The 56871-nt window shown below is 70.5% G+C and carries 52 protein-coding genes and 4 pseudogenes (2 of these 56 cut by a window edge); 26 read left to right on the top strand and 30 right to left on the bottom strand.

The window, feature by feature from the left end:
- The 5 genes from OG559_RS09770 to acs all read right to left on the bottom strand — a co-directional run.
- On the bottom strand, window positions 1-265 hold the start of the coding sequence (locus OG559_RS09770; protein ID WP_405114466.1) for an alpha/beta fold hydrolase. It extends 668 nt beyond the left edge of the window; only the first 265 of its 933 coding nucleotides appear in the window; its start codon is at window positions 263-265; its stop codon lies beyond the left edge, outside the window.
- 132 nt (window positions 266-397) lie between these two features.
- Window positions 398-2818, bottom strand: coding sequence for an immune inhibitor A domain-containing protein (locus OG559_RS09765; RefSeq protein WP_405116538.1), 2421 nt, complete (start codon window positions 2816-2818; stop codon window positions 398-400).
- Window positions 2819-3134: 316 nt separating this feature from the next.
- Entirely contained in the window at window positions 3135-5438 is a 2304-nt protein-coding gene (locus tag OG559_RS09760) for an immune inhibitor A domain-containing protein (RefSeq protein ID WP_405114464.1), read from the bottom strand.
- Window positions 5439-5768: 330 nt separating this feature from the next.
- Window positions 5769-8561, bottom strand: a complete 2793-nt coding sequence (locus tag OG559_RS09755) for an immune inhibitor A domain-containing protein (protein WP_405114462.1) — start codon at window positions 8559-8561, stop codon at window positions 5769-5771.
- A gap of 266 nt (window positions 8562-8827) precedes the next feature.
- Window positions 8828-10792 carry an acetate--CoA ligase gene (acs, locus tag OG559_RS09750; RefSeq protein ID WP_405114460.1) on the bottom strand — a complete coding sequence of 655 codons (1965 nt, stop codon included), beginning with the start codon at window positions 10790-10792 and terminating at the stop codon, window positions 8828-8830.
- A 226-nt stretch (window positions 10793-11018) separates the two neighbouring features.
- On the opposite strand from acs, the gene OG559_RS09745 reads away from it, so the two are divergent.
- On the top strand, window positions 11019-11765 hold the full coding sequence (locus OG559_RS09745) for an oxidoreductase (protein WP_405114458.1): 747 nt from the start codon (window positions 11019-11021) through the stop codon (window positions 11763-11765).
- 69 nt (window positions 11766-11834) lie between these two features.
- Here OG559_RS09745 and OG559_RS09740 read toward each other — a convergent pair whose 3' ends face one another.
- The 6 genes and pseudogenes from OG559_RS09740 to OG559_RS09715 all read right to left on the bottom strand — a co-directional run.
- The gene (locus tag OG559_RS09740; RefSeq protein ID WP_405114456.1) at window positions 11835-12467 is read right to left on the bottom strand and encodes a TetR/AcrR family transcriptional regulator; all 633 of its coding nucleotides are present in this window, start codon (window positions 12465-12467) and stop codon (window positions 11835-11837) included.
- 100 nt (window positions 12468-12567) lie between these two features.
- Window positions 12568-13810: pseudogene (locus OG559_RS09735) on the bottom strand (methyltransferase); the annotation flags it as partial.
- Window positions 13807-14703, bottom strand: a complete 897-nt coding sequence (locus OG559_RS09730) for a hypothetical protein (protein WP_405114454.1) — start codon at window positions 14701-14703, stop codon at window positions 13807-13809. The pseudogene OG559_RS09735 and the gene OG559_RS09730, both read right to left, overlap by 4 nt.
- A 290-nt stretch (window positions 14704-14993) precedes the next feature.
- Window positions 14994-15797, bottom strand: coding sequence for an HAD family hydrolase (locus OG559_RS09725; protein WP_405114452.1), 804 nt, complete (start codon window positions 15795-15797; stop codon window positions 14994-14996).
- Window positions 15798-15999: 202 nt separating this feature from the next.
- Complete coding sequence (locus OG559_RS09720; RefSeq protein WP_405114450.1) at window positions 16000-16545, bottom strand: tyrosine-type recombinase/integrase; 546 nt, start codon at window positions 16543-16545, stop codon at window positions 16000-16002.
- Window positions 16546-16649: 104 nt separating this feature from the next.
- Window positions 16650-16805: pseudogene (locus tag OG559_RS09715) on the bottom strand (cell division protein FtsK); the annotation flags it as partial.
- Between the two features lie 69 nt (window positions 16806-16874).
- Between OG559_RS09715 and OG559_RS09710 the strand changes: the two are divergent.
- On the top strand, window positions 16875-17342 hold the full coding sequence (locus tag OG559_RS09710; protein ID WP_405114448.1) for a hypothetical protein: 468 nt from the start codon (window positions 16875-16877) through the stop codon (window positions 17340-17342).
- 1 nt (window position 17343) lies between these two features.
- On the opposite strand, the gene OG559_RS09705 is transcribed toward OG559_RS09710, so the two are convergent.
- The 3 genes from OG559_RS09705 to OG559_RS09695 all read right to left on the bottom strand — a co-directional run bounded on the left by OG559_RS09705 (window position 17344) and on the right by OG559_RS09695 (window position 18837).
- Entirely contained in the window at window positions 17344-18069 is a 726-nt protein-coding gene (locus OG559_RS09705; RefSeq protein WP_405114446.1) for a GntR family transcriptional regulator, read from the bottom strand.
- A gap of 353 nt (window positions 18070-18422) precedes the next feature.
- The gene (locus OG559_RS09700) at window positions 18423-18656 is read right to left on the bottom strand and encodes a hypothetical protein (RefSeq protein ID WP_405114444.1); all 234 of its coding nucleotides are present in this window, start codon (window positions 18654-18656) and stop codon (window positions 18423-18425) included.
- Window positions 18649-18837 (bottom strand): hypothetical protein, encoded by a 189-nt coding sequence (locus OG559_RS09695; RefSeq protein WP_405114442.1) that lies wholly within the window; start codon window positions 18835-18837, stop codon window positions 18649-18651. The genes OG559_RS09700 and OG559_RS09695 overlap by 8 nt, the downstream gene beginning before the upstream one ends.
- Before the next feature lie 128 nt (window positions 18838-18965).
- Here OG559_RS09695 and OG559_RS09690 point away from each other — a divergent pair, with 128 nt between their 5' ends.
- Window positions 18966-19436 carry an NUDIX domain-containing protein gene (locus tag OG559_RS09690; protein WP_405114440.1) on the top strand — a complete coding sequence of 157 codons (471 nt, stop codon included), beginning with the start codon at window positions 18966-18968 and terminating at the stop codon, window positions 19434-19436.
- 59 nt (window positions 19437-19495) lie between these two features.
- On the opposite strand, the gene OG559_RS09685 is transcribed toward OG559_RS09690, so the two are convergent.
- The 6 genes from OG559_RS09685 to OG559_RS09660 form a co-directional block, all read right to left on the bottom strand.
- Complete coding sequence (locus OG559_RS09685) at window positions 19496-20755, bottom strand: reverse transcriptase domain-containing protein (protein WP_405114438.1); 1260 nt, start codon at window positions 20753-20755, stop codon at window positions 19496-19498.
- Window positions 20756-20822: 67 nt separating this feature from the next.
- Window positions 20823-21413: an SLATT domain-containing protein gene (locus tag OG559_RS09680; RefSeq protein ID WP_405116536.1), complete on the bottom strand. Its 591-nt coding sequence runs from the start codon at window positions 21411-21413 to the stop codon at window positions 20823-20825.
- A gap of 674 nt (window positions 21414-22087) precedes the next feature.
- Complete coding sequence (locus tag OG559_RS09675) at window positions 22088-22234, bottom strand: hypothetical protein (protein ID WP_405114436.1); 147 nt, start codon at window positions 22232-22234, stop codon at window positions 22088-22090.
- 220 nt (window positions 22235-22454) lie between these two features.
- A complete protein-coding gene (locus tag OG559_RS09670; protein ID WP_405114434.1) occupies window positions 22455-22940 on the bottom strand; it encodes a PIN domain-containing protein in 486 nt (161 codons plus the stop codon).
- Window positions 22937-23134 (bottom strand): hypothetical protein, encoded by a 198-nt coding sequence (locus tag OG559_RS09665; RefSeq protein WP_405114431.1) that lies wholly within the window; start codon window positions 23132-23134, stop codon window positions 22937-22939. Before OG559_RS09665 ends, OG559_RS09670 begins: the two co-directional genes overlap by 4 nt.
- 407 nt (window positions 23135-23541) lie before the next feature.
- The gene (locus tag OG559_RS09660) at window positions 23542-24282 is read right to left on the bottom strand and encodes a hypothetical protein (protein WP_405114429.1); all 741 of its coding nucleotides are present in this window, start codon (window positions 24280-24282) and stop codon (window positions 23542-23544) included.
- A gap of 318 nt (window positions 24283-24600) precedes the next feature.
- Between OG559_RS09660 and OG559_RS09655 the strand changes: the two genes are divergently transcribed.
- The 3 genes from OG559_RS09655 (at window position 24601) to OG559_RS09645 (ending at window position 26375) form a co-directional block, all read left to right on the top strand.
- Complete coding sequence (locus OG559_RS09655) at window positions 24601-25149, top strand: carboxymuconolactone decarboxylase family protein (protein ID WP_405116534.1); 549 nt, start codon at window positions 24601-24603, stop codon at window positions 25147-25149.
- Window positions 25150-25218: 69 nt separating this feature from the next.
- A complete protein-coding gene (locus OG559_RS09650) occupies window positions 25219-25773 on the top strand; it encodes a carboxymuconolactone decarboxylase family protein (protein WP_405116531.1) in 555 nt (184 codons plus the stop codon).
- 53 nt (window positions 25774-25826) lie between these two features.
- On the top strand, window positions 25827-26375 hold the full coding sequence (locus OG559_RS09645; protein WP_405114427.1) for a carboxymuconolactone decarboxylase family protein: 549 nt from the start codon (window positions 25827-25829) through the stop codon (window positions 26373-26375).
- 103 nt (window positions 26376-26478) lie between these two features.
- On the opposite strand, the gene OG559_RS09640 is transcribed toward OG559_RS09645, so the two are convergent.
- A complete protein-coding gene (locus OG559_RS09640) occupies window positions 26479-27231 on the bottom strand; it encodes an SDR family NAD(P)-dependent oxidoreductase (RefSeq protein WP_405116529.1) in 753 nt (250 codons plus the stop codon).
- 483 nt (window positions 27232-27714) lie between these two features.
- Here OG559_RS09640 and OG559_RS09635 point away from each other — a divergent pair, with 483 nt between their 5' ends.
- Together OG559_RS09635 and OG559_RS09630 are read left to right on the top strand one after the other, a co-directional pair.
- Entirely contained in the window at window positions 27715-28086 is a 372-nt protein-coding gene (locus OG559_RS09635; protein ID WP_405114425.1) for a YciI family protein, read from the top strand.
- Window positions 28074-29315 carry an RNA polymerase sigma factor gene (locus OG559_RS09630; protein ID WP_405114423.1) on the top strand — a complete coding sequence of 414 codons (1242 nt, stop codon included), beginning with the start codon at window positions 28074-28076 and terminating at the stop codon, window positions 29313-29315. Before OG559_RS09635 ends, OG559_RS09630 begins: the two co-directional genes overlap by 13 nt.
- Before the next feature lie 129 nt (window positions 29316-29444).
- Here OG559_RS09630 and OG559_RS09625 read toward each other — a convergent pair whose 3' ends face one another.
- Both OG559_RS09625 and OG559_RS09620 read right to left on the bottom strand, forming a co-directional pair.
- The gene (locus OG559_RS09625) at window positions 29445-29732 is read right to left on the bottom strand and encodes a hypothetical protein (protein WP_405114421.1); all 288 of its coding nucleotides are present in this window, start codon (window positions 29730-29732) and stop codon (window positions 29445-29447) included.
- Window positions 29733-29858: 126 nt separating this feature from the next.
- Window positions 29859-30815, bottom strand: a complete 957-nt coding sequence (locus OG559_RS09620; RefSeq protein WP_405114419.1) for a helix-turn-helix transcriptional regulator — start codon at window positions 30813-30815, stop codon at window positions 29859-29861.
- A gap of 74 nt (window positions 30816-30889) precedes the next feature.
- Here OG559_RS09620 and OG559_RS09615 point away from each other — a divergent pair, with 74 nt between their 5' ends.
- The gene (locus OG559_RS09615; RefSeq protein WP_405116527.1) at window positions 30890-32023 is read left to right on the top strand and encodes an epoxide hydrolase family protein; all 1134 of its coding nucleotides are present in this window, start codon (window positions 30890-30892) and stop codon (window positions 32021-32023) included.
- 152 nt (window positions 32024-32175) lie between these two features.
- Complete coding sequence (locus OG559_RS09610; RefSeq protein WP_405114417.1) at window positions 32176-33345, top strand: winged helix DNA-binding domain-containing protein; 1170 nt, start codon at window positions 32176-32178, stop codon at window positions 33343-33345.
- Between the two features lie 94 nt (window positions 33346-33439).
- On the opposite strand, the gene OG559_RS09605 is transcribed toward OG559_RS09610, so the two are convergent.
- Window positions 33440-33631, bottom strand: coding sequence for a hypothetical protein (locus OG559_RS09605; protein WP_151463052.1), 192 nt, complete (start codon window positions 33629-33631; stop codon window positions 33440-33442).
- A 27-nt stretch (window positions 33632-33658) separates the two neighbouring features.
- On the opposite strand from OG559_RS09605, the gene OG559_RS09600 reads away from it, so the two are divergent.
- A complete protein-coding gene (locus OG559_RS09600; RefSeq protein ID WP_405114415.1) occupies window positions 33659-34354 on the top strand; it encodes a hypothetical protein in 696 nt (231 codons plus the stop codon).
- Between the two features lie 45 nt (window positions 34355-34399).
- Here OG559_RS09600 and OG559_RS09595 read toward each other — a convergent pair whose 3' ends face one another.
- Window positions 34400-34672, bottom strand: coding sequence for a helix-turn-helix transcriptional regulator (locus OG559_RS09595; protein WP_405114412.1), 273 nt, complete (start codon window positions 34670-34672; stop codon window positions 34400-34402).
- A 484-nt stretch (window positions 34673-35156) separates the two neighbouring features.
- Between OG559_RS09595 and OG559_RS09590 the strand changes: the two genes are divergently transcribed.
- The 9 genes and pseudogenes from OG559_RS09590 (at window position 35157) to OG559_RS09550 (ending at window position 42492) form a co-directional block, all read left to right on the top strand.
- Window positions 35157-35426, top strand: coding sequence for a hypothetical protein (locus OG559_RS09590; RefSeq protein ID WP_405114410.1), 270 nt, complete (start codon window positions 35157-35159; stop codon window positions 35424-35426).
- A gap of 402 nt (window positions 35427-35828) precedes the next feature.
- Window positions 35829-36932 carry a septum site-determining protein Ssd gene (gene ssd / locus OG559_RS09585; RefSeq protein WP_405114408.1) on the top strand — a complete coding sequence of 368 codons (1104 nt, stop codon included), beginning with the start codon at window positions 35829-35831 and terminating at the stop codon, window positions 36930-36932.
- Window positions 36929-38206: a TadA family conjugal transfer-associated ATPase gene (locus OG559_RS09580; protein ID WP_405114406.1), complete on the top strand. Its 1278-nt coding sequence runs from the start codon at window positions 36929-36931 to the stop codon at window positions 38204-38206. The genes ssd and OG559_RS09580 overlap by 4 nt, the downstream gene beginning before the upstream one ends.
- A 686-nt stretch (window positions 38207-38892) precedes the next feature.
- A pseudogene (locus OG559_RS09575) lies at window positions 38893-39675 on the top strand (hypothetical protein); the annotation flags it as partial.
- Window positions 39675-40412 (top strand): type II secretion system F family protein, encoded by a 738-nt coding sequence (locus tag OG559_RS09570; protein ID WP_405114403.1) that lies wholly within the window; start codon window positions 39675-39677, stop codon window positions 40410-40412. The pseudogene OG559_RS09575 and the gene OG559_RS09570, both read left to right, overlap by 1 nt.
- Before the next feature lie 47 nt (window positions 40413-40459).
- Window positions 40460-40627 carry a DUF4244 domain-containing protein gene (locus OG559_RS09565; protein ID WP_350884280.1) on the top strand — a complete coding sequence of 56 codons (168 nt, stop codon included), beginning with the start codon at window positions 40460-40462 and terminating at the stop codon, window positions 40625-40627.
- Between the two features lie 95 nt (window positions 40628-40722).
- Window positions 40723-41073, top strand: coding sequence for a TadE family type IV pilus minor pilin (locus OG559_RS09560; RefSeq protein WP_405114401.1), 351 nt, complete (start codon window positions 40723-40725; stop codon window positions 41071-41073).
- 131 nt (window positions 41074-41204) lie between these two features.
- Window positions 41205-41546 (top strand): annotated as a pseudogene (locus OG559_RS09555) (Rv3654c family TadE-like protein); the annotation flags it as partial.
- 331 nt (window positions 41547-41877) lie between these two features.
- The gene (locus OG559_RS09550; RefSeq protein WP_405114399.1) at window positions 41878-42492 is read left to right on the top strand and encodes a hypothetical protein; all 615 of its coding nucleotides are present in this window, start codon (window positions 41878-41880) and stop codon (window positions 42490-42492) included.
- Window positions 42493-42920: 428 nt separating this feature from the next.
- Here the strand turns inward: OG559_RS09550 and OG559_RS09545 are convergent, their stop codons facing one another.
- The 3 genes from OG559_RS09545 to OG559_RS09535 form a co-directional block, all read right to left on the bottom strand.
- Window positions 42921-43499, bottom strand: coding sequence for a hypothetical protein (locus tag OG559_RS09545; protein ID WP_405114397.1), 579 nt, complete (start codon window positions 43497-43499; stop codon window positions 42921-42923).
- Window positions 43500-43679: 180 nt separating this feature from the next.
- On the bottom strand, window positions 43680-43886 hold the full coding sequence (locus OG559_RS09540; protein WP_396671508.1) for a hypothetical protein: 207 nt from the start codon (window positions 43884-43886) through the stop codon (window positions 43680-43682).
- 97 nt (window positions 43887-43983) lie between these two features.
- Window positions 43984-46380, bottom strand: a complete 2397-nt coding sequence (locus OG559_RS09535) for a DEAD/DEAH box helicase (RefSeq protein ID WP_405114395.1) — start codon at window positions 46378-46380, stop codon at window positions 43984-43986.
- Between the two features lie 193 nt (window positions 46381-46573).
- On the opposite strand from OG559_RS09535, the gene OG559_RS09530 reads away from it, so the two are divergent.
- The 6 genes from OG559_RS09530 (at window position 46574) to topA (ending at window position 54913) form a co-directional block, all read left to right on the top strand.
- On the top strand, window positions 46574-46930 hold the full coding sequence (locus tag OG559_RS09530) for an STAS domain-containing protein (protein ID WP_396671506.1): 357 nt from the start codon (window positions 46574-46576) through the stop codon (window positions 46928-46930).
- Window positions 46927-47364, top strand: a complete 438-nt coding sequence (locus OG559_RS09525) for an ATP-binding protein (protein WP_387021569.1) — start codon at window positions 46927-46929, stop codon at window positions 47362-47364. The genes OG559_RS09530 and OG559_RS09525 overlap by 4 nt, the downstream gene beginning before the upstream one ends.
- Window positions 47365-47752: 388 nt before the next feature.
- Window positions 47753-50143, top strand: a complete 2391-nt coding sequence (locus OG559_RS09520) for a sodium-translocating pyrophosphatase (protein ID WP_405114393.1) — start codon at window positions 47753-47755, stop codon at window positions 50141-50143.
- Window positions 50144-50329: 186 nt separating this feature from the next.
- Entirely contained in the window at window positions 50330-50872 is a 543-nt protein-coding gene (locus tag OG559_RS09515) for a hypothetical protein (protein ID WP_405114391.1), read from the top strand.
- Window positions 50863-51642 carry a hypothetical protein gene (locus tag OG559_RS09510; RefSeq protein WP_405114389.1) on the top strand — a complete coding sequence of 260 codons (780 nt, stop codon included), beginning with the start codon at window positions 50863-50865 and terminating at the stop codon, window positions 51640-51642. Before OG559_RS09515 ends, OG559_RS09510 begins: the two co-directional genes overlap by 10 nt.
- A 445-nt stretch (window positions 51643-52087) precedes the next feature.
- Window positions 52088-54913, top strand: coding sequence for a type I DNA topoisomerase (gene topA / locus OG559_RS09505; protein WP_405114387.1), 2826 nt, complete (start codon window positions 52088-52090; stop codon window positions 54911-54913).
- 77 nt (window positions 54914-54990) lie between these two features.
- Here topA and OG559_RS09500 read toward each other — a convergent pair whose 3' ends face one another.
- Window positions 54991-55956: a DUF559 domain-containing protein gene (locus OG559_RS09500; protein ID WP_405114385.1), complete on the bottom strand. Its 966-nt coding sequence runs from the start codon at window positions 55954-55956 to the stop codon at window positions 54991-54993.
- A 111-nt stretch (window positions 55957-56067) separates the two neighbouring features.
- A protein-coding gene (locus OG559_RS09495) for a D-arabinono-1,4-lactone oxidase (protein ID WP_405114383.1) crosses the window boundary here: on the bottom strand, window positions 56068-56871 show its 3' portion. Its footprint extends 516 nt past the window's final position; 804 of the gene's 1320 nt are visible here — the last part of the coding sequence; its start codon lies off the right edge, out of view; the stop codon is at window positions 56068-56070.

The raw sequence follows: 56871 nt of genomic DNA, 5'->3' as shown, positions 1-56871 counted from the left end.
CGTACCCGCGCGGGGGCTTGTCGCTGGCACCGTAGCCGCGCAGGTCGACCGCGACCGCCCGGAAGCCCGCGTCGGCCACCGCCGGGAGGATGTCGTGCCAGGCCCACCAGTGCTCGGGGAAGCCGTGCAGGAAGAGCACCATCGGGCCGGTGCCGGCCTCGACCACGTGGAAGCGGCTGCCGTTCGCGCCGACGAACCGGTGCGTCCACGGCCCCTCGGTGAGGACACAGGTCTCGTCGACGGCCCCGCCACGCTGCTCGGTCATGCCCACAGCCTATGACCCCGGCGTGCCTGTCCGTTCCGGCGTTCCGGCCGGTCGGCTGGTTCCCCGACGGAATGGGCGATGCCCGGGCGGTTGGACTGCCCGGGCATCGCGGCGGTGCGGTCGATCAGTGGATCAGGAGAAGCGGACCTTGACCGAGGTGCCGTTCTGCTCCAGCACCTTGATCTTGGTGCCGGTGGCCGGGACCTTGACGCCGTGGTTCGGCAGCTCCGGGTACCAGTACTGCTTGGTGTCGTCGAACAGCGGCTGCGCGGCCTGGCCCCGGATGTACTGGGCCTGACCGTTGATGTGCAGCGTGAACGAGTCCGCCTTCTTCAGGCCGAACGTCGCGTCGTAGACCTGGACGCGGGCCCGCCACGGGTTGCCGGTCAGGTTGTAGAGCGGCTGCGGGTGCGAGTCGATGATCATGTTCCGACCCTCACCCGGGTGCTCGAACGTGTCGTTGTCCGCGAACCGGAGGTTCCAGTACGAGATCAGCAGGCCCTCCTGGTACGCGTAGTGGTCCACGTAGTCCGGGCGGGTGTTCGCGTAGCCGAAGTAGTACGGGCCGGTCTTCAGGTACTTGTCGTACGAGACGTACGTCCGGTTGCCGGCGATGTAGTAGTTGTCGAAGAGCCGGGTGTAGCTCCCCGAGACGATGCTCCAGCCCTTGGCCGCCCAGTCACCGAGGCCGGTCTCAGCGCCGTTGGTGGAGACGGTCTGACCGTCGGCGGTCACCGTGATGTTGTCGCCGAAGAAGCCGCCCTCGGCGACTCCCCCGTCGGTGAGGTAGTGGAAGCGGAACTGCACGACCTGGCCGGCCAGCGAGTTCAGCGGGATGTTGATGTCGGTCCACTGGCCCGCGCTGCTGCCGCTGAGGGCCGGCGTCGGGTCGGTGTTCGACACCGGCGGGATCGGCGAGCCGCCCACGGTGCCGGGAAGCGCGTCCCAGGTGGCCCCGCCGTCGGTCGACGCCTCGAAGAAGAGGTAGTCGTAGCCCGCCTCGATGTCGAACCGGCCCTTGAGCGACAGCGCCGCCGAGGTCTTCCCGGTGAGGTCGATCGTCCTGGTCAGCGCGGTGTCCAGGTCGTCGTCGTTGCCGGAGAAGAACTGCTTGGCACCCTCGAACGGCTGGCCGTAGTCGAAGGTGTACTCCCGCTGCGGGAGCACCACCACGGCGGCCTGCGGCTTGGCGGAGTTGTACTCCTGCGGGCCGAGCTCCAGGGTCTTCTTCTGGCCGGCCTTGACCACCTCGTAGTCGAGCCAGCCGAGCTGGAGCTTGTTCCAGGCGCCGAGGTCGCCGCCGCGGTCGCCGATGCCGGCGTCCTCCTTGGCGTTCAGCCGGCTCTGGGCCATCAGGGTCCAGTGCTCGTTGTTGTTGTCGCCGCCGTTGAGGTTGTTGTAGTCGTCCGGCAGACCCAGGTCGTGCGCGTACTCGTGGTAGAAGACGCTCCGGCCGCCGTTCTCCGGCTGGACCGTGTAGTCGCGGATCCAGATGCCGGTGTTGCCGATCTGGGTGCCGCCGATCGGGAAGTTCACCGGGCCGGTGCGCGAGGTGTTGTACGCCGACCAGCGGTGGCTCCAGATGGCGTCCTCACCCTGGTGCGGGTCGCCGTCGGCCTGGTCGCCGCCGGAGTGGACGATCTGGAAGTGGTCGATGTAGCCGTCCGGCTCGTTGAAGTCGCCGTCGCCGTCGAAGTCGAACCGGTCCCACTGGTCGTAGGACTGCATGTCGGCCTTGATCTGGGCGTCGGTGCGGCCCTTGGCCTTCTGGTCGGCGACCCACTGGTTGGCGGCGTCGCGGACCAGGTCCCAGGCGTTCTGGCAGTTGTTCGCCGCGCAGACCGCCGGGTCGCCCGTCGGGTCGTTGTCGGCCTTCGGGTCGTTCGAGCGGCCGTACCGGGCGGCGTTGTACTTGACCTTCACCCAGTCGGTGACCTGGCCGTCCACGGTGTAGCGCCCGGAGGACTGGGACTCGTAGTACTGCTTGACCGACTCGTCGCCCTGCCCGGTGCCGAAGTACAGCTTGCGGAAGTAGTCCGCGCTGTAGTCCGCCTGCCACACGGTCGAGTTGTCCACCGCGCGGTTGGGCTGGGGAATCTGGTTGTGCGCCGGCCCGTTGAAGGTGGTCGGACCCGCGATGGTCGGGTTCGTGTCCTTGTCCGGGTAAGCCGGGTCCCGGTCGTCGCCGAACTCGGCCAGGATCACGAAGATCTTGTCGGTCCGCTCCCGGGCCAGCTCGACGTACTGGTCCTGCTGGCCCGCCTTGGCGTTCCGGGCGCCGGCGTTCGCCGCCGTGCTGCCGACGGTCTCGCCGACCTTGACGACGGTGCTGCCGTTGATCTTCTGCGCCTTGGCCCGGCCGGAGAGGACCTCGCTGAGTCCCTCCTGGCGAAGCGCGCGGCGCTTGTCCTCGAGCTTGTCCGGCAGATCGTGATCCGCCGGGTTCTCGGCGGTCGACGGGGCGGTCGCCGGGAGCTTCGGAGCCGGCGCGGCGCTGGCGGACGTGCCGACCACCAGTCCCGTCGCCGTCAACGAAAGCCCGAGCAGACCCACTGCGACTTTCCGCACGTGGTACCTCCGGTGTGAGGGAACCGACCCAACGGGGGTACGGGCCGGTGAGAGGTCCCACTAGTGGGACCAATGGTGAACATAGAGTCTCCTGGGACGGGTGGGAAGACGCGTACGTCGATTTGTTGCAAACTTTTGTTGGGAATGCGTTCCACCGTCACACCCCTGTCGCTCTCCGAACGGTTGAACAGCGTGGACGTCGGTCTGGAATTGCAGTGACACATTTCGATCAGTAGACGTCGGCGCAGACGGAAGGGGCCGGTGGCGTCGCCGCCACCGGCCCCTTCATCGATCAAATGGATCAGTTGCTGACAAGCAGGACCATGTTGTCGGTTGCCTTCTTGCCCTGCGTCACAATCGTGATCTTGGTGCCGGTGCCGGCCACCTTCACCGAGTTCTGCGGGTTGCCGGCCGTCCAGTAACGGTCGACGTCGCTGTCGCTGAACACCGGGTTCGGGTTGAGCTTCGGCACGGTGACCGCCACCCCGTTGAGGTGGAAGGTCTGCGCCGGCTTGACGAACCAGCTGAACGTGGCGTCGTAGCCGCTGCGCCGGTTGGTGATGGCGCGGTCGCCCACCTTGATCTGGCCCGGGCGGACGTCGACCGGCAGGTTGAAGCCGAAGCCCGGGTGCTGCGAGGTGTTGTTGTCGCCGTACGCGTAGTTCACGTACCAGATCAGCAGGCCGGGCTGGTTCGAGAACCGCTCCACCCAGTTCGGGCGGGTGTTGGCGAAGCCGTAGTTGTACCCGCCGGTGCGCAGCGTGTCGTCGTACCCGAGGTACGTCCGGTTCTCCGCGATGTAGAAGCGGGGGTACGAGTCGGTGACCGAGCCACCCATCCGGGTGAAGCCCCTGGCGGTCCACGCGGCGTCCAGCGTCTCCGCGCCGTCGGTCCAGGTGGTGGCACCACCCTTGACCAGCGAGATGTTGTCCAGGAACGCGCCGGCCAGGTGCACGCCGCCGTCGCTCTGGTAGCGGTAGCGGAACTGCACGGTCTGCCCGGCGTACGCGGACAGGTCGTAGGTCAGGTCGACCCACGCGTCGCTGCTGGAGCCGTCGACCCCGGTCTCGCCGGCGTCGATGAGCGAGTTGCTCAGCGGCGCCCAGGTGGCGCCACCGTTGGTGGACACCTCGGCGTACAGGTAGTCGTAGTCCTCTTCGATGTCGTACCAGGCCTTCGCGGTGATCGACGCGGACGTCGTACCGGTCAGGTCCAGCTGACGGGTCAGCGTGGTGTTCAGGTCGTCGGCGCTGCCGCCCCACCACTCGTTGGCACCCGCGAACGGGGTGTTGTACGAGGTGGTCTGGGTCTGCGGGGGCAGATTCACCACGACCGCCTGGGCCTTCGGCCCGTCGCTGTCACCGGCCGGGCCGATCGGCAGGATGGTGTTGCCCTTGCCGTACTCGACCGTCGAGTGGTTCAGCCAGCCGAGGTAGAGCTTCGACCACGGGTCCATGTAGCCCGGGGTCGAGCCGATGTCGTCGGTGCCGCGGCTGAGCCACGAGCCCGAGGCCATCAGGCTCCAGAAGCCCACCCCGTTGTCGCCGCCGTTGGTGTCGTACAGGTCCGGCAGGCCGAGGTCGTGGCCGTACTCGTGCGCGAAGACGCCGAGGCCGCCGTTCTCCGGCTCCGTGGTGTAGTCACGGATCCACATCCCGGTGTTGCCGATCTGCACGCCGCCGGACAGGTTGCCCGCCGGGCCGGCGCTGCCGGCCAGGTTCGGGAACGCGGCCCACCGGTGCGACCAGATGGCGTCCTCGCCCTGGGCGCCGCCGCCGGCCTCCTCGCCCTCGCCCGCGTGCACCGCCTGGAAGTGGTCGACGTAGCCGTCGGGCTCGTTGAAGTCGCCGTCGCCGTCGAAGTCGTACCGGTCCCAGATGTCGAACTGCTTGAGGTAGTCCTTGATCTGCTGCGGCGTCTTGCCGGCCGCGACCTGGGAGTCGTACCAGGACGTGGAGCTGTCCTTGACGAAGTTCCAGTAGCCGTCGGCCTCGGAGATGGCGCTGCTGCCGTACCGGGCCTCGTTGTAGGGGACGGTGACCCAGTCGCTCACGTCGCCGTTGACCGTGTACCGGCCCCCGGACTGCTTGAGGTAGAAGTCCCGGAACGACTCGCCCACGCCGTAGAACATGTTCATGTAGTGGGCCCGGTTGAAGTCGGACCGCCACAGGGTGCTGTTGTCGTCGGTGGCGCCGCCGTCCCAGTTGCGGTCCGGCGCGGCGATCTGGTTCACCTGCGGGCCGGCGGTCCCGCCGGTGCGCGGGTCGGTCTGGTTGCCGAACTGGACCAGCATCGTGAAGATCGGATCGGTCTTCGGGGCCTGCTGGTACTCGACGAACTTGTCGTTCTTGACCTGGATGACCTTGGAACCGTTGCGGGTCTGGAGCTTGACCTTGCCCTGCAGCAGGTCGGCGATCGCCTGCTTACGGACCTCCTGGTGCTGGTCCGCTTTGGCGTCGGGAAGGCTGTCGCTGCGGCGCTCAGCCTTCTCGGCGCCCGGGGTCGGCTCCGCCGCCGGGGCGGCGGACGCCGGGGCCGTGACGACGCCGGCCGCCAGCAGCGCGGCGGCGGCCGAGGCCAGGCCCGCCGTGACTCGTCTCCTCAAAAATCCTCCTTTGTGGACTGTTACATGACAGGCACGACCGGAGTCGACGCTGTCATGGGTGCGTCTGCCACCCTGGCAGAGGAGTCGGTCGTTGTCACTGCCTGGTGGGCGCGGTCGGCCGATGAGGACCCCCGGCAAAGGTCGGCAAATCAGGCCAATGGGCGACGGGATGCGACGCCACCTCACATTACGGTTCGGCCACGATCACCTGGCGTTTCAGCGGTGGCGAGGGCCCCGTCCACGGAGCGCCGCCGGACGACGCAGGCGGGGCCCGCCCGGAGTGGTGTGCTCCGGACGGGCCCCGCCCGATGTTGCGACGCGCCTGAGGGGTCAGGGCCGCGCCGAGGTCACCCGCACCGAGGCGACGGTGTTGTCCGACGTCGCCTGCTTGACCGTGAGCGTGACGCCGAAGTGCACGTTCTGGCTGGCGGGGTTGCCGTTGCCCAGCACGATCGCCCCACCGCCCAGCACGACGCCGTAGAACGACCGGGCCGGCGTACCGTCCGGGTTGACCACCCGGGTGGTGTACGGCGCGTTGCCCCGCGACGGCAGCACCACGGAGGCGTCGTTGTCCCGGGCGTACGGCGACCCGTCACGCATCTCGATGCCCGGGTACCAGGTCTTGGCGTCGGTGAAGCCCGACACCGCCGGCTGCGCGGGGAAGCTCGTGCAGTACTCGCTGTACGGCTCACCTGCCGCCTCAAGGCACTCGGTGAACGGCTTCGTCTTCTTCAGGCCGAACGCCGCGTTCGCCGACTGGGGCCGGCTGGGCAGGTTGTCCAGCACCGACGGGTCCTTCTCGGCCGCCGTGCCCTGCCGCCGGTACGGGTCGAAGTGCGAGTCGACGATCAGCAGGCCACCCTTCGCGCCGTAGCTCGGCAGGGCGGTCATCTGCCCGGTCACGTGGTTGACGTCGCCGAGCGCGGTGTCCCGGTACCAGACCAGCATGCCCGGGGCGTTGTAGGAGATCCGGTCGACCTTCCACGCCTCGTGCGAGTACACCGTGTCGTACGTGTACTTCAGGCCCTTGTCGAAGCCGTCGAAGTTGCGCCACTCGGCCAGGTAGAAGTGCGCCCGCCGCTCGGTGCCCGTGTTGACGTTCCAGCCCGCGCCGGTGGTGTCGGTGAACGTGCCGCCGGTGGCGGTCCAGCCGTTCGCGCCGCCCTCGACGTCGTCGCTCCAGGTGGTGGCCCCGCCGCCGGTGACCGAGAAGTCGTCGGCGAACCAGCCGCGCTCCACGAACGCCTCGTCGGTGGCCTGGCGCAGCCGCAGCTGCACGGTCTGGCCCGCGTACGCCGACAGGTCGACGTAGTCGTGCCGCCAGCCGCCGGTGGGGCCGGTCAGGCCGTACTTCTTGTTGCCGAAGTCGGCCATCCGGCCGTTCGGGTCGGCGTAGTTGTCATCGGTGGTGACCAGCGCGCCGGCGGCGTCGTAGACCTTCTGCTCAGTCCAGGTCGCCCCGCCGTCGGTGGACAGCTCGACGAAGCCGTAGTCCCAGTCCTCCTCGATGACGTAGTTGTTCCACATCCAGAACTTCGAGTCGGCCGCCGAGGGCACGCTCACGGTGCGGGACAGCTTGACGTCGGCCCAGTTCTGGTCGGCCCCGCTGTGCCACATCTTCGTGCCGCTGTGCGGCGTGGCGAGGGTGATCACCTTGTCCGGCAGGTCGACCTTGATGCCGTCCGCCGTGCCGACCGGGGTACGTGAGGTCTGCCCGACTCGGACGACGCGTGGCGCGGAGCCGGGAGTGATGGTCTCCGGCTCGGCCCAGCCGAGCACCCACTTGTCCCAGATGCCCATGTGGGTGGGCAGCGCCTGGAAGATCTCGCCGCTGTGCGACCCGGAGGCCATCAGGTCCCAGAAGTCCACGTCGGAGTCGGCGTTGCCGGAGGTGTCGTACAGGTCCGGCAGGCCCAGGTCGTGGCCGAACTCGTGGGCGAAGACGCCGACCCCGGCGTCCTCCGGCTGCACGATGTAGTTCGCGGCCTTGAGGTTCGTGCCGGGGATCGTGTAGCCGCCGGGGACGGTGGACGAGTGCGCCCAGACCGCGTAGGTGCCCTCGGCGCCGCCGCCACGGGACTTGCCCTGGCCGGCGTGCGTCAGCACCAGGTGGTCGATCACGCCGTCCGGCTCGAGCAGGTTGCCGTCGCCGTCCCGGTCGGCCTGGTCCTCGATGTCGTAGTCGGCCCAGGGGAAGCTCGGGTCCATCGCGGCGAGGGCGTCGATGGCGTCCGTGGCGAGCCGGCCCGCCCCGGCCGGGTTGTCCGGGTGGCCGTTCATCGCCTGCTCGCGGCCGGCGACCCAGTTGCCGTCCGCGTCCTGGAAGCAGCGGGAGGCGGCGTACCAGCCCTCCGAGTGCGGCACGGTGATCCACGGGCTGGCCTGCCCGTCCACCGTGTACGCGTTCTTGGACATCTCGAGGTACATGTTGTGCATGGTGCGGCCGGCGAGGTTGATGCCCGGCTTACCGTCCGGCCCGGTCAGGTCCGGGCGGACCCGCTCGGTGATGCCCTTCTTCGTGTAGAGCATCTTGTTGTAGTGGGCCGGGGAGAAGTCCGGCACCCACATCGAGTTGTTGTCCTCGTTCGGCAGGTTCGCCGGGTTCGGGATGTTGTTGTGCTTCGGCCCGTTCTGCACGGTGCCGGGGACGCAGGTCCGGTCCTCGAACACCGTCTTCGGGACCATCACGCCGGTGAAGTCGTCGTTGGCCTGGTCGTTGAACTCGACCAGCAGGGTGAGCAGCTTGGCGGTCTGGGTGCTCGGGGCCTGCTTGATCTTCCGGGGGCTCTTGCCGGTCTGGACCGACTTGGCCTCCAGCTTCGCCAGCTGCTTCGCCGTCGTCGGGTTGCCGGCGGCGAACTTGCGGTCGTACGCCCGGGACTCGTTCGCCGCGGGGGTGTAGACCCCGTCTGCGCCCTTGACCTCCTTGCCGCCGGTGTTCGGCTGCACCTCGGGCTCGGCGTAGTTGATGTAGTACTCGTCCGCCCCGATCGTGGCTGGGGCTGGGCGGGACGTCTCTGCCGACGCGGTTCCGGTCACGGTCAGTGCCGTGGCCGCGAGGGCGATGGCGGGCAGCGCGACGAGTAGTCGTCGGCGTGACCCGGTGCGCGGATTAGTGTGCATACCGCTCCGTTCTCGGGGCGTGGGGAAGGACACCGGCCGGTTCGACGCACAGTGACAGAGTTCGAATCGACCGGTGCGGCTGAACCTAGAGGAGAACGGAGTCTTCCGACAGGGGGTGCCGTTCCCTGTGTCCGTTCAGGCCGGTACGCCCTCCGCCGACCGACCGAGCGGGCCGGTCGGCTGACGTGCTGTCGACGTACCCCCGAAAAACAGCGGTGGGTGACGGTCCGCGCGGACCGTCACCCACCGAGGGGGTACGCCTGCCGTCAGTCCTCGTCGGACTTGCCGCCGCCGATCCCGGAGGAGATCAGCTCCATCACCGAGGAGTCCTGGAGGGTGGTCACGTCGCCCAGCGACCGGTTCTCCGCCACGTCCCGCAGCAGCCGGCGCATGATCTTGCCGGAGCGGGTCTTCGGCAGCTCCGGCACCAGCAGGATCTGCCGCGGCTTCGCGATCGGGCCGAGGGTCTTCGCCACGTGGTTGCGCAGCTCGGTGATGAGCTTCTCGCCCGCCTCACCGGTGGTGTCGGTGGTGCCGCGCGGGATGGCGAACGCCACGATCGCCTGGCCGGTGGTCGGGTCGGTCGCGCCCACCACGGCCGCCTCCGCCACCGACGGGTGCGACACCAGCGCCGACTCGACCTCCGTGGTGGAGATGTTGTGACCCGACACCAGCATCACGTCGTCCACCCGGCCCAGCAGCCAGATGTGCCCGTCGTCGTCCTTCTTCGCCCCGTCCCCGGCGAAGTACATGCCCTCGAACCGGGACCAGTACGTCTCGATGAACCGGTTGTCGTCGCCCCAGATGGTGCGCAGCATCGACGGCCACGGCTCGCGCAGCACCAGGTATCCGCCGCCGCCGTTCGGCACCGACTGGCCCTGGTCGTCCACCACGTCGGCCACGATGCCGGGCAGCGGGGTCATCGCCGAGCCCGGCTTGGTCTCGGTGACGCCCGGCAGCGGCGAGATCATGATCGCGCCGGTCTCGGTCTGCCACCAGGTGTCCACGACCGGCAGCTCGCCCCGGCCGACGTGCTGCCGGTACCACATCCACGCCTCGGGGTTGATCGGCTCGCCGACGCTGCCCAGCAGCCGCAGCGAGGACAGATCGAAGCCGGCGGGGATGTCATCGCCCCACTTCATCATCGTCCGGATCAGCGTCGGTGCGGTGTAGAGGATGCTGACCTGGTACTTGTCGACGATCTCCCAGAACCGGCCCTTGTGCGGGGTGTCCGGGGTGCCCTCGTACATGACCTGGGTGGCGCCGTTGGCCAGCGGGCCGTACACGATGTAGGAGTGGCCGGTCACCCAGCCGATGTCGGCGGTGCACCAGTAGACGTCCGTCTCCGGCTTCAGGTCGAACACCGCGTGCGCCGTGTACGACACCTGGGTCAGGTACCCGCCCGTGGTGTGCAGGATGCCCTTCGGCCGGGCCGTGGTGCCGCTCGTGTAGAGGATGAACAGCGGGTGCTCGGCGTCGAACGGCTCCGCGGCGTGCTCGGTCGACGCCTGCTCCACCGTCTCGTGCCACCACAGGTCCTTGGCAGTCCAGGCGACCTCCTCGCCGGTGCGGCGGACCACCAGCACGTGCTCCACCGACGGGCAGTTCGCCACCGCCTCGTCCACTGTCGGCTTCAGCGCCGACGGCTTGCCCCGGCGGTAGCCGCCGTCGGCGGTGATCACCACCTTGGCGGTGGCGTCCTGGATCCGGTTGGTCAGCGCGTCGGCGGAGAAGCCGCCGAAGACCACGCTGTGGGTGGCGCCGATCCGGGCGCAGGCCAGCATCGCCACCGCAGCCTCCGGGACCATCGGCAGGTAGATCGCCACCCGGTCGCCGGCGGTCACGCCCAGCTCGGTCAGCGCGTTCGCCGCCTGGCAGGTCAGCCGGTGCAGGTCGGCGTACGTGATGGTCCGGGTGTCGCCCGGCTCGCCCTCCCAGTGGATGGCGACCCGGTCGCCCCGGCCCGCCTCCACGTGCCGGTCCAGGCAGTTGTACGCCACGTTGAGCCGGCCGCCGACGAACCACTTCGCGAACGGCGGGTTCGACCAGTCGAGCACCTGGTCCCACTGCTTCGCCCAGGCCAGCCGCCCGGCCTGCTCCGCCCAGAAGGCGAGCCGGTCCCCGGCGGCCTCGGCGTACGCGTCGGCGGTGACGTTGGCGTTCGCGGCGAGTTCAGCCGGAGGCGGAAACTGCCGGGTCTCGTTCAGCAGATTGGCCAGTGCCTCGCTCATGCCGTGACTCCCTCATCGCATCCGTGACCTGCGTCCCTACCCCCGCAGAGGTTAGCCGGGGCGGGCGGTGCCCGCGACAGCTCCCGGAGCACACCCGCGCCGAGCGGCCCCCGCCGCGCGCCGAGCTGTAGGAGTGAGGTGGGCGGCGGGGCGGGACCGGGTGGCGGGCGTCGCGTTGTCGGGCGGCTGCGGGCCGGGCGCCCGGGCGGGTCGCTAGCGTGACGGGGTGACCACCGATCCGCTCGCCCCGCTGCTCGCGCTCGCCGACATCGCCCCCGCCGTCGAGCGGGCCCGCGACCGGGTCGACCAGTCGTTGCGGCACCGCGCGCTGCGCCGGCACGGCGGCCAGGTCGCGGCCGAGGTGAGCCTCCGCTGCGCCGTGGCCAGCGCCGCCCTGGAGGGGGCCGCCCACGACCGCGAGTCGGTCCGCGCCGGTACGGTCACCGACCCGGTGCTCCAGGGCGCGCTGCGGGTGGCCGGGGCGCTGCCCGGGCTGACCGAGCCCTGGCCGAGGGCCCCCCGACAGGTCCTCGCCCGGCTGCACGTGCTCGCCGCCCGGGACGTCGTACCCGCCGACGAGCTGGGACGGCCGGTGGCCGATCCGGTGGTCGGCGCCCGGCTGGACGCTCTGGCCGGGCTGGTCGCCGGCGGCACCGCCGTGCCCCCGCTGGTGCTCGCCGCCGTGGTGCACGGCGAGCTGCTGAACCTGCGCCCGTTCGCCGGGCCGTCCGGGGTCGTGGCCCGGGGCGCCGCCCGGCTGGTGCTGATGTCCACCGGCCTCGACCCGCGCGGGCTGGTCGGCACCGACGTCGGCCACCGCGAGCGCGAGCCGGAGTACGTCGGTGCGGCCGGAGCCTTCGCCACCGGCACCCCGGACGGGCTGCGCTCCTGGCTGCGGCACTACCTGACGGCGGTCGAGGTGGGCGCCGACCAGCTCACCGCCGTCGGCGACGAGATCCTCGCCGCCGCCTGACCCGTCACCTGGGCCGCGCCCTGTCGACGCCCGGGCCGCCCGTGCCGGTCCCGTCTCCCGGGCCGTGGCTCAGTCGCGCCGGACCGCCCGGTTGACCTTGGACTGGAGGGCCCGTCGGGCGATCGGCCCCAGGTCGTCCACGATCTCGATGAGCATCGCGAGCTGGTCGAGCGCGGACATCGCCCGCTCGGCCGCCACCCGGTCCACCCCGTCGTAGAGCTCCAGCCCGATGAACGCGGCCGACACGGCCCGGGCCAGGCCGGGCACGTCCGCGATCTCCGCGAACGGGGAGCCGGCGAGCAGGCGACCCAGGACGGCCTCGATCTCGTCCACCCAGAGCTGGAGCGCACCGGCCGTCGGTGCGGCCAGCCGCTCGTCGGCCTGCGCCCCGGCGAGCATCTGGGCGAGGAAGGAAACGTTGCCCAGTTCCCGCTCCTGCTCGTGCAGGGCGCGGCCGACGGCGAGCAGTTCGCGCAGGGAGCCAACCCCGGCCAGCCGCGCCGACCAGTGCCCGACCCGCTCGACCGTGCTGGCCCGGCAGGCCGCCGCTAGCAGGTCGTCCACGCTGCCGTAGTGGTAGAACACCAGCGCCTGGTTCACCCCGGCGGCGGCGGCGATCGTACGGGCCGAGACCCCGGCGATGCCGTGCTGGCGGATCGCGGCGATGGCACCGTCCAGGAGGCGCTGCTTGGTGTCGGACATCCCTCTCCTCGCGTGCCGGCTCGTCCGGCTTCGGCTTCTCGCGTGCCAGCCTCTGTGGCTCGCGCTTCTCGCGTGCCGGCTTGCCCGGCTCGCCGGTCGCTGGCCGGACGCGGCGGTGCGATCATCGCATCGGTCACCAACTGCGCGAGCCAGGCGACCCCGGGCAGCCGCAGCGTCCAGCCGGCCAGCGCCCAGCCGAGGTGGACGTGTTCGAGCGCGCGGGCGACGGCGGCCACCCCCCGTTCCCGGTGGCCGTCACCGCCCGCGTACTCCGCCCGCCGCAGCACCCCCTCGTACGCCGAGGCGGGCCGGAGGACGAGGCCCGCCGGGTGCCGGCGGGCGAGGAAGCGCCACACCGCCGCGCACGGCCCGCAGTCGGCGTCGAGCCAGAGGATCGCAGGTGGCCCCGACACGTACGGCCGCCAGCGCGGCCACCAGTTCCGGACCCGCCGTCGGTAGGCCCGCCAGTCCTCCGGGTACCGGCCGGCGAGGTCGTGCTCCTCGTGCGGCCCGGCCACCGCCGCCGCGAAGGCGACCGCCGTCGCGCCCGCGCCGGCCAGCGCCAGGCTCCCGGTCGCCGCGGCGGTCAGCAGCACCAGGGCCACGGCGCCGAACTGCATCGGGTTGGCGAGGTAGGCGTACGGCCCGGTGGTGACCAGCCGCCGGGGCGGATCCCACGGGTACGGGGTGCCGCCGCCCCGGACCGCGAACTCCCGCACGGCGGCGAGCGCCGGCGTCGCCACCAGCAGGACGACCTGCCCGGCGAGCAGCAGCCGGGACGGGGGCAGCCCGGTGAGCCCGGCCCAGGAACCGTCGCCCAGTTCGAAGGCCAGCGTCGGCACGAACCACAGCAGCAGGGTGGCGAAGAGGCCGACCTGGAGCAGCGCCCGGGCGGCCAGGTGCCGGCGGTCCGCGCACCACCGGCCGAGCAGTTGGGCGGGCAGGGCCACGGCGAGCAGCCCGGCAGCCTCCCCGAGGAGCCAGTGCGGACCGAGGCGGACCAGCGGGTGCAGGGCGGGCATCGCCACGGCGTCGAGCCAGAGCAGCAGGCCCAGCGCCAGCGGCAGCGGGAGGACCCTGCGCAGCAGCACCGGCAACGGGCCCCACAGGGCGGCCCAGCCGATCCACAGGTCCACCGGCAGCCCCCGGTACGCGCCCCGCACGGGTGCGAAGGTGTACCAGCCGGTGCGCCGGGCCGCCTCGTCGAGGGCCGCGATGCCGACGGCGCCGGCCACGAAGGCCAGCAGCGCCGCCGCCCGGGCGTCCCGGTTTCGCTCCAACCGGGCGGCGGCGAGCACGGCCAGCAGGGGCACCGCCAGGCTCAGGTGGCGGGCGACCGTCACCGCGGGACCGTCATGTCCAGCAGGTGCCCGACCCCCTCGCCGAGCAGGACGTGCTGCACCGGGCCGAAGTACCAGGACGGGTCGAGGCCGCGCCGGTAGTCCACGCTGATCCGGACCTCGGTGTGCCCGGCGTCGACCGCCCGCCAGCGCAGGTCCGCACGCCGCCAGGTGAACCAGCGGGCGGTGATCGAGGTGTCCTCGACGAAGCGGAAGACGACCTGTTGTGGCTGGGCGGTCTCGACCTCGGCGAGCAGGTGCCCGCCCGGCCCGTGCGCGCTGCCGTGGTAGCCGAACATCCAGCGGTCGCCCACGGCCAGGCCGTCGCCGCTGACCTCGGTGGGTGTGGGCGCGCCCAGCAGCCGCAACGGCAGGGACCGGACCGGGACGGGCCGGGGGCCGGCCGCGAGCCGCTCGGCGACCTGGTCGGCGGGCAGCGCCACCACCCGGACCACCTCGACCGACTGCTCCGGGTCCAGCCGTGGCCCGATCCCGCTGCCCTCCAGGCCGGGCAGGAGCAGCAGCGGCACGGCGAGGACCGCGTACGTCCGCGAGGCGTCCCGCAGCGCGCGGATCAGCGCGGTGGTGCCGTGCGCCACCGCGTACACCAGCGGGGCGGCCAGGATGACGCAGACCGCCCCCTCGTGCAGCGCCACCGCCGCCAGCAGCAGGGCGATCGTGGTGACCACGAAGACCCGGCCGTGCGCCGTCCGGCCGGGGGTGAGGGCCAGGGCGGTCGCGAGGATCACCGGGAGGGCCACGAACAGCAGGGCGCTGTCGGCCCGCCCAGCGCGGATCGTGACGATGTAGACCACCAGCCCGAAGGCCGCGATCAGCCCGGCCAGCACCCAGTTGGCGGCGGTCCGCCGCGGTGGCCGTTCGCCCTGCTCCGACATGACATCCTCCCCAGTTTGAGCGATCGCTCAAGCGGAGCATAGGCGGATTTGAGCGATCGCTCAACAGGGGTTTGGCTCGGCGGCCGCGGCCGTTCCGGGACAGGGCTGCCCACTGGTGGGGCCGCTTCGGGACAGAGCCGTCCCCTCGTGGGGTCGCTCCTGGGCGAGGCCGTCCACTGGTGGGTCGCTCCGGAGCGGAGCGTCGCGTCCTGGCGGAGTCAGGCGGCGGGGGCGCTCGGAGAGGTGATCGGGCGCGGCGGACGCCGGTCGGTGAGGTGACCGGGCGTCGGTCAGGCGACCGGGGCGGTACGGGTGCGGCGGTGCCGGCCGTACCAGGCGATGCCGATGGCCACCCCGACGCCGACGCCGAGGGCCGCCGCGGCGACCGGGACGGCGGGGCGTTCCCGCAGCCGGCGGCCCAGCGGGATCGGGTGCCTGAACTCCAGCACCGGCCAGGCGTTCTCGCTGGCGAGCTTGCGCAGCGCCCGGTCCGGGTTGACTACGCTCGGGTGGCCCACGCACTCCAGCAGCGGCCGGTCGCTCATCGAGTCGGAGTACGCGTACGAGTCGGCGAGGTCGTAGTCGCGCTGCCTGGCCAGCTCGCTGACCGCCTCGACCTTGCTCGGCCCGGCGGAGTAGAACTCCACCTCACCGCTGTAGCGGCCGTCCGCCACCGTCATCCGGGTGGCGATCACGTCGGTCACCCCGAGCAGTTCGCCTATCGGCCGGACCATCTCCTCGCCGGAGGCGGAGACCAGCACGACGTCCCGGCCGGCGGCCTGGTGCTCCTCGATGAGGGCCGCCGCCTCGGCGTACACGTAAGGGTTGATCAGCTCGTGCAGTGTCTCCGCGACGATCTGGCGGACCTGTTCCACCTGCCAGCCCTTGCAGAGCGCGGCGAGGTAGTCCCGGGTCTTGGCCATGGTCTGCTCGTCGGTGCCGCCCAGCCGGAACATCAGCTGCGCGTACGCCGACTTGACCACGTCCCGCCGGGTGATCAGCCCATCCCGGTAGAACGGCCGACCGAACGCCAAGGCGCTCGACTTGGCGATGACGGTCTTGTCCAGATCGAAAAAAGCGGCACTTCGGCCCACGGCGCGAAAGTCTAGCCCGATGGACTATCGTCGGCGGGTCCCTGGGGTACTGGACTCCGGCCCGACCTGGGGGCGACCCCTAGGACCGCTGCCCGTCAGTGACGGCGGTCACACTCTCCGAACACAATTTCGCACTGAGTGGAGTCAACACCACTCGACGTATACGGGTCTGCTCAGGCATGCTTGTGCTTGCGACGAGGACTCACGTGTCGTGCGAAGCAGGCCCTCGGCGGTTGCACCCCCCGTAACCGCTGAGTCGGTTCGGCTCAACCCCCCCGGAGCCGAACCGCCCGACGACCCCCGTCTCCCCCCGACGGGGGTCGTCCCTTTTCGGATCTTCTTCCGGCCCAGGTGGGGGCGAGTCCGCCGGGTCCGTCGGGCGGGGCGACGGGCGGCAAGTCAGCGAATCGTCAGCGGACGTCAGCCGGACCCGGTCGGCGTAGTCCTCGGGCGTGTGCGTGTACCGGTCGAGCGTCGTCGACGCCTTCTCGTGCCCCGCCACCCGCCGCACCACGTTGACCGGCACTCCGTCCGTCACCAGCGACGTGATGTACGAGTGCCGCAGGTCGTGGAACCGCAGCCCGCCGACCGCCGAGGCCGCCGAGTGCGCCACCGCCTCCGCCTCCGTCGTGAACTCCGCCCGCTGCTCCCGGCCGTCCCGGTCCGGCCACGTCGCCAGCCACCGGCCCGGCGCCACCTCGGCGACCCGGCCGAGCAACCCGGCCCGTACCAGCGACGGCAGCCACACCCGCCGCCGGAAGTTCGACCGTCGCTGCGGCCCGCCGTCCCGATCGGCGAAGACCAGCGCCCGGCCGTCCGACGATCCGGCCCCGCGCCGGTGGCGCAGCTCGTCGACGAGTCGCCGAGGACCATGTCCACCTGCTCCGGCTCGGTCAACCGCAGCCCGATCCGGGTCGGGAACAGGTCCCGGAACGGCAGCACGTCCTTGCGCGGGTCCTGGAGCGCGGCGACCACGTGCACCCCGACAGCCCGGCCCTCAGCTGGTAAGCACAAGCAAGGTTTCGATGAGAGCAGTTCACATAGGAGTGTCGGACGGCGGTGGCAATCTCCGGACCCATGAAGCTCTTCGCCCGACACGAGGCCACCGTCCCCATCTCCTACGGCCACTTCGTTCTACGGGACGTGTGGTGCGATGCCGGCGACGATGGCGAGTCGCTCAGAGATGCGCAGGATCAGGTAGCCGGCGCATCCACATACCGACTCACGGTGCTAACGCCCCTCGACCCGTTCAGGGTGGGGCTCGAGCTGCGGGTGTGGGCCGGCGAGCCCGAAGCCGACAGCAGCCAGTGGGACGGATGTCGACAGCTTGAGCTGCACCTCCCCACCGGAGAGATGATCGTCGAACAGATCACCGGAGGAGCGGCGGTAGAGCTCGCGCTACCGCAAGGAGCTGGGGTCTACGGCGTCCGGGTCTACCGCAGCGGAGAGGGCAACAGTCAGAGGTTCCTCATTGACCTCTGGTGGCAGGCGCCGCTGCCGCCAGCCGACGATGACGAGGACTTCTACGGCGATCTGTGGAACTGACTCAGGACAGCGCGTAGGTGTCCTCGATCTCGTGGCGGCTGCCCGGCATAACCAAGACCGACGTCATGATCGGATTACCGGATGCCTGGTGGACGGTGATGACAACGCTTATCACCGACTCGTCGGCCGGCACCTTCAGGGCCTCGGCCTCGATGTCGCTCACCCGGCGGGCGGTCATTCGTTCGGTGGCGTAGTCGGCGCGTAGGCCCTTGTGGCGGGCGATGAGGTCGAGCAGGCCGCCCGGGATCGGGTCCGGCTTGGTGATGTCGGTGCCGACCGCGATGTCCACCGGCACGAACGTGGCCACCAGGTCCACCGGCCCCGCCTCCGAGACGGTCCGGCGGCGCCGCTCGTAGACCGGCGTGCCCTCCGGGATCTTCAACTCCGCCGCGATGCGCGGTGAGGCGAGCACCGGGCCGACGTGCAGGATCTCCGTCTCCCCGGTCTCGTCCAACACGACCGCGTCGCGGGCGTAGTCGGGCGAGGTACGGCCGGAGGCGGGACGTCCGCGTACGAAGCTGCCCTTGCCCTGCTGCGACTCGATCCAGCCGTCCTGCTTGAGGATGCCCAGCGCCTTGAGCACCGTCGGACGGGACACCCCGAACTCCATACAGAGCTGGTTCTCCGACGGCAGTGCCGCACCGGGCGTGTAGTCGCCGTCCTCGATGCGCTTCCGCAGCGTGTTCAACACGCGCAGGTACTTCGGCGTCGGAATCTCGTACGCCATCGCGGGCCACCCCACCTATGAACGCTGCATGAATCACAGCAGCTTATGAGTTGTATGCATGACAGAACAAGTCAGGTCAGCCGCCCGGCGTCACCCGCTCCACCGCTGCGGCCAGCCAGCCCGAGCAGGAAGACGAGGCGCCACCTGCTCCGGTCGCGACGCGCCCGGCCAGCGGCGCGGCAGGCAGCCGTACCGGCCGAACACCCGCAACGCCGCCCGCCGGGAACACGGCCCTTCATCCCCACAGCCGGCACAGCGCCCGTCCGCGCTCGACGACGTGTGCTGGTCAAGCTGCCCCTGCGCTGCCCGGAGCTGGTCGTACGCCGCACCGGACAGGTACGTGGTCACTGGCCCTACCCTTCAGGTAGCAGCTTGCTCGCGTGTACCAGGATCTGCGTCTGCGGACCTCGGCGGCCGGACGGGCTAAGCCGGACACCTTCGACCCAGATCCACTCGTCGTGCGGCGGGCGGTTGACCACCAGCCGGACCCCGGTGACCCACAACGTCACCGGCCCGTCCGACGGTAGGAGACGATCCGTTGCATCGATCTTCAGCACCGCGCCGAGTTGTATCCGGATGTCAAACACCGCGTCTCCTCATCGCCGGCGCCACGTTGCGAGGCGGCGCGCTGTCGGTCTTGCGTCGTTGAATTTGCAGGCCGGCGATCTGCACGAAGACCTCCCGCCGCGCCAGCGCGTTGCCGGTGGCCAGGTCGATGGAGTAGCCGGTAAGCCACACCCAGCCGTAGTACGTCGGCGTGTCGTCCACCGTTCCTCAGCCGCCAGCTCGCCCTGACGTGGATACGTCGGCAGCGCGGCAAGCCCTCGGCTCAACTGGTCGGCTTGGCTCGGCGGCTCAAGGTGCTCGACTGAATCCATCCCATCTAGGCTGCCCTGGTGACGGCCAACGAGATGCCACCCATGGCAACCCCACGCGTCGCCGCCGGCGCCCTCTTCTTCGACAACGAAGGCCGCGTGCTCCTCGTACGCCCCAGCTACAAAGAGCACTGGGACATCCCCGGCGGCTATGTCGAACCCGGCGAGTCGCCCCGAGCGGCGTGCGCACGTGAGGTCGAAGAGGAACTTGGCCTCACGCCCGCGCTCGGACCGATGCTGGTTGTTGACTGGGCGCCCGCCGAACACGAGGGCGACAAGCTCCTCTTCATCTTCGATGGCGGATCACTCACCGCTGAACAGGAAAGCGGAATTCGCTTCGCAGACGGGGAATTAACCGAATGTCGCTACGTGACTGCTGAAGCGATGGGGCAATATGGGCCGCCCCGGCTCGCCCGCAGGATCCGCACCGCAATCGTGGCACGCAGCGACGGAGGTTCCACCTACGCCGAGCATGGCAGCGCAATAATCTAGAACTGTGGTTCCGATACACGTTCAAGGCGGCCCTGAACGCGAGGCGTCAAGCCCCCCATTTAGGATAGGTGTCCGATGTCCTTTTCTAGCTCTACCGTGAGCTTCCCCATCAAGCGTCTGAATGCAACCCCGATTCCGCTATCGGAAATCTTCGCAACCTCCTCTTCGCCTAAATGCACTGCCAGGATGTCCCTCATCTTGTCAATGTCCATCACATCATAGTTGGGGATATACTTCCCGTCCTTGCCGTGAGGGTGGGTGATTGACCAATAGGCGCGCACGAAACTCTTTGTCGCGAACCCGGTCGGCACTTTGGATCTTTTCTTCATTTCGCCGACGAAGACGTCCAGGCGCTTTAGAAGTGTAAGGTCATTCATTTGTCGGAAGTAGTGCAGCCAGCCATACGGGTTGCCACCGTAAATGCAGCCGGTAATCAACGTGTTGATGCGACTCTCAAGCAGACGGACATTCTTTTCGTGCTTATAGCGAGTGAAGATGCGTGCAATTGAATTCTCGACGTTCCGAACGCTCTGGTCGCGGACAGATATGGTCAACGGATTGAACGTGTACCCGAGGTAGCTGAAGCCATCCGAGATATCCCCAGTGCTCGACTTGCTCCCCCCGCCCGATACCTCGTGAACCTTTAGGCCAAGCTCCCCAAAGAGCGTCACCGCTAGCTTGCTTATCCGATCGACGTCTACATGGTCGCACAATATTAAAATGTCATCTACATAGCGAACGTAGAAGCAGCCCTCTGCCGCAAGCTCGCTGTCGATCCTTTGCATGACAAGTTCGGCAAGGCAATTCGATATAGCAAGCCCTTGCGGTACGCCCCGCGCATTCGGGGTCCGACTTCTATGGCTTACAGGGATCGTTGATGTCTTCACTGCACCTAAAACAGCTTCAATAATTTCGTCCTTGCGAACTCTAGTTCGCAACCCTTTCTCAATCAATTCGTGACGAATGGATGGGTAGAAGTTCTCTACGTCCATTTTAATGTAAGAATCAAAACCGCCAACTCTAAGCGCTTCAGATAATTGATGTACGCGCTTTTGCGGGAGTGTGCCCCGAGTCTGAGGAAATAGTTCGCCAAGGCAATCCGCCAAGGCGCGAAGGGCGATCCGATCGCGAGCCGTTGGGACTGACAACACGCGGGGAGGTCGCCCTGCCCCTTTGAGTTGGAGAAACTCTCGATAGGCGCTGAATCGGTACGTTCCTGATCTCATTCTTCGCGAGATGAAGGAGGTCACTTCTTTAATCTCACCGTTCAGTGCGTCCGGACTCACGCCATCACGGCCGCGAGCCCTCTTTTCAAGCACATGTTCCCGGTAGACTCGCACTAGGTTAGATGGAGCAGTCGCCGACCTGAAGATTTTAGAAGCTGGCCTAGATGCCATTGAAGAACCAGGTGCCGAATGGTATCAATATCAAAATTGGCACCGCTAGGCTGGCGTAAGGGAGCGTGGCCACCGACGAATACGCTACAGAAACCGCGAGATCACGAAGTAGCTGCAACTTGCTGCCCCCTTCGCCCTGATTTCTCAATCGAATTCTATGAAAGTCGCGACTGGTGTGGTTCTCGGACGAGGCGACTGCAACGTCATACTCCCATTGCAACTTCTCGCATTTGTCTTGCCGATTCGGCCCCGCATACTCCTTGAGGTTTTCGGCCGCAACAGAGATCTGCTGAATCCTCTTGTAGTTCTCCTCCATTGCCCGCGCCCTAGTTCCATAACCGGCACCCGAGACAACAAGCGAAGCTACCAACGAAAGTATGGATAAAGCAACCATGAGGGCGTCTCCGCCAACACCGTACATATCCCGCTTCGTAAGAAGTCCGACAGACGCGATGGCCGTCGATGTTGATAAAGCAACTAGAGCGAGATTCCATGCAGTGTTTGCATGACTGAGGCGGCGAGAAGCATTCAGTCGGCACAGATATGTCGTGTAACTTCTTTTCTCTAGACGCTCCAACATCGGAGAGAGGGCGTCAGGTAGCGGCTCGGCCACTAGTCTCCTTGCCTGACCATAAAATAAACGTCACCCGCAGCACTCCGGATGCGAGCATTGCCCCGGCAATTAAGCCGAAGCAAACCGCATGGGCGGACCAACACGGCATGTTACTACTGCCACTCAAGCGATGTACCTGAGCAAGTGGCCGAGCCGCCTGGCATCCTACCATCCAAACGCTACCCTGGCGTTCCTTTGCCCAGCGACAGCGACTTGGCAGGAAAACCCAAGGAGAGGGCGACCAGGTGAGGCTCCTACCAGCAGGTTTTCGCCATATGCTTACACGGATTTATGTTGGTAAACGTCCTCCAGCGCCTTGCGCCTTGGGGTTGACCCTCACGAATTGAGTGACGACCGGTGTAAGCACTCGGCGGTCGTTGGCGTGTGGACACAGAAGACGTGAGACGCCGTCTACCGTGACGGGCCTAAGGCTGGGTAGGAGCAGGCGTCGCTCGCAGGGCCGCTGCTAGGTACGCTGGGGCTTTTCAGTTCCGCTCAGCTCCCGCTTCGACAAACGACTGCCGAAACACTCTCTTTAGGATCAAGGGGCCGCGCAAGCGCGGCCTCCCGCCGCCCTCGGCCTGCTGGCGGCCTCCGGCCGGCATCGGCCGGCGCGGCGGGCAACTTGGCCGCCCGGATCGTCACGCCCGAGATTCGATGATCGCTGCTTCGATGCGTAGCCCGATCCCAGCGGCGACGAAGAATCCCGCGAGGATCTGCGGCTCTGTGCCCCCTGCGTCGGTCGACAGAGTGATGGCCGAGACCAGGAGGCCGGCGACAAGGAGCACGTTTCCGAGCGTTCGAGTGGTGGATGCGCGTCTCGAAGCAGGGCTCACCTCGCGGACGGTACCGAAGATTCGGTGCCGGCGCTGTCGGGACCTTTACCCGATCGGTGCGGTGGGACGATCACGAGGGCGGTCGGTCGGCGTCGAGGTCAGGGCGATCGGCTGCCGCGCCGCTTCGCGGCTTGCCACCGGGTACGGGGACCAGGCCGCGGAATGCCGGGCGTCACGCGAAGCCGCCCCGGTCCGGGGGCCGGGGCGGGAAGCCGTACGACGCCGGACAGCCGCGCCGAGGGCGTTGCCGAAAGCTAGGAGACGTCGAAGAGGCGGAGGCCGTCGTACTCGGCGAAGTCGGCGTAGTCCTTGCCGTTGAAGGTCGCCAGCGGTAGCCGGTCGACCAGGCAGCAAGCCGCGATCCACGAATCGTTCGTCGGCCGGGGCGCCCGCGATGCTGTGCCCGCGCCTGGAGCTGCCCCCAGGTCGTCGCCACCGCCTCGTCGAAGGACAGCAGCACGACACCCGACCGCCACTGAGCGAGGTCAGCCAGCTTGCGTGGCCCCCAGCTCCGCAGCACGGTCCACTTGGTCAACTCCCCGAGCGTGACGAAGCTGATGCACAAGGTCTTACCGGCCAGCCGGGCACGGAGGCGGTCATGCAGCCGTCCGCGAAGGATCGCCGACGCGACGTCTGTGTCCAGGACTACGAGGCTCACGCGGTGCCCGCCCGGCGGGAGGCGTAGAGGTCGGCGAGAAAGGCATCCAACTCGTCGTCCGACTCGAAGAGCTCGGGCCGGGCCAGGTCGTCGACGGAGGCGACCGGACGGACACCCTGACGACGGGCCAGCTCCGCCGCTGGTACGTGTTCAGAAGTCGGCCACTTGGGCATGCTCTCGGCGTTGCTCGACATCGTGACTCGCCCCCTCCAGCTCACAGCGGCTCCCATTCTCTCACGAAGAGAGCGTGGACCCCGTCATCTCCGGCACGGACTATCCACGGATTGATCTTGGCGATGCTCGCTGCGGTCGAGCCGGTCGGGGCAGGTCAGAGGCCTATAGGTGACTCGGGCCGTACTCCATTCCTAAACCGTGTGCTCGTGCGGAGCGGGAAGCCACGCGCCGCAGGCCGCCCCTGCGGGCAATCTTAGGCGTTGCGAACCAGCGACCAGCCATGAGAGGACGGTTCGGGAGATTAGGTCTGTTTCGGAACGCCCGTGACAGATCAGTCTCGGGAGATGCATGACATGCCCCTAGGCGATCTTGCAGTGCCTTGCTGGGTTCTTGCGAGCGGTTCAGCTCGACGGGATGTATCTGGTATTCACCAGCCGAGTGCCGGCTCGCCCATGACCTGGCCTCCTACGGCTGCGGCAAGGTCGTGCGCAAGCTTCGACTGCGAGGGGTGGACGTGTACGTAGACGCTGTGGCCAGCCGGTGCTGGAGCGTGCCACAGTTCAGCGCCGTTGATGGCGAGTTCAAACCCGGAGCGGTTGTGCTCGTTTGGCCAGCACGTGTGCCACGAGATCGATGCGGGCTCCGTGTTCGCAACTGCAAGGACGGTGTCAGCCGAGGTAGTCGGCAGCGGGTATTCGGGAGTGGAGACCTCAGCGCCGATCGGGGGCAGTTGACGGAGTGCTGCCACGACCTCGGTCGTCATGTCCGTGATGAGGTACCCGCTGCCGTCACGGTACTGACTCGGTCGGTCGTCAGGCGGTAGATGTGGCTCCAGAACGTCTCTTACCTGACCGAGCAAGCGCGCCGGGATGGATAGAGACACGAACACGGGTCGAATGCTCAGGTACCGGCCCAGATCATGGGTGTTGGTCTCTGCTTGGGCACTGACATCCTGTGGGCAGCGGCAGCCGATCGACCTGTGGCCCAGCAGACGCTCGGCCATCGCATACGCGACGTCAAGGTCATCACTGGTGTGTATCCGGTAGACCGCCGAGTTCCCCATGGATCGCAGTCTCTCAGCCGGGGGCACGGGAATCCGAGCAATCTTCTTGGCGCACCAATCTGAGCCTGCACCCGCGAGCCGGCTCTGCACCATGCTCATCTCCACGCAGCTCCATGGAGCGTCACCCACGTCCTGACAGACCGAGACGCCCGCGCGGGCCGTGCCACCCGAACCCCGTACGCCGGAAGCGCAGGCTCCGCACCTGCTCGGGGGCCATCGGCGTTCGCCGCGAGGCTGCTCGAAAGAACATTCCACAGACAGCGGGCCCGAAGGTGTCATGTGAGGCTACGACGCCCGGGGGCAGTCCTTGTTGACGTTGCCGAACAGCGCACGGCACACCCTTGAGATGCCACTGTGGACTCACTAGGTTTGATCCTTAGCCACGACCAGTGACCGGCTTTCGAGATTCAGGAGAGTGACCCCATCGCATACATCGATCTAGGGGTGGATGAGACCGAGCTCCCCGGCGTCCGTGGGCCGCTGCGCTTCCGGCCGGAGACCGGTCAACCGTTGCTTGAGCTGGTCGAGGTGCTGCTGCGCGGACCGCATTCGCTCACCCCCGGGGAACGGGAACTGATCGCCGCGTACGTCTCCGGCCGCAACGAGTGCACCTACTGCTGCTCGGCGCACTCGGCGTACGCGGCGGCGCAGCTCGACGAGGGCATGGCCCTGGTCGACCAGGTACGCGCCGACCTGGAAAGCGCCCCGATCTCCGCGAAACTGCGCGCCCTGCTGCGCATCGCCGGGGCCGTGCAGGTCAGTGGACGGGAGGTCACCCCCGAGTTGGTCGGGGCCGCCCGTGCCGAGGGCGCCACCGACCTGGAGATCCACGACACGGTGCTGATCGCGGCGGCCTTCTGCATGTTCAACCGGTACGTCGACGGCCTCGGCACCCAACCGGCGGCCGATCCCGGGTGGTACGCGCGGGCGTCGGGGCGCATCGTCAACAACGGCTACCGACAGGTCGTCTGACGACGATCCGGCCGGCGCCACCGGACCGAACCCCGCCCGTTCCACGAGCAGAACCCGGAGCATCAAGTCATCGCGCATATCGACCTCGGCCAGGACGAGCAGGTCTACCTGGGCATCCACGGGCTGATCCGTTACCGGCCGGAGACCGGTCGCCCCCTGCTGGCGCTGAACGAGGCGCTGCTGCGCGGACCGCACCCGCTCACCCCCGGGGAACGGGAACTGATCGCCGCGTACGTCTCCGGCCGCAACGAGTGCCGGTTCTGCCAGGGCGCGCACTCGGCGTTCGCCGCCGTGCAGCTCGACGAGGGCATGACTCTGGTCGACCAGGTTCACGCCGACCTGGACAGCGCCCCGATCTCGGCGAAACTGCGCGCCCTGCTGCGCATCGCCGGGGCCGTGCAGGTCAGTGGACGGGAGGTCACCCCGGAACTGGTCGGGGCCGCCCGTGCCGAGGGCGCCACCGACCTGGAGATCCACGACACGGTCCTCATCGCGGCGGCGTACTGCATGTTCAACCGGTACGTCGACGGCCTCGGCACGCTCGTACCCGACGACCAGGAGTGGTATCTGGGACCAGCCGGACGGGTCGCCACCCACGGTTACCTGCCGGTACTGGACCGCTGACCCGTACCGGTCACCCGAAATTTCACCCGCTAGCCGAATGGAAGCGTGACGCCATGGCACACATCGACCTGGGCGTGGACGAGAACGAGTTTCCCGGGGTCCGGGGCCCGTTGAAGTACCGGCCGGTGACCGGCAAGCCGATGCTGGAACTGGCCGAGACCCTGTTGCGGGGGCCGCTCAGCCTGTCGACGGCCGACCGCGAGCTGATCGCCTCGTACGTTTCCGGCCTGAACGAGTGCACCTACTGCTGCTCGGCGCACTCGGCGTTCGCCGCCGCCCTGCTCGCCGAGGGCATGACCCTGGTCGACCAGGTACGCGCCGACCTGGACAACGCCCCGGTCAGTGCCAGGCTGCGCGCCCTGCTGCGCATCGCCGGGGCTGTGCAGCACAGTGGACGCAGCGTCACCGCCGAACTGGTCGGGGCGGCCCGCACCGAGGGCGCCACCGACGAGGAGATCCACGACACGGTGCTGATCGCGGCGGCCTTCTGCATGGTCAACCGGTACGTCGACGGCCTCGGCACGTTCGCCCCGAGTGATCCGAAGTACTACGACGAGGCGGCCCAGCGGGTCATCAGCGTCGGCTACCGCAACACGGTCTGATACTTCATCTTCACCCGTGCGCCGCTTAGAAGCGGTGACACCCAGGCCACGCACGACGGCTTTCGCGACGTCGTGGCGGGGCGCGCCGCCCGCGCCTCCATGGCTAGCTTGGGAACGGGCCGCGTACGGTGACTCCTCCATCGACGACAAGACTCTGCCCGGTCATGTAGGCCGCAAGCGGAGAGGCCAGGTAGACAGCCGCCGCGGCGGCATCATCGGGGACGCCGACTCGACCCATCGGAATCTCAGGGACTTCCGCGGCGCGCTGGGCGGAATTCGCCGCCGCCGTTGCGATGGCACCGCAAGCCACCACGTTCATGCGGATGCCGTCACCGGCGTACTCCGCAGCCACGGTCCTGGCGAGGCTGGCGAGCCCGGCCTTGGCAGCACCATAGCCAGCCTGCATGGGCGCGGCCATGACGCCCGCGACGGACCCGACGCTGACGATGGACCCGCCGCTGCCCTGGGACAGGAAGACACGGATGGCAGCCCGGGCCGCACGCGCCACGTAACGAAGGTTCATCTCGTACGCCAGATCCCAGTCGTCGTCATCCATCTCGTGCAGGCGCACCGCGGGTACGAACGCGACCTGCCCTCCGACGACGGTCACCAGTGTGTCGAGCCGACCGAACTCGCCGGTGGTGCGGGTGACGAACCCGTCCAGATCCGAGCGCGAGCGCACGTCACCGACGAGCGGAACCGCGCGGGCGCCAGACTCTGTCAACTCATGAACGGCATCATGCGCCCGGTCCGGATCGACGTCGGCGACGGCGACGGATGCGCCGGCCGCGGCGAAGGCACGCGAGATTGCGCGCCCGATGCCCTCGCCTCCACCTCCGATCACCAGGGTGCTCATGCCGGCCAGTGGTGCAGCGAAGTGGTTCATGGCCGGATCTTTGCATACGGCCCGCGCCCGCTGGCCCTGCTGAACCATGCCCCAGCTCCTCGATAGGGCACCATCGGGGCATGGGCCCGATCGCTATCCCCGGCCGCGTCATCATCCTGCGCGACATGCGCTGCGATGACGCGGCCGACGCGTGGGCAACCGTCGGAGACGACCGCGTCACAAGCCCTGAGGCGGCACCATTGCGCCTGGCTGGGCCCGCCAACCGAGTTGCGGGCTCAACCAGGGCCACCAGGCCCAGCGTTGCCTGGGAAAGCAGAACGAACAGGAACGGGCGGGGCAGCTCGAACAGGCCGACGACGGGCACCACGGCGGCAGCGAGCAACAGCGCGGCGCAAGCATCATGTGGGGGCAGTGTCGTTCTGCGGGGCCGCCGTTCGTCATCACTGACAGGAGCCGCAAGGGGCGGCCGGTTGGTGGGAGAGAAGGTATTACATGCGTTACTGCCTGCTGTTGCACAATCTGGAGCCGGCTACGGGGGAGGTCCCCGAGGAGACAATCGCCGCAGCCCAACATGCGTTCCAGGCCTACGCCAGGGACCTGGAAGCAGCCGGGGTGCTGCGGTCCGCTGATGTGTTGCAGCCGAGTACGGCGAGCACGACCGTCACGCTACGCGCCGGGAGCCTGCAGGTGCAGGACGGACCGTTCGCCGACACGAAGGAAGCCCTGGCGGGTCTGTTCGTCATCGACGTCGAGGATCTGGATGCCGCGCTGGCCTGGGCCGAGCGGTGCCCCGGCGCTCAGTACGGCACCGTCGAGGTGCGCCCGACGGCGACCGCCTTCCTGAACGGCCAATGGACGAAGTAGCCACCGCGTGGGTACGGGCGGAGGCCACCGCCCGTACCTGCTACGGCCGCCTGTTGGCCCTTCTGGCCGCGCGTAGCGGGGACATCGTCGCGGCCGAGGACGCCTTGGCCGACGCGTTCGAGCAGGCCCTGACCCGTTGGCCGGACACCGGCGTGCCGGACAACCCGCAGGCGTGGCTGCTGACCGTGGCCCGTAACCGACAGCGCGACCGGTACCGGTCGGCCGCCCACCGCACCAGCGTCGCGCTCGACGAGGCGTTGCATCTGCACACCGTCGACGGCCTCGATCCCGACGCGATACCCGAGCAGCGTCTGGCTCTGCTGTTCGTCTGCGCGCACCCCGCCATCGAAGCGACGATCCGTACCCCGCTGATGTTGCAGACCGTGCTCGGGGTCGCCTCGCAGGACATTGCCAGGGCGTTCGCCGTGCCCGCGCCCACCATGTTGCAGCGACTGGTCCGGGCCAAACGCCGCATCCGCGAGGCATGCATCCCGTTCACGATCCCGGACCGCTCGGCCATGCCGGGCCGGCTGGCCGCTGTGCTGGAAGCCGTCTACGGCGCCTACGCCATCGACTGGCAGGGCATCGCCGCGCCGACCGAACGGGAACACCTGAGCGGTGAGGCGCTGCACCTCGCCGAAACCCTCGCCGGCCTGCTCCCGGACGAGCCGGAGGTGCTCGGCCTGGCCGCCCTGATCTGCCTGTCGTCGGCACGCCACCGCACCCGGACCGCACCCGACGGTAGGTTCCTCGCCCCGGCCGAACAGGACACCACGGCCTGGAACGGCGAGTTGATCGATCGTGGTGAGCGGTACCTGCGGAACGCCCACCACCTGCGTCGGCCAGGGCGCTTTCAGCTGGAGGCCGCCATCCAGTCCGTGCACTGTGCCCGGCGGGTCACCGGGCACACCGATTGGGCCGCACTGCGTACCCTGCACCAGGCCTTGATCTCCGTGGTCCCCACGCTCGGCGGCACCGTGTCGCTCGCGGCGGTGCTCGCCGAGACCGACGGGCCGCAAGCCGGACTGACCCTGCTCGACACCCTGACCGGGCCGGCGGCTCAACGTTTCCAGCCCGCCTGGGCCGCCCGGGCCCACCTGCTGGCGCGAGCCGGTGACACCGACGCCGCCCGGGCCGCCTTCAGCAAGGCCATCTCACTGACCACCGAGGCAGCGGTACGCCAACACCTCGTCGCCATGCGCGAGCAGGTGGGTGACTCCACCGGCTGAGTGCGCCGTTGGCCACGGGCTGAACCGGGAGGTCGGACCACTGGGGGAACTGGTCGGCGACGAGCTGACGCACCAGCTCCGCGTCGACGGGAATGCGCTGGGGCACGGGACCGAGATGTGGCGTGTCGCTCACCGATCCGTCTTGTTGGTCGCCGCAGGCGGGCTGGGTCGCCGGCGATGTATCCAGGCGTAGACGAGCAACGCCAGACCGAGGATCGCGAGACCAGCAGCGATCAAGGCCACCAGCTCGAACCTCTGCTCGAACGCGAGTTCTTCCGCGTTCTGCTGCTCGATGGCCTCAGGCGTGGGGTCCTGATCGGGCAGGGTGATTCCGGTAAAGCTGGTAAGGCAGGGAAGCAGGCAGGAGGCCACCATCAGGAGAGCACCGACGACCGCCAGCAGGCGTGCACGCGACATCGCGACAGGGTCCCACAACGCGTCGGTGACCGATGCGTACCGTCTGGGTTGTCGACCTGCAGGTCACCCCGCCGCGGCCATGCCGCCAGGGGTGCGGAACGCACCCGGCCCCCGCCAACATGCTGCTCAGGAAGCCTCGACAGCGTCGGTCAGCCGGGTGGCGAGGCCTCGGATGTGTGTGATCAGCTCGGATGGCTCGTCGATGCGGAAGCGGAAGCCGAACAGCGCGACGTAGACGGCGATCTCGTCCAGGGAATTCGACCCGGTGTGCAGCATGCAGGTGTGCGGGTCGATGGCTTCGATGACCCCGACGGTGGGCGCGATCCGTTCGGCGGCAGCCTCAGCCGAGGCGTAGAGGGTGATCCGGGCCTGGTAGCGGTAGGGGGCGGTGGACACACCGCGGGTCAGGTACGCGGCGAAGTCGGCGGCGGGTGCCTGTCGTGGCGTGAATCGGGGTCCGGTCGGGATGCGCGGCTGGATCCGGTCGACGCGGTAGGTGCGCCAGTCGCTTCGATCGGTGTCCCAACCGATGAGGTACCAGCGCCGTCCGCTGTGGACGAGCCGGTGGGGTTCGGCGTCGCGTACCGAGGAGGTGCCGTCGTGGCGACGGTAGTCGAAGCGGAGCCGCTGGTGATCGCGGCAGGCCGTGGCGATGGCGACCAGCACGTCCGGGTCGACGGTGGGGCCGGTGGCGGGGACCGTGACGGTGACCGAGTGCAGCAGGTTGACCCGGTGCCGTAGGCGCGACGGCAGAACCTGTTCGAGCTTGGCCAACGCGCGTAGCGAGGTGTCCTCGATGCCGGTGACCGTGCCGCTGGCGGCGGTGCGCAGCCCGATTGCGACTGCGACGGCCTCGTCGTCGTCGAGGAGCAGCGGGGGGAGCTTCGTTCCCGCGCCAAGCCGGTAACCGGCAGCGCCAGGGGTGGTGTGCACGGGGTAGTCGAGGTCACGCAGCTTCTGGATGTCGCGGCGCACGGTCCGTACGTCGATCTCAAGGCGCTGTGCCAGCTCGGCGCCGGACCATTCGCGGGGTGTCTGTAGCAGCCCGAGGAGCCGCAGCAACCGGGCGGAGGTTTCCAACATGCCCCGAGTCTGCCAGGAAGCTAGGGCCAGACCTGTCCTAGCTCGCCCGTAGTGTGATGTTCATGAGCGAACAGATCACCCCGTTCCGGATCGAAATTCCCCAGGATCGCCTCGACGACCTGCGCCAGCGGCTCGCCGCCACCCGTTGGCCGGACGAGTCGCCCGCCACAGGCTGGGAGGCAGGGGTGCCGCTGGGTTATCTGAAGGATCTGGCCGACCACTGGCGCACCGAGTACGACTGGCGGGCCCATGAGGCTCGGTTGAACGAGTTTCCCCAGTTCACCACCGAGATCGACGGACAGACCGTGCACTTCCTGCACGTTCGTTCGCCTGAGCCGGGAGCGGTGCCGCTCATCCTCACCCACGGCTGGCCGGGCTCGGTCGTGGAGTTCATGAACATCATCGGCCCGCTGACCGATCCCGCCCGGTACGGGGGCGATCCCGCCGACGCCTTCCACGTCGTGGCCCCGTCCCTGCCCGGCTTCGGCTTCTCCACCCCGCTCGCCGCACCCGGATGGGGCACCAGCCGGGTGGCCCAGACATGGGCCGAGCTGATGAAGCGCCTCGGCTACGACCGGTACGGCGCCCAGGGCGGCGACACCGGAGCGATCGTCACCCCGGAGCTCGGCCGCATCGACTCCGACCATGTGATCGGGGTGCACGTCAACAACCTGGGCACCTTCCCCTCCGGCGATCCGGCCGAGCTGGCCGGCCTCACCGAGGCCGACCAGGCCCGCCTTGAGTTCATGACGACCTGGGGCCGGGACATGTCCGGGTACGCCATCGTCCAGTCGACCCGGCCGCAGACGATCTCCTACGCCCTCACCGATTCGCCGGTCGGTCAGCTCGCGTGGATCGTCGAGAAGTTCAAGGAGTGGACCGACCCGAGCGCCGGCCTGCCCGAGGACGCCATCGACCGCGACCTGATCCTCACCGACGTCTCGGTGTACTGGCTCACCGGCACCGCCGGATCCGCCGCCCGGATCTACTACGAGGACGCCCGCACCTGGGGCCAGGCCAACCCGAGGTCACAGGTCCCGACCGGGGTGGCGGTGTTCCCCAACGACATCACCATCCGGCCTCTCGCCGAACGCGACCACAACGTTGTGCACTGGAGCGAATTCAGCCGCGGCGGCCACTTCGCCGCCCTGGAGGCACCCGACCTCCTGGTGGACGACGTGCGGAAGTTCTTCCGCCCGCTTCGCTGACCGCAACCGGACAGGGCAGACGTCCCCGCCGGCCCGCACCGCTCGATCCGGGCCGGCAGGACGACGCCCTCGGAGCCTGGAACCAGGCGGGAACACGACGACCGGTTGCCGGCACCACCAGGACCGAATGACGACACCAGGAGCCGTGCTCGATGACCAACCAGTCCACGGTGGTGCCCCGGCTGTCCTGGCCCGACGTGTGGGGCCGACGGCTCGACCGGCACGGGTTGTCCACTCCGGTACGCGGCCGACCAGTCGACGCCGTCGCCGCCATGTGCGGCGCGCACGCCCAGGTGCTCTCCGCCGCCGAGTTGTCCGTGGGGCTGCGCGTCGCCGGTGTCACCCGCAACGACGTCCGGCAGGCGCTGTGGGGCGAACGCAGCCTGATCAAGACGTACGGCCCTCGCGGCACCGTGCACCTGCTGCCGACCCGCGAACTGCCGCTGTGGACCGGTGCGCTCGGCACGCTGCCTAACCCTGCGAACAGCATGTCCGCCGAGGCGCGGCTTACCCCGGACCAGACCGAAGAGGTCGTCGCGGCCATCGCGGGAGCACTGGCCGACGCCGAACTGACCATCGACGAGCTCACCGCCGAGGTGGCCACCCGCACAGGTCCCTGGGCCGTCGATCCGGTCGTGCCAGCGTTCGGGAGCATGGCGCCGCGCTGGCGGCAGGCGATACCCCTCGCCGCGCACCGCGGTGCCCTGTGTTTTGGCCCGAACCGTGGACGGAAGGTGACGTACACCAGCCCGCAGCGCTGGCTGCCAGGATTCCAGCCCGCTTCGGCATCCGCCGCCCTCGCCGACCTGGTCCGGCGCTACCTGCACGCGTACGGGCCGGCAACGCCGCAGCAGTTCGCGCAGTGGCTCTCCGCACCTCGCCGCTGGGCGACCCAGTTGTTCGACTCGCTCGCCGGCGAGCTGCAACGTGTCGAGGTCGATGGCTCTGTCGCCTGGGTCACCGCCGGCGATACCGAGCCGGCACCCGTGCCACCGCAGGGGGTGCGGCTGCTGCCATATTTCGACGCCTATCCCGTCGGCTGCCATCCGCGCGAGCGGCTCTTCCCCGGGCCTGCCGCGCAACGCGCGCTCTCCGGCGGTCAGGCCGGCAACTTCCCGGTGCTGCTCATCGACGGCGTGGTCGCCGGCATCTGGCACCTCCGCCGCTCCGGACGCAAGCTGAACATCACGGTCGAACCGTTGACCGCGCTCACCGTCGCCGAACGCCAGGAACTTGACGACCAGGCGCGGCGGGTCGGGGAGATCCTGGAGGGCGAGCCGCTGTTGACCATCGGGACGGTCGCCATCGGCGGCCACGCGTAGACAGGCACCCTGGCCGGAAGCGACGGCTGCGGCTGCGGCTTACGACGGACATTTGCGTTAGCCGGGTGTGGTGACTCTCAGTTGCTGCGGCCAGTCAGTCCTCGTCAGCCGGGCCGGGGCGGTTCTTGGCGATCCAAGCGCGAACGGCTTTGCCATCCCAGACGCGGCCCATCTTCAACGTGGCGAGGGGGTCAGGGAATCCCTTGCGGCCCACGATGATCGTGGCGCGCTGCTTGCTGATCCCGCCAAGCAAATCACGGATTTCGTCCAGCCCAAGCAGCTCCACAATCTGAAGGTATTGAAGCTGCCCCGTGTGGTGCCCCTCGACGAGCACTACCAGCTCAACACCGGACTAAAGGAGCATTTGTACGCGGACGCCAAGCAGAGCGACGTGTCCTACCTCCGGTTGCCCGGCACGTTCAACCACAAGACATCCGACCCGGTGCCGGTCGTGATGGTGCGCGGTACGGGTGCCCCGGTCTCTGACGACGATCTGGACCGCCTCCGCACACGGGCCGTGCGCCGTGCGTCGGTGGCCGTGGACTGGGTGCCGGTGCCGGTACCGACCAAAGGCCGGATCTCTCGCCGGGCGAAGACGAACCCCGAGGTGGCGCAGCACCAGGACCGGTCCAAGGAGGTGTGGGCGATCATCGGCGATCTAATCAAGTGGGGCTGCTTGAAGGATGAGATCCACACCCTCCTGGACGACGCGCCGATGGTCGCGGCTATCCAGGCCGACCGGTCCTACGACATTCAGAAGGGCATCGAGAAGCGGTGGGCAGAGGAAGCGACAGACGATGACGGGGAAGCCATCGAGGAGCTGACCCCGGAAGAAGAGGCGGACGACGAGCGGGAGCAGTTCGAGAACCTGGTTCGCGAGGAAACCCTGCGACTCCGCGCCAGGGAAGAAGCCCGTCGACGGGTGGCCGAGGAACGCGCGGCGGCTGAGTTCCGTGAGCCGGACCGCGAGAGCTACGGCACCCTAGTTAGCCAGCGCCTCCCACGATAACCGGTCGGGGGCGTCTGGTCAGTCAACGGGTGTCGATCGTGGGGGTCAGCCCTGCTCTTCTTCGTCTGCCGGCGGCCGGGGTTGGCGGTAGTCCCGGATGTATGCCTCGACGTCTGACCGCAGCCAGACCGATCCGACCGACAGCGTCTGGAACGGGCGCGGGAAGTTCGGATGCATCGCGAGCGCTCGGAACCGCGACCGGCCCACGCCGAGCATCTTCAAGATCTCGCCTGCGGCGACGAGTGGCCCCGGCACCTCATCGGTCATATCAGCAAGGTAGAACAGTGCAAGCGTGCCGAGGTTGACACGACCACTCATGCACGCTAAGGGTGACACGACCATTCGGACGCGCTTGAATTGTCGTGCCAACATTGACACGGGGGCAACAGAGGGTGTGTGATCGGTGGCGCGGTACCCCCGCCCTGGTGGAGGCGGAGCCCGGTGGGGCGGGGTGCCGCAGAAACGGAGGCACCGATGGCGCTGCATGACGCCCGACACCTAGCTCTCTTGAAGACACGCCAGGACTTCCGGTGGGATGCGTGCGTCTCATGGCTCTGGCGACACCGACACCGGATCGACTCCACCCGTGTAGCGGGCACGTCCGGTGCGGCCGGATCGGTCGTACGCCGGGCGAGGGCAAGGTGACCGCGCGTCGGTTGCCTCTGCTGATGCGGGTCGCCTGGGGCACCCTCGATTGGCATAGGCACCGCCGGTGCGCAGCCTGTAGCCCGAGCGGCTGGTGTCCGCTGGTCGAGGCAGCCAGGACCCGGATCAGGGCGTGGCATCGCTACAACCGCCACCGATGATCGAACTCAAGGCCGGCGACGTCCTTCACGTAACCGCCGCGTGCAGTGTGCAGTTCACCAGGCCGATGATGTTCCGCCTGATCAAAGTTCGGCACGACCTGGTCACCTACGACCACTGGATCTGGCTCGACGGCTACCAGCTCGACGCCAAAGGCGAGGCCGTGGCCCGCCGGGAGATCTTCGTCCAGCCGGCGGGTCTGATCGTGCAACGACGAACCGCTCCGCTCATCCAACCGAGGCGGCCCAGATCGAATATGAGGGCCTGAACGGGTGCGGGGGTACACCCGCGCGAGGCCAATCGGCCACCGAGTCTGTATGGGCCAACTGGTGATCCTCGGTCCCGTCGTGCTCCATCTCGCCGCAGAAGATGCAGGGGGGGTCGTCGGTGTTCACTCCGCTGTCTCCGCCCGGCTCCCCTTCGCCAGGGACCGTTCGGCGGCCACCACCGTTAGCTGCCGTCAACGGCCTGTTTCTGCGTGGCGGGTCGCTCGGAGGCAGCCAGGGTCCGGCGTACGCCGGTGGAAAGTGACGGCGGTCCGATAGCAGATCCACTGGCTCGGCGGGCGTTTTCCACAGGGCACCAGGTTGTCCACAGGCAGCCGATGGGAGGTGGCGGATCCGGGCACGCTCTCCGGCAGCACCCCCGAGCCCGACTGCTGGAGGCCGCGATGCCACCCCGTACCTCGCTCCCACCGCGCCGGCGGCTGCCCCTGCTGGTGACCTCGGACGACGGCCTCCTCGACGACCTGCTCCGGCTCGCCGCCGCAGGCGGCACCGAGGTCGAGGTGGCCGCCGACCCGGCCGCCGCCAGGTCCCGGTGGACACCGGCGCCGCTGGTGCTGGTCGGCGACGACCAGGCCCAGGCGTGCCTGCGGGCGCGGCTGCCGCGCCGGCCACGGATGGTCCTGGTGGGCCGTTCCGGGCAGCTCGACCCCGGTTGGGAGATCGCCGAGCTGATTGGGGCCGAGCACGTCGCCGTCCTCCCGGCCGCCGAGCCGTGGCTGGTGGACCGGTTCGCCGAGTGCGCCCCGGACCGCGCCGGCGACGGCGTGGCCCGGGTGGTCGCGGTGCTCGGCGGGCGGGGTGGTGCCGGGGCGAGCGTCCTCGCGGGCGGGCTGGCCGTCACCGCCGCCCGGGCCCGGCTGCGCACCCTCCTCGTCGACGTCGACCCGCTCGGCGGTGGGCTGGACCTGGTGCTCGGCTGGGAGCAACTGGAAGGGCTGCGCTGGCCGGCGCTCACCGACGCCGACGGCCGGGTCGACCCGCCGGCGCTGGTCCGGGCCCTGCCCAGCCGGGGTGACCTGGTGGTGCTCTCCTGGGACCGGGGGGACCTGCTGCCGCTGCCCGCCCCGGCGATGGCGGCGACCCTGGAGGCGGCCCGCCGGGGGCGGGACTTCGTCGTGGCCGACGTGCCCCGACACCTCGACGACCCGGCCGTGCTCGCGCTGCAGGCCGCCGACCAGGCATTTCTGGTCGTGCCGGCCGAGCTTCGAGCGACTGCGGCGGCGGCCCGGGTGGTCGCCGCCGCCGCGCCGCACTGCGCCCAACTCTCCGTCGTCGTACGCGGCCCGGCCCCGGGGCGGCTGAAGGCCGTCGAGGTGGCCCGCGCTCTGGGGCTGCCGCTGGCCGGGACGCTGCGCCCCGAGCCGGGCCTGTGCCGGGGACTGGAACGGGGTGAGGCGCCCGCTGCCGACGGGCGTGGCCCGCTCGCCGCGCTCTGCCAGCGGATCGTCGGCGAGCTGACCGGACTGCCCGCATCGGGTGCGGCATGACCGCGCCTCCCGGCGGCGAGGAGCTTTCGAGCCGGGTACGCCAGCGCTTCGCCGCCGCAGACACCCCGGTCACCCCGGCCGCCGTCGTCTCTGCCGTCCGCGCCGAGCCCGCCGCGGCGGTCCTCGGCGACACCGCCGTGCTCCGGATCGCCGGCCGGGTGCACGACGACCTCGTCGGCGCGGGTCCGCTGGCGCCCCTGCTCGCGGACCCAGAGGTGACCGACGTGCTGGTCAACGGGAATCGGGTGTGGGTGGACCGGGGGCAGGGCCTGCGCCAGGTCGCTGTTCCGCTCGGCACGATCGACGACGTCCGCCGGCTGGCCCAGCGCCTCGCCGCCGGAGCCGGCCGCCGCCTCGACGACGGTTCCCCGTACGCGGACGCCCGGCTGCCCGACGGGACCCGGCTGCACGCCGTGCTGCCTCCGGTCGCGACGGACGGGCCCTACCTGTCCCTGCGCACCTTCCGGCAGCGCCCGTTCACCCTCGACGACCTGGTCCGGCAGGGCACCGTGCCCCGGCCCGTCGCGCCGGTGCTGGCCGCCGTGGTGGCGGCCCGGCTCGCGTACCTGGTCGTCGGCGGCACCGGCTCCGGCAAGACGACGTTGCTCAACACGCTGCTGGGGTTGGTCCCGGGCACCGAGCGGATCATCCTGGTCGAGGACGCCGCCGAGCTGCGTCCCGTACACCCGCATGTGGTCGGGTTGCAGGCCCGCACCTCCAACGTGGAGGGCTCCGGCGCGGTCGGGCTCAGCGACCTGGTCCGGCAGGCCCTGCGGATGCGGCCGGACCGGCTGATCGTGGGGGAGTGCCGGGGCGGGGAGGTCGTCGACCTGCTCGCCGCCCTGAACACCGGTCACGACGGCGGGGCGGGGACGCTGCACGCGAACGCCCCGTCCGACGTGCCGGCCCGGCTGGAGGCGCTCGGGATGCTGGGCGGGCTGCCCCGGGCCGCCCTGCACGCCCAGGTCGCCGCCGCGCTCCAGGTGCTGCTCCAGGTCCGCCGGGGTGCCCGGGGCCGGGTGCTGGAGTCGGTCTGCCTGTTGCTCCCCGAGGGACCGGACCGCCTGATCACCGTCGTCCCCGCCTGGGTACGCGGCCACGGGCCGGCTCCCGCCGCAGCGGCCCTCGGCACGCTGCTGCGCGCGCGGGACGTGCCCGTCCCACCCGTCCTCTGCGAGGTGTGGCCTGGCCACTCCGATCGGGATGGACGCTCCGATCGGGGCGACCGGTTCGAGGTGAGGGGTGGCGGGTCCCGGCACGGAGGATCCGAGTGACCAGGGCGGGTTGGCTGGTGGCGGCCCTTCTCGTCGTCGCCGCTGCGGCTGTGGCGTGGCCGCTGCGCAGCAGCCGGTCCCGGCGACGGCGATTGCTCGGTTCGTCTCCGGGCCGGCCGTCGTCGCCCGTTGACCCGGCCGATCGGGTCGGTGCTGTACGCATCCCCACCGGGGCGGCCGCGCCGAGCGCTGTCGGCAGGGCGCCGAACCGGCAGCGTGACCCCCGGGACGACCGGGATCCCGGGCGGCACCCCCGGAACGGGGCAGCGCCGGGGGAACATGGCGGCCCGTGCCCTGCCCCGGGTAGGCCGTCCGGCCCGCGTCCGTTCTCCGGCCCGTCCGGTGAGTCCCGCCCACGCCCGCCATCCCGCCCGTGCGACGCCTCCGGCCCACGACCCTTCTCCGGCGCGTCTCCGTTGTCCGGTCCGTCGGGGCCGTCCCCGAGGTCCGGTCCGTCCAGGCCGCCCGACCCGTTCGGCTTCGGCGGACGGTCTGGGCCGCCCGGTCGTCGTGACCCGCGCCGGCCCACTGCCACCCTGGACCGGTCCGAGGCCGCCCTGCCGGGGCAGCGAGGCTCGCTGTTGGCTTCGCTGCTCCCCGGTGCCGGGAACTGGCGTACCGGGTCGTCGCCGGGGCGGTTTCCCGCCGGCACGGCGAGCAGCCGTCGGCCGGGGGTGCCCGGGTGGCTGTCCGCCTCGCCCCGGCGAAGCCTGCTGCTCGCGGGAGCGGTGGGCGCCGGGGCAGGTGGCCTGCTGGCCGGGCCCGTGGCCGCCGTGGTGGTCGGCACGTACGGGACGTTGGCCGCGCGAGCGGTGCTGCGCAGGGGCCTCGCGCGTGCCGTTGAGCGCGCCCGACGACACAGCCTGGACCAGCTCAGCGCCCTCGCCGCGGACCTGCGTGCCGGCGTGCCGGTGCTGACCGCAGCCGCCACCCTGACCGCTCGCCTGCCCTCGGCTGAGGTCGCCCTGACCGCCACCACCGTGCCACCGGTCGAGGTCGCGCTGACCGTCGGAGCCCCGCCGGCACCCGATGGTCCGCCGGGCGCCTCCGGGACGGTGAACGATCCGGGGTTGGTCCCCGGTCCGGCCCCGGACACCGGCAGGCCAGCCGTTGCCGCGCCCGATCCGGACCGGCTGGGGCGGTTGGCCCAGGCAGCGATCCGGCTCGCGGACCGGACCGGTGCTCCGCTGGCCGACCTGCTGGAGCGCGTCGAGGCCGACGCCCGGGCCACCGACCGAGGGCTGGCCGGCGCGGCGGCGCAGGCGGCCGGGGCGCGGGCCACCGCATTGCTGCTCGCGGCTCTGCCGCTCGGCGGCATCGGGCTCGGGTACGGGGTCGGCGTCGACCCGGTCGAGGTCCTGCTGCACACACCCGTCGGAGGCGGATGCGCGATCGCGGCCGCCGTCCTCCAGTCGGCGGGGCTGCTCTGGACGGAGCGCCTCGGCGCGGTGCCGGACGGGAGCCGCTGATGACCCGGCAGGCGGTGGCGGCCGGTTGCCTCGTCGCGGCGGCGGTGCTCGCCCTCTCCGTCGGCTCGCCTGCGGGCACCACCCGTCGCCTGCGTGGCCTGCAGAGGCGGACCGGGGCGACCGGGCAATCGAGACCGGCGTGGTGGCCTGACCGGATCCGGCTCGGGGCGGGCCTCGCCGGGGTGGCGACCGTCGCGGTCATCGGTGGCTGGTCCGGGTTCCTGGGTGGCGCCGTCGTCGCCGTCGCGGCGGACCGGGGTCTACGCCGGATCGAGCCCCCCGCCGTCCGGGAGCGGCGGCTCCGGGAGGCCGCCGACCTGCCTCTCGCGGCGGACCTGCTCGCGGCCGCGCTGCGGGCCGGTGCACCCGTGGACCGTTCCGTGCTGGCGGTCGCGGAGTCGCTCGGCGGCCCGTTGGCCGACCGCCTGGGCCGGGTCGGCCGGACCCTGCTGCTCGGTGGCGGCCCCGAGGAGGCCTGGGCGCACCTCGTTCCGGTGCCGGGTGCCGAGCGGCTGGCCGGTGCCGCGCTGCGCTCGTCGAACAGCGGCGCGGCGTTGGCCGGCGCGCTGACCCGCCTCGCCGACGACCTGCGGGCCGACCGGTCCACCGCAGCCGAGGCGTCGGCTCGCCGGGCCGGCGTCCTCATCGTGCTGCCGCTGGGGCTCTGCTTCCTGCCGGCCTTCATTCTCGCCGGCCTGGTGCCGGTGATCGTCGCCGTCCTCGGCGACGTCCTGTGAGCGCCGCCGGCCGCCCGGCCGGCGGTGAACGTTGAGAAGGGAAGAGCATGCGCATGATCCTCAATCGCCTGCGAGGCGATGCCGGGATGAACACCGCCGAGTACGCGGTCGGCACCCTCGCCGCCGTCGCGTTCGCCGGCATCCTGCTCAAGGTGTTGACGTCGGGCAACGTGCAGTCCGCGCTGACCGCCGTCATCGACCGGGCGCTGAAGTGACCGACCGCCGGCAGGCCGGGGGCGACCGGCAAGCGCCCGGGCGACGGCCGGGGCCAGCTCGGCCGACCACGTCGGCGCGGCCGTGTTCGTCCCGGTTGCCACGGGACCGAGGGTCGTTCACGGCCGAACTGGCCGCCGGCCTGCCGGCGTTGCTGCTGCTCCTGCTGGCCGGGCTCACCGCCGTCAATGCGGTCGCAACGAAGGCGGCCTGCCTGGGAGCGGCCCGGGAGGCGGCGCTGGCCGCCTCCCGGGGCCAGCCCGGAGGGCCGGCGGGAGCTGCGGCGGCCCCGGCGGGGGCCGAGGTCTCGGTCGTGGGGGACGGCGATCGGGTCACCGCCACGGTGCGGGCACCGGTACGCGCCCTCGGTGCCCGCCTGCCCCGGATCACCGTGACCGCCACCGCGGTCGCCGCCGTCGAGCCGGGCAACCCGGGACCGCAACCGTGACGGCCCGCGCAGACCACTGCGGTCGCGGGCATCGGGCCGGGAATGCCCGCGAACACCACTGCGGTCGGGGGCATCGGGCCGGGCATCCTGGAGGTTCCGGCGTTCAGCGGCGAGGTGCCGGCACGCCCCGGGCTGGGCGCGAGCGGGGCGGGGCGACGGTGTGCCTGCTCGCGGTCGGGCTGGTGTTCGTCGTGGTGGGCCTGTTCGGGGCGGCGGTCGGCGCAGCGCGGGTCGCCCGGCAACAGGCCCGGGTTGCGGCGGACTTCGGCGCGCTCGCCGGGGCGGGTCGGACCCTGGCCGGTGAACAGGTGGCCTGCGCGTCCGCCGACGAGGTCGTACGGGCCAACGGGGCGCGGCTGACCGACTGTCGGCTGGACGGGCCGGACGCCGTGGTGACGGCGGAGGTGACGGTGACCCCGGCACCCGGCCTCACCCGGGTCGCCACGGTGACCTCCCGTGCCGGGCCGGTACGGGCTGACGCCGACGGCGTGGTCGCGATGGGCCCGGATGCCCAAGCCCGCAGAACTGCCGGCGGGGAATGGCTCCGGTGGGCTGCCGACCTCAGTCCTTCTTGACGTGAGCGCGTCGGCGCGTCGAGATCGGATTGCCAGACCCACCCGACGGGCCGTGGCGCGAGCTGGCCACTGCTCCGCCTGGACGGCTCAGTTGACGCTTCCGGGAAGGCTCCTCCGACGAGCCGCCGCCTATCCTGGCCTGACCGGCCGACTCCCGCGCGGCACACACTGGCGTAAGGGCGGTTGGGTGACTTCCACGAGGTCGAGTATCCCTGCGACGTTTCTGATCGTGTTGATGTTTCCGTCGCTGTATCTCATCCTCACGGCGCTCGGGTGGAGCACCGACGCGGCCAAGATGTCGACCCAGGTGGCTGCGGCCGTTGTCGGCGCGCTCGTGGTGATCAGGCGGAATCGAGGCATGAGCTCTTCGGGCGAAGCGCCGGGTCACGGTGCTCCCCGGATCCTCCTGCGCGCCGTTCTCCTGACCGTGGCGGTCTACCTCGCGGTCGCCGTCGTGACCGGGGTGGTCTCGGGCTTCGAGCCGATTGAGGCGACAGGCGACGACGAGCAACTTTTCGACGACCGGATGGAGATGGTGGTCGGGCTGCCGGTGACGATGCTTGTCGTTCACGTCATGGGCATTTGGTCCGTACGGTTCCTTCCCGTCCAGCGTGCCCTCGGGTGGTTGGCCCTCGTGGTGGTGGCCAGCCGTGTCGTGGCCCTGTCGATGTATCCGCTCGGGGCGGCCTTCGGACGAGCCCACGGCCTGCCCGTTCCCGCCTTCCATGAGGCGCTGGTCGCGCAGGCCCTCCTCGGAGTGTTGATCTTCTGTTTCCTGGCCCTCGGTAACCTGCGCGTCCGTACGCGGACTCACGCCGCCGTGCTCGGCGCACCACGGCCTTGAGCGTCTGGTACTGCCGGCTCGAATCAGACCAGCCCCCGGTCCCCGCTCGTCGGTCACCACACCGGGATTGACCGACGTAGGTCTGCTGCCGGTACGCCTCCGCGGCCGCGACGTCCGATGCTGCCGGCGGCGACCGTTGTGGTCGAGCCAGTACCCGACGACCCGTTCGCGGCCGGCGTTGACGAACGCGATAGGAGCCGCGCGGTGCGGGGCCGGCGCGGACGCGCCGGAGAGTTGACGGTTCACCTGACCGAGGGCGGCGGCCAACGCCACCGAGATCTGCATCGGCTACGCCCGGGTCTCCACCGGCGGGCATAAGCTCGATCGCCAGCTCGACGCGCTGGGCGTTCGCCGTCACGGAGTTGATCGGCAGCCGGAGCAGTCGGGGCGCGTACCGCAATCGGCACGCGCCCCGGAGGCAGTGACGGTCAGCGGCCCTGGAGGGCGTCCAGGCCGATCGCCATGGCGATCACGAGCCGGCGGTCGACCTGCGGGTTCTGCACCTCGACGATGTACCGGTCGCGCAGGCCCCACTTCTTGACGACCGAGAAGACCGGCTGGCCGCCCGCGGTGAAGTCGAAGTGGTACGGCAGCCAGGACAGCGAGTCCACGAACCGGCGCAGCAGCGCCACCGGCATGCTCCGTTCCTGGCCGGTCACCTGGGGCAGCCCGGCCTGCTCGACGTGCCACGTCGAGCGGAGCAGCGACTGGGCGAAGTCCTTGCGGAACAGCCCGATCGGGTTGCCGGCGTGGTCGGTCACGTCGTACGTGGCGCCGAGGTCGAGCCGCTGGCGGGCTTTGAAGCCCAGCAGCGGGTACTGCTTGGTGTCGTCGGTGTAGATGGTCACCTGCTCCTTGAAGGCGAGCCGCTTCTGCTGCGCGAACGCGAGCATCTCGCCTTCCGACCCGTCGGGGGCGACGGCGTGGACCTGGTACTGGTTGACCATCATCCGAATCCGCTGCCGGATGTGGAACTGCTGTTGGTGCTGCAAGGCGTCGAGCTGCATGAAATCTCCTTCAGGACGTCGCCGGAGTGTCGCACAGCCCTCGACCGGTCGCTCGGCCCCGGCCACGCACCCCGGGCACCTCAACTGCTTCCGCCGGCCGCGCGGCTCCCGGCGCACTCGGTTGCGCGGCCCGATGATCCGGGTGCTTCGAGGCCCGTTCCCAGGCAACGGCCGGCCGCTTCAGCGCCCGCCGTCGACGGTGGCCTTGAGCGCCCAGGCGTTGAGCACCTGGTGGATGCTGCGCAGCCGCTCGTTGATTTGTTCCAGCCGTTCCGCCTGGGCCAGCGCGGCCAGCGCGCTGCCGAGGGCGATCTGCTGGTCGGGGGTGAGTTGGTCCTGGTCGATGGTGTAGAGCAGGTCGACGGTCTCGGCGATGGTGTCGGCCACGACTCCTCCTCCGGCGGGAAGCACGTGCTCGGGCGGTGGTGGGGTGCGCGAGCGTATGGAAGCGCTCCCATGTGTCAATGCCCCGCCGGGCCGTGATCTATTCCTGTGCTCCGGACGCCGCCACCCGATCGCGCTCCCCGTCCCCGGGCGGCTCGGCGTCGGGCGCGTCGGCGGGGCCGGGTTGCCGGGGCGGGTGCTCGGCCGGCAGGTTGGCCAGCACCACGTCGAGGACCCGGACGGCATCCGGCTTCGACAGCGGGTTGTTGCCGTTGCCGCACTTCGGGGACTGGACGCAGGACGGGCACCCCGCCTCGCAGCCGCACTCGGCGATCGCGTCGCGGGTGGCCCGGAGCCACTGCGCCGCCGTCCGGTACGCCCGCTCGGCGAACCCCGCCCCGCCCGGGTGGCCGTCGTACACGAAGACGGTGGGGGCCTCGGTGTCCGGATGCAGCGCCGTGGAGAGCCCGCCGATGTCCCACCGGTCGCAGGTGGCCATCAGTGGCAGCAGTCCGATCCCGGCGTGCTCGGCGGCGTGCAGCGCCCCGGGGACGTCCGCCGGAGCGACCCCCGCCGAGGTCAACGACTGCGGGGACAGGGTGAACCAGACCGCGACGGTGCGCAGCTCCCGGGCCGGCAGGTCCAGCGGCCGGGTGTCGATCACCTCGCCGGAGGCGATCCGCCGCCGCTGGTACGACACCACCTGGCTGGTCACGTCGACCTCGCCGAGGAACAGCCCGACCGGGCCGGCGTCGACGTACGAGCGCACCGAAGCCACGGTCAGCGAGGTGACGTCCCGGGCGTGGGTGGACCAGTCCGGCTCCTCGGGGTGCACCAGCGCGCAGCCGTCGGCCAGGTCGAGCGCGTCGACCACGTACGAGACGCCCTGGTGCAGGTAGACCGCGCCGGGGTGGAGCAGGAAGTGCGACGAGCCGCCGTCCACGGTGCCGAGCAGCCGTCCGGTGGCCGCCTCCACCACGCACACCGGCGCCCCGCCCTCGCCGCGCAGGTCGACCTGGGGTCGCTCGCGGTGCCGCCAGTACCAGCCGGTCGGCCGCTGTCGCAGCGCGCCCGTCTCGACCAGCGAGTCCACCGCCTCCTTGGCGCCCTCACCGAAGAGTTCCAGGTCGGCCGGGGTGAGCGGGGCCTCGGCCGCCGCGCAGGCGAGCTGCGGGCCGAGCACGTACGGGTTGGCCGGGTCGAGCACGGTCGCCTCGACCGGCCGCCCGAACAGGGCCTCCGGGTGGTGCACCAGGTAGGTGTCCAGCGGGTCGTCCCGGGCCACCAGCACCGCGAGGGCCTCGTCGCCGGAGCGCCCGGCCCGGCCGGCCTGCTGCCACAGCGACGCCCGGGTGCCCGGCCACCCGCAGATCAGCACGGCGTCCAGCCCGACCAGGTCGACACCCAGTTCCAGCGCGTTGGTCGAGGCGAGCCCGAGCAGGTCGCCGTGCAGCAGCGCCCGTTCCAGTTCGCGCCGCTCCTCGCGCAGGTAGCCGGCCCGGTAGGCGGCCACCCGCTCACCCAGCCCGGGGACCGCCTCGTCCAGGGCGCGGCGGGCGTTGGCGGCCACGACCTCGGCGCCCTTGCGGGACCGGACGAAGGCAAGGGTGCGTACCCCTGCGGCGACCGTGTCGGCGAGCAGGTCGGCGGTCTCCCGCAGCGCCGACCGGCGCACCGGCGCGAGGTCGGCGACGGTGGCGTCGGCGTCGGCGGGCAGCAGCGGCGGCTCCCACAGGGCGAAGGTCACCCCGCCGCGCGGGGAGGCGTCCTCGGTGACGGCGGCCACCGGTAGGCCGGTGAGCTGCCCGGCCGCCGTCGCCGGGTCGCCCGACGTGGCCGAGGCCAGGATGAACACGGGGGTACGGCCGAAGCGGGCGCACTGCCGGCGCAGCCGGCGCAGCACGTGCGCGACGTGCGAGCCGAACACCCCCCGGTAGGTGTGGCACTCGTCGACGATCACGTACGCCAGCCGGCGCAGGAAGCCGGACCAGTGGGCGTGCCCGGGGAGGATCCCGTGGTGCAGCATGTCGGGGTTGGTCAGCACGAACCGGGCGTGCCGGCGGATCCAGTCCCGCTCGGCGCGCGGGGTGTCCCCGTCGTAACAGGCGGGGCGTACCCCGTCGAGTTCCAGGCCGGCGACGGCGCGTAGCTGGTCGGCGGCGAGCGCCTTGGTCGGTGCCAGGTAGAGCACGGTGGCCCGGGGGTCGGCGAGCAGGGTGGCCAGCGCCGGGAGCTGGTACGCCAGGGACTTGCCGGACGCGGTCCCGGTGGCGACGACGACGCTCCTGCCCGCGTACGCCAGGTCGGCGGCCCGGGACTGGTGCCGCCAGGGCGCGACCACGCCGCGCCGGGCGAACGCCGCCCGCAGCTGCTCGGGCGTCCACTCGGGCCACGGCGCCCGCTCCCCGGCCCGGGCCGGCACCCGCTCGACGTGGGTGACCGGGTCGGCGCCGGTACGTGCGCGCAGCTGGCGCAGCAGCTCGGCCGGTGCACCCATCGGCGGGCGGTCGGGCCCGCGGCCTGCGGATACGGTTGCTGCGGGGCTCACGTCCTGCACTCTCGCACAAGTGTTCGGAGTTGACTGGCGTGGGTTGTGGGTAAGGGGGAGCCTCCACCGGTGACCTCACGTACGCCGGCGGCGGGGATGGTTAGATGCCCAGGAGAGTTTACGACTCTTGCGAGGAGGACCGATGGAGCTGTCGCTGGCGACCCGTGCCGTGGGGGAGCACACGGTGCTCGAGGTAGGCGGTGAGGTGGACGTCTACACCGCACCCCGGCTGCGGGAACGGCTTTTGGAGTTGATCGACGGTGGGGCCCGTCACGTCGTGGTCGACCTGGGTCGGGTCGACTTCCTCGACTCCACCGGCCTCGGCGTGCTGGTCGGCGCGCTCAAGCGGCTGCGTTCGGTCGGCGGCAGCTTCGCGCTGGTCTGCGACAAGGAGCCGCTGCTCAAGATCTTCCGGATCACCGCGCTGGACCAGGTGTTCCCGCTGCACCCGACGGTCGACGCGGCCATCGGGGCCGATCCGACCGGTGCCGGCGCCTGATGGCCACGGTCCGGCTCTCCTTCTCGCCGGCGCCGGTGCACGTCCGCACCGCCCGGCTGGTCGGCGTCGCGGTGGCCCGGCGGGCCGGCGTGCGCGAGGACCTGCTCGACGAGGTGCGCCTGGCCATCGGCGAGGCGTGCACCCGGGCGGTGGCCCTGCACCGGCAGTACCACGTGCCCGACCCGGTGCTGGTGGAGATGTCCGACACCGGGTCGTACTCGGTGCGGGTGGTGGACCGGGCGCCGATCGAGGCGAGCATCGGCCTGACCGCGCTCGATGCCGACCAGCTCGCCAACGAGTCGCTGGACGAGGACGACCTGACCACCGGCGTGGGCTTCGCCCTGCTCGCCGGCTTCGTGGAGGACCTCCAGGTGCGCCCGGTCGACGAGGGCGTGGGCACCGAGGTCCGGATGGTCTGGCCGGTGGGCCGCTGACTCCCGCTGACCCGTCGATCAACTTCTCTGGCTGACCCGTCGATCAACTTCTCTGGCTGACCCGCCGCTCAACCAACTGATTCGCTGATCAGGCCGCCCCTCCCGACCGGGAGGGCGGCCCTTCCGTCGTTCCCGGGCCTTATATCAGATTCTTTCGCATAACACAGCGACGAAGATCATCCGGACACGGTGCCCCATGATGTGACCTCCGGCACTACGGAGGGCTACAGTACGCGGGTTGTCAGCAAGTGATCCTTCCCGCAGCCAGCGGGTATGGGTGCTCATCGTTGGCCCGCTGGGGTGGGTCGGCGCGCTTGCGAGTCCGCATCCAGGCGTCGGTCTCTGCGTCTCCACGGCCGGCGCGAGCGTTCGGTACAGGAGGACACAGATGTCCGGGACCTTGGCCGCCGAGGGCGGCGCACTGTCCCTTACCGGAGCCAACCTGACGTACGTCGTCATCGCCGCGGTCATCGCGCTGGTGGCACTCGTCTTCGCCGCCGCCTTGACCAAGGCCGTGCTGGCAGCCGGTAAGGGCACCACCAACATGCAGGAGATCTCCGGGGCGGTACAGGAAGGGGCCTCGGCCTACCTGCTCCGGCAGTTCAGGACCCTCGCGATCTTCGTGGTGATCGCCGTGGTGCTGCTCTTCCTGCTGCCGGTGCACGACACCGACGGCAGCGAGACCGCGGTGAAGATCGGTCGGTCCGCCTTCTTCGTGGTGGGCGCCGGGTTCAGCGCGTTCATCGGCGGCGCCGGCATGTGGCTGGCCACCCGCGCGAACCTGCGGGTCGCCGCCGCTGCCCGGGAGGTGGCCGGCGGCCGGGAGGGCGCCATGAAGATCGCCTTCCGTACCGGAGGCGTGGTCGGCTTCCTCACCGTCGGTCTCGGCCTGTTCGGCGCGGCGCTCGTGGTCCTGCTGTTCAAGGGCGACGCCCCGACCGTGCTGGAGGGCTTCGGCTTCGGCGCCGCCCTGCTGGCCATGTTCATGCGGGTCGGCGGCGGCATCTTCACCAAGGCCGCCGACGTCGGCGCCGACCTGGTCGGCAAGGTCGAGAAGGGCATCCCCGAGGACGACCCGCGCAACGCCGCCACCATCGCCGACAACGTGGGCGACAACGTCGGCGACTGCGCGGGCATGGCCGCCGACCTGTTCGAGTCGTACGCGGTCACGCTGGTCGCCGCGCTGATCCTCGGCCGGGCCGCGTTCGGCGACGAGGGCCTGGTCCTCCCGCTGATCATCTCCACGATCGGCGTGCTGGTGGCGATCGTCGGCGTGTTCATCACCCGGCTGCGTGCCTCCGACCGCAACGGCCTCACCGCGATCAACCGGGCCTTCTACATCTCCGCCCTGGTCTCGGCGGTGCTGGTCGCGATCGCCTCCTACGCGTACCTGAAGCCGACCTGGGCCGACCTGCTCGGGCCCCAGTGGCGTGCCAGCCTCGGCGTCGACGGCGGGGACCCGCCGCTCGGCCCGCGCGGGGTGACCATCGCCGCGGTGGTAATCGGCATCGTGCTGGCCGCCGCGATCCAGGCGCTGACCGGCTACTTCACCGAGACCAACCGGCGTCCGGTGCAGGACATCGGCAAGAGCTCGCAGACCGGTGCGGCCACCGTCATCCTCGCCGGCATCAGCATCGGCCTGGAGTCGGCGGTCTACTCGGCGCTGCTGATCGGCGCGGGCGTCTTCGGCGCGTTCCTGCTCGGCGGCGGCTCCATCACGCTGTCGCTGTTCGCCGTGGCGCTGGCCGGCACCGGCCTGCTCACCACCGTCGGCGTGATCGTCGCGATGGACACCTTCGGCCCGATCTCCGACAACGCCCAGGGCATCGCCGAGATGTCCGGCGACATCGACGAGAACGGCGCCCGGATCCTCACCGAGCTGGACGCCGTCGGCAACACCACCAAGGCGATCACCAAGGGCATCGCGATCGCCACGGCGGTCCTGGCCGCGACCGCGCTGTTCGGCTCGTACACCGACACGCTGCGCACGGCGTACGCCGACGCTGGCGTGGGCGACGTCGGCGCGGAGATTCTCAACTCGCTCAACGTGGCGAACCCGCGCAACCTGGTCGGCCTGATCATCGGCGCGGCGGTGGTCTTCCTCTTCTCCGGCCTGGCCATCAACGCGGTCTCCCGCTCGGCCGGCGCGGTCGTGATGGAGGTCCGCCGGCAGTTCCGCGAGCTGCCCGGAATCATGGACGGCACCCAGCGTCCCGAGTACGGCAAGGTCGTCGACATCTGCACCCGGGACGCGCAGCGCGAGCTCATGACCCCCGGCCTGCTCGCCATCCTCGCCCCGATCGCGGTCGGCTTCGGCCTCGGGCCGGGCGCGCTGGCGGCGTACCTGGCCGGGGCGATCGGCGCCGGCACCCTGATGGCGGTGTTCCTGTCCAACTCGGGCGGCGCGTGGGACAACGCCAAGAAGCTCGTCGAGGACGGCGCGTACGGCGGCAAGGGCTCCGACTCCCACGCCGCCACGGTCATCGGCGACACCGTCGGCGACCCGTTCAAGGACACCGCCGGCCCGGCGATCAACCCGCTGATCAAGGTGATGAACCTGGTCTCGCTGCTGATCGCGCCGGCCGTCGTGGCGTGGAGCGTCGGCGACGGGCGCAACGTCGGCCTGCGGGTCGGCATCGCGGTGGTGGCCACGTTGATCATCGTCGCGTCGGTGGTGTTCAGCAAGCGTAAGGGCGTCGCGATGGGCGACACCGACAACAGCGGCAGCGGCACCGGCGCCGGCAGCGCCGACCAGCGGCCGGAGGCGGTCAACGCCTGAGCGGTGACACAGCGGGTTCCCGGCCGGTCCAATACCCGCGGCCGGGAACCCGCCCCGGCCGGCGACGGCCATCCGCGCCGTATGCAAGATCAGCAGCCGGTCGGGCTCCCACCGGGGCCGGCCGGCGGCGGGAGTCCCGCAAACCGAGCGGTGGCACATCGGCGCGGAGGCCGTACGCTGCTTCGCATGCGCACGTGCCGGGCGGCGACCGCCGGAAAGCTCACGGTGGTCCTCGCCACGCTCGTCCTGACGCTGACCGCCTGCGGCGGCGGCCCCAGCCCCCGGGCCTGGGCGGCGTCGGTGTGTGAGGCGCTCACCCCGTGGCGCGCCGAGATCAACAAGCTGACCAGCAGCACCCAGCAGCAGATGACCGCGCAGACCACCCCGGCACAGGCGAAGGAGAACCTGGTGCGGCTCTTCGCCGGCGCGGAGCAGGCCAGCGAGACGGCCCGCCGCAAGGTCGACGAGGCCGGCGTCCCGGGGACCGACCACGGCGAGGAGATCTCGCAGGGCTTCCAGGCGTCGCTGGGCAAGGTGCGCGACGCGTACGGCCGGGCCCGGGCCACCATCGGCGGCCTGGGCGCCGGCAATCCCACCGCCTTCTACGACGGCGTGCGCGCCGCCGTGGACACGCTCAACAAGGAGTACGACGCCAGCGCCCTGGACACCAGCCGGCTCGGCTCCGAGGAACTCAAAAAGGCCTTCGACGAGGTCCCGGAGTGCCGCTGACGTCCCCCGACCGACCACCCGACCCGGTCCGGCAGCTCTCCCTGTTCGGTGCCGAGGCGGCGGACCCGTCCGTCGCCGATCTTGCCGGCCTGCTCGCCGGCCCGGGGGAGATGGTCCGGATGGGTGGCACCGCGCGGCTGTCGATCGTGGTGGACGCCGCCTGGCGGGTACACGTGCTCGTCGCCGAGCTGGCCCGGTGCGGGCTCGCCGCGACCTGGGAGGCGACCGCTGACCAGCAGCACCTGGTACGCACCTCGTACGCCAGCACGCTGGCCCCGCTGGCCCTCGCCTGGCTCCGCGACCCGCCGGCCCCCGCCCTTGCCGCTCCCGACCCGCCGCCCCCCGCCCTTGCCGCCCCCGACCTGCCGGCCCCTGCCCCGGCTGCCCCCGCCCCGCCGGCCCCTGGTCCGGTCAGCGGCGGTCCGGTCAGCGGCGGTCCGGTCAGCGGCGGTCCGGTCAGCGGCGGTCCGGTGAAGCGGCCACCCGCCGGGTTCCACCTCAACGGCCGGCGGCTTCGGCTCTGGGTGGCCGCCGCCGGGAAGTCCGACCCGCCCGGATTCCTGCTCCGCCTCGGCGTGGACGACGAGGCGTGCCGGGAGCCGGTCGGCGCCGCCCTGGCCGCCGTCGGCCTGCCGGCGGCGCTGCTCGACGCGGAGGCGGGCGGGCCGGCGTACCGGATCACCGGCCGTCGCCGCCTGGCCCGCCTGGCCGACCTGATCGGCGACCCGCCGTCCACCGCCCCACCCCTTGCCTGGCCCCACCAGCCCTGACCCCCCTGGGAGCAGGTAGAGCAGGGCCCCCGCCAGGATCACCACTCCCGGTGCGGCGGGCCCCGCAAAAGCGGCGAATCGGCTTCAGCCGCTCACCGCTAGTCCATGATCGGAGTCGGGGCGGGCACGTGAGGTGTGGTCGGTTGTCCGATGGGGGACAGTTCGGCCGTCGGTTTCCCGGGCGAACGGGCTGGTGGGATCGGCCGAGGGGCCGGCATCGTCACAGTGGCCCGCTCGGCACCCTACACACGGTGTACGGTGGCGCCGTCCGGCAAGACCGTCAGCGGTGTCCGGGAAACGGGTGGGCGGGTTGGCCGCCCGCGAAACCCGAAACGTGGGCGGCGCGTTACGTTGGACATCCGGACCGCCGGCGGTTCCGGCGGACCGAGGGTGGTCCGCGCCTCGGACCCGGCCGGCCACGAGCAGGAGTGAGGTCGCAGGAGACGTGCCGAGCAACGCCAGGACCACCCGTCTGGTCATCGTCGAGTCACCGGCGAAGGCCAAGACGATCTCGGGCTACCTCGGCCCGGGGTACGTCGTGGAGGCCAGCTTCGGTCACGTCCGCGACCTGCCACGCAACGCCGCCGACGTGCCGGCCAAGTACAAGGGCGAGTCGTGGGCCCGCCTCGGCGTCGACGTCGACAACGGCTTCCACGCCCTCTACGTGGTCTCGCCCGACCGCAAGCAGCAGATCAGCAAGCTGGTGAAGCTGGCCAAGGAAGTCGACGAGATCTTCCTGGCCACGGACGAGGACCGCGAGGGCGAGGCGATCGCCTGGCACCTGGTGGAGACCCTCAAGCCCAAGGTGCCGGTCAAGCGGATGGTGTTCCACGAGATCACCAAGCCGGCGATCCAGGCCGCGGTGGCCAACCCGCGCGAGATCGACCGGGACCTGGTCGACGCCCAGGAGGCCAGGCGCATCCTCGACCGCCTGTACGGCTACGAGGTCTCCCCGGTGCTGTGGAAGAAGGTCATGCCGAAGCTCTCGGCGGGCCGGGTGCAGTCCGTGGCGACCCGGATCGTGGTCGAGCGGGAGCGGCAGCGGATGGCGTTCCGCACCGCCGAGTACTGGGACATCCTGGCCACCCTGGCGGTGGCGAAGCCGGGCGAGGGGCCGCGCACCTTCAACGCCACCCTGGTGGCGCTGAACGGCGACCGGATCGCGACCGGCAAGGACTTCGAGCCGACCACCGGCCGGGTGAAGCCCGGGGCGGGCGTGGTGCACCTCGACGCCGGCGGCGCACGCGGGCTCGCCGCCCGACTTCAGGGGCGGCCGTTCAAGGTCACCCGGGTCGAGGAGAAGCCCTACCGCCGCCGCCCGTACGCGCCGTTCATCACCTCCACCCTCCAGCAGGAGGCGGCCCGCAAGCTGCGGCTCTCGTCCCAGCAGACGATGCGCACCGCGCAGCGGCTCTACGAGAACGGCTACATCACCTACATGCGTACCGACTCGGTGAACCTGTCGGAGACCGCCATCACGGCGGCCCGCCGGCAGATCGTCGAGCTGTACGGCGAGCGCAGCGTGCCGCCGGAGCCGCGCCGCTACACCGGCAAGGTGAAGAACGCCCAGGAGGCACACGAGGCGATCCGCCCGGCGGGGGACAACTTCCGCACCCCGGGCGAGGTGGCCAAGGAGCTGTCGGGCGAGGAGTTCAAGCTCTACGAGCTGATCTGGCGGCGCACCATCGCCTCGCAGATGACCGACGCGGTCGGCTCCAGCGTCTCGGTGCGCATCCGGGCGGTGTCCTCCGCGCAGGAGGAGGCCGACTTCGGCGCGACCGGCAAGACCATCACCGACCCGGGCTTCCTGCGGGCGTACGTCGAGTCGTCCGACGACGAGACCGCCGAGGCCGAGGACGCCGAGCGCCGGCTGCCGACCCTGGTCAAGGACCAGCCGCTGACCGCCGACGAGTTGGCCGCGCAGGGGCACCACACCCAGCCGCCGTCGCGCTACACCGAGGCGTCGCTGGTCAAGGCAATGGAAGAGCTGGGCATCGGCCGCCCGTCGACGTACTCGTCGATCATGCAGACGATCCAGGACCGCGGGTACGTGACCAAGCGCGGCCAGGCGCTCATCCCGACCTTCGTGGCGTTCGCGGTGATCGGCCTGCTGGAGCGCCACTACCCGCGGCTGGTCGACTACGACTTCACCGCCAGCATGGAGAACGAGCTGGACGAGATCGCCGGCGGCGACCACGCGGCCGTCGACTTCCTCACCGGGTTCTACTTCGGCAGCCCCAACGGCACCGGCGACCAGGCCATCGCCCACGCGGGCGGGCTGAAGAAGCTGGTGACGGAGAACGTCAGCGAGATCGACGCGCGCAGCGTCAACTCGATCCCGCTCTTCGCCGACGAGGAGGGGCGCGAGGTCGTCGTCCGGGTCGGGCGCTACGGGCCGTACCTCCAGCGGGAACTGCCCGGCGGCGAGCCGGCAGCGCAGGCGGAGGGCGAGGAGGGCGGCGGTGGGCAGGGTGACCGGGCGCCGATCCCCGAGGGGCTGGCCCCGGACGAGCTGACCCCGGAGAAGGTGCAGGAGCTGTTCCTCGGCGGGGGCGGCGAGCGCAAGCTCGGCGACGACCCGACCACCGGGGAACCGATCCTGCTCAGGTCCGGCCGGTTCGGCCCATACGTGGCCAGCGGCGAGCGCAAGTCGTCCCTGCTGCGTTCGCAGTCGCCGGACTCGCTGACCCTCGTCGAGGCGTTGAAGCTGCTCAGCCTGCCCCGGCTGCTCGGGACGACCCCGGACGGCGTCGAGGTGTTCGCCAACAACGGGCGCTACGGCCCGTACGTCAAGCAGGGTGACGAGTTCCGCTCGCTGGACTCGGAAGACAAGATGTTCACGGTCACGCTGGACGAGGCGCTGGCCCTGCTGGCCGCCCCGAAGGCCCGTCAGCGCCGGGCCGCCGCGCCCCCGCTGCGGGAGATGGGCGTCGACCCGTTGACCGAGAAGCCGCTGGTCATCAAGGACGGCCGGTTCGGCCCGTACGTGACGGACGGCGAGTTCAACGCGTCCCTTCGGCGCGGGCAGACCCCGGAGGAGCTGAGCATCGAGGAAGCCTCCGAGATGCTCGCCGAGAAGCGCGCGAAGGGCCCGGCGCCGAAGAAGGCCCCGGCAAGGAAGGCCCCCGCAAAGAAGGCCACGGCCGCGAAGAAGACCACGGCAGCCAAGAAGACCACGGCCGCGAAGTCCACCGCCAGCAAGTCGACGGCCAAGAAGGCCACCCCGGCGAAGAAGACTCCCCCGAAAAAGGCCACCACCCCCACAGACTGACGCTCTCCTGCCCAGATCTTGGAAGGAAGTGGCCCCCGGAGGGGCCGTTTCCTTCCAAGATCTCCATGGGCCTCCCGTCAGCCGGGCCAGCCGGCGGCACGCAGGGCCGCCCGTAGCTGGGCGATGACCTCTTCGGGGCGGGCGCGGACGGCCCAGGACGGGAAGCGGAGCACCCTGTCCCCGTCGACCCAGAGCGCGTTCTGCCGGCCCATGTCGGCCCACGCCTGACGGGGATCGAGGTGCTGCCCACCATCGATCTCGACGTGCACCTGCCACTGTTCGAAGTAGGCGTCGAGGTAGCGGCGTCGGCCGGTCGAGTCGTATCGGACCAGCTGCCGGGTCGGCTCGGGCAGCCCCGCACGACGGACCAGGCCGAGGAAGCCGAGCTCGGCCAGGGAGTGCGCACCGCCGGCCGCATCGATGGCGGTGGCCAGGATCAGCCGTCGGCGGCGCACCCGCGGCAGCCGGTCGAGGACGCGGTGCACCTCATCGCCACCGATCAGACGCTGCTGGAAGCCGGCGGCGATCACCGCCCTGGCCTCCTCGTCGCTGCCGGCCCAACCCGCCGCGTCGACGATCGACCGGGCGGGCATCGTCCGGCGGGGTTGCCCGACGGCCAGCACGTCCTCGTCCGGCAGACAGGTCGTCCGGTGCGCCGACACGCTCTGGGGCAGCGGACCCCGCCGGCAGGTGGCCGGCAGCATCAGGTGGATGGGTCGACCGGGGAACCCGCGCAAACCACCCGCCTGGGCTGCGGTCAGCCCACCGAGCACGGCCGTCGGCCCGGCGGCGAGCACCGCGATCCAGCGAAACTGCTCGGCGCTCACCGGGCCGTTGTGGGCGACGAACACGGCCCGGTGCACCTGGCGCCAGCGATGGGTGTCGACCCGGTGCCGAATCGCCTTGCGGGACAGGTGCCGCAGCGCCTGATGGAGGCTGATCACCTCCTCCTGACGGAAGAGCAGCCAGGTCAACTCGTTGGCGTCGTCACCCGGCAGCGCCCGCCGCCACCCCGCCAACGCCCGCGCTTCACGGTTCCCCACCCAACCAACCCTGCCGAACCCCGCCCTCTCCCGCTGCCCCTGTGGACAACGTTGAGATCTTGGAAGAAAACGGCCCCCGGAAGGGCCGTTTTCTTCCAAGATCTCGGCGGGTCAGGCACCGAAGAGGGTGTCCAGGTGGGGGGTTCTGAAGATGCCCGCCGGGTCCAGGCGGGCGCGGACGGCCTGGAAGTCGGCGAACCTCGGGTACGCCGGGGCCAGCGACTCCGCGTCGCGCCAGTGCAGCTTGCCCCAGTGCGGCCGGCCGCCCAGGCCGGCGGCGACCTGCTCGAAGGCTCGGAAGTACGGCTCGTACGGCATCCCTACGTACTGGTGGACGGCGATGTACGCCGACTCGCGCCCGTACCCGTGCGACAGCCAGATGTCGTCCGGGGCGGTGAACCGGACCTCGACCGGGAAGAGCACCTTGAACGGGAGCCCGTCGACGATCCGGCGCAGCGCGTCCAGCGCCTCGGGCAGGGCGGCGCGCGGCAGGCCGTACTCCATCTCCACGAACCGGACTCGGCGCGGGGTGCAGAAGACCGCGTCGGAGCGGCCGGTGTAGGTGCGCTCGGTGAGCGCCCGGGCGGAGACCGCGCTGATCGTCGGCACCAGTGTGGGCACGGCCCGGCCGAGCCGGCACGCACCGGCGAAGATCGTGTTGGACAGGAAGTCGTCGTCCAGCCAGCCGCGCCAGCCGGGCAGTGGCCGGTCGTCGGCCGGCGTCCGGTCGTTGACCTTGACCTGCACCCGGTCGGTGTACGGGAACCAGTAGAACTCGACGTGGTCGTGGGCGGAGATGAGGGCCGGCAGGTCGGACAGCACCTCGGCGAGCGGGGCGGGCCGCTCGTGGGCGCGCAGGGTGAAGGCTTCCACGCAGCGCAGGGTCACCTCGGTCAGCACCCCGAGGGCGCCGAG

It is taken from the genome of Micromonospora sp. NBC_01405, assembly GCF_045040155.1.
In the GTDB taxonomy this organism is placed as follows: Bacteria; Actinomycetota; Actinomycetes; order Mycobacteriales; family Micromonosporaceae; genus Micromonospora.
Note: the sequence above shows the minus strand (reverse complement) of the source record. Positions and strands in the feature narration are given on the sequence as shown.

What these genes read in the sequence shown, in the direction of transcription:
- OG559_RS09545 (WP_405114397.1), bottom strand. Translation starts at nt 43,499, where the DNA reads ATGCAGCTCGACGCCTTGCAGCACCAACAGCAGTTCCACATCCGGCAG.
- acs (WP_405114460.1), bottom strand. Translation starts at nt 10,792, where the DNA reads ATGAGCGAGGCACTGGCCAATCTGCTGAACGAGACCCGGCAGTTTCCG.
- OG559_RS09640 (WP_405116529.1), bottom strand. Translation starts at nt 27,231, where the DNA reads ATGAGCACCCTGGTGATCGGAGGTGGAGGCGAGGGCATCGGGCGCGCA.
- OG559_RS09755 (WP_405114462.1), bottom strand. Translation starts at nt 8,561, where the DNA reads ATGCACACTAATCCGCGCACCGGGTCACGCCGACGACTACTCGTCGCG.
- OG559_RS09710 (WP_405114448.1), top strand. Translation starts at nt 16,875, where the DNA reads ATGAAGCTCTTCGCCCGACACGAGGCCACCGTCCCCATCTCCTACGGC.
- OG559_RS09620 (WP_405114419.1), bottom strand. Translation starts at nt 30,815, where the DNA reads ATGTTGGAAACCTCCGCCCGGTTGCTGCGGCTCCTCGGGCTGCTACAG.
- OG559_RS09515 (WP_405114391.1), top strand. Translation starts at nt 50,330, where the DNA reads ATGCGCACGTGCCGGGCGGCGACCGCCGGAAAGCTCACGGTGGTCCTC.
- OG559_RS09610 (WP_405114417.1), top strand. Translation starts at nt 32,176, where the DNA reads ATGACCAACCAGTCCACGGTGGTGCCCCGGCTGTCCTGGCCCGACGTG.
- OG559_RS09590 (WP_405114410.1), top strand. Translation starts at nt 35,157, where the DNA reads ATGATCGAACTCAAGGCCGGCGACGTCCTTCACGTAACCGCCGCGTGC.
- OG559_RS09740 (WP_405114456.1), bottom strand. Translation starts at nt 12,467, where the DNA reads ATGTCCGACACCAAGCAGCGCCTCCTGGACGGTGCCATCGCCGCGATC.
- OG559_RS09530 (WP_396671506.1), top strand. Translation starts at nt 46,574, where the DNA reads ATGGAGCTGTCGCTGGCGACCCGTGCCGTGGGGGAGCACACGGTGCTC.
- OG559_RS09645 (WP_405114427.1), top strand. Translation starts at nt 25,827, where the DNA reads ATGGCACACATCGACCTGGGCGTGGACGAGAACGAGTTTCCCGGGGTC.
- OG559_RS09570 (WP_405114403.1), top strand. Translation starts at nt 39,675, where the DNA reads ATGACCCGGCAGGCGGTGGCGGCCGGTTGCCTCGTCGCGGCGGCGGTG.
- OG559_RS09680 (WP_405116536.1), bottom strand. Translation starts at nt 21,413, where the DNA reads ATGTTGGAGCGTCTAGAGAAAAGAAGTTACACGACATATCTGTGCCGA.
- ssd (WP_405114408.1), top strand. Translation starts at nt 35,829, where the DNA reads ATGCCACCCCGTACCTCGCTCCCACCGCGCCGGCGGCTGCCCCTGCTG.
- OG559_RS09535 (WP_405114395.1), bottom strand. Translation starts at nt 46,380, where the DNA reads ATGGGTGCACCGGCCGAGCTGCTGCGCCAGCTGCGCGCACGTACCGGC.
- OG559_RS09730 (WP_405114454.1), bottom strand. Translation starts at nt 14,703, where the DNA reads ATGTCGGAGCAGGGCGAACGGCCACCGCGGCGGACCGCCGCCAACTGG.
- OG559_RS09625 (WP_405114421.1), bottom strand. Translation starts at nt 29,732, where the DNA reads ATGTCGCGTGCACGCCTGCTGGCGGTCGTCGGTGCTCTCCTGATGGTG.
- OG559_RS09665 (WP_405114431.1), bottom strand. Translation starts at nt 23,134, where the DNA reads ATGTCGAGCAACGCCGAGAGCATGCCCAAGTGGCCGACTTCTGAACAC.
- OG559_RS09630 (WP_405114423.1), top strand. Translation starts at nt 28,074, where the DNA reads ATGGACGAAGTAGCCACCGCGTGGGTACGGGCGGAGGCCACCGCCCGT.
- OG559_RS09705 (WP_405114446.1), bottom strand. Translation starts at nt 18,069, where the DNA reads ATGGCGTACGAGATTCCGACGCCGAAGTACCTGCGCGTGTTGAACACG.
- OG559_RS09520 (WP_405114393.1), top strand. Translation starts at nt 47,753, where the DNA reads ATGTCCGGGACCTTGGCCGCCGAGGGCGGCGCACTGTCCCTTACCGGA.
- OG559_RS09595 (WP_405114412.1), bottom strand. Translation starts at nt 34,672, where the DNA reads ATGAGTGGTCGTGTCAACCTCGGCACGCTTGCACTGTTCTACCTTGCT.
- OG559_RS09565 (WP_350884280.1), top strand. Translation starts at nt 40,460, where the DNA reads ATGCGCATGATCCTCAATCGCCTGCGAGGCGATGCCGGGATGAACACC.
- OG559_RS09580 (WP_405114406.1), top strand. Translation starts at nt 36,929, where the DNA reads ATGACCGCGCCTCCCGGCGGCGAGGAGCTTTCGAGCCGGGTACGCCAG.
- OG559_RS09635 (WP_405114425.1), top strand. Translation starts at nt 27,715, where the DNA reads ATGCGTTACTGCCTGCTGTTGCACAATCTGGAGCCGGCTACGGGGGAG.